Below are 57,671 nucleotides of genomic sequence, written 5' to 3'. Positions count from 1 at the left end.
CAGCGCAACGCGACCGCGTCCGGTGAGATCCGGGACCCGGCGACCACGGCATCCGCCAGTGTCTCCGGCAGCAGGGTCACGATGCGGCCGAGTCCGAGCTCGTACTGGGCTTGTTGCTGAGCCTCGGTGAGCAGCGGGATGTCCGCGACCGGCACGTCGAGGTCGCGGGCCAGAACGGTGAGGGTGGACTCCAGCGCGGAGGAGATCATCTCCGCGGTGTCCCGGTCGAACAGGGCGGTGGCGTACGTGATCGACCCTGCGAGCGTCCCGTCGACGCCCTCGCGGGTACCGATGGTGAGGTCGAACTTCGCGGTGGTGTCGTCGATCTCGACGAACTCGGCGGTCAGGTCCCCCATGGTCATGCCGGCCACGACCGGCTCGGCACCGGCGGCGTGCACCAGCATCACCTGTGCCAGCGGCTCGACGTTCTCCGTGCGCGGCGGATCGACGGCGTCGACGACGCGCTCGAACGGCACCTCGGCGTGATCGAAGGCGGTCAGGTCGGCCAGCTTGACCCGGTCGAGGAGGGCCCCGCCGGTGAGCTGCGGATCCACGTCGACGCGCAGTACGACGGTGTTGACGAACATCCCGATCAGCTCGTCGAGGACGCGGTGCCCACGTCCCGCGACCGGGGTCGCGACCGCGATCTCGGCGGTCGACGTCAGCCGCGCCAGAACAGCCGCCACCGCGGTGTGCAGGACCATGAACAGCGTCGCACGCTGCTCGGAGGCGCGGCGGCGAAGACCGGCGACCACCGGCGCCGGCAACGACCACCGCACGGTCGCCGCACTGCGATCGGGTTCGACGGTGCGCGGCCGGTCCACGGGCAGCGGCAGGACATCCGGCAGCCCCCGCAACTGCTGCGTCCAGTAGGACAACTGGCGTGACATCTCCGAGTCCGGGTCGGCCGGATCTCCGAGCCGATGCCGTTGCCACACCGCGTAATCCGCGTACTGCAGGGTCAGCGGCGTCCACTGCGGAGCCTGGCCGCTGCGGCGTGCGTCGTAGGCCTCGACGACCTCGCGGGCGAGGATGGGCGCGGACTCGCCGTCGGCGGCGATGTGGTGGAGCGCGATCACGAGTACGTGATCGGTGTCCGTGGAGCTGAGGATCCGCGCACGCAGAGGGAGATCGCGGGTCACGTCGAACGGTTGTGAGATCGTGGCGGTGATCTCCTCGGCGACCAGGCTGTCCGGCGCGATCCCGGAGATGACGGTGTGTCCGACCGGGACCAGGCCGGGGTGAGACTTGCGCATCACCTGGATGGGTTCGGCTGCGTCTGTTGCTTCCGGATCGGTGGGATAGATCGTGCGGAGCACTTCGTGCCGCTCGGCCACGTCGTTGATCGCCTCGTGCATCGCGTCCACGTCGAGGTCGCCGTGCAGTCGCACGACGATGGGGATCACATATGCGGCAGAGCCCGGGTCGAACTGGTTGAGGAACCACATCCGCCGCTGGGCGTAGGACAACGGGACCGGTTCGGGTCGCGCCATCACGCCGGGCACGGGACCGGTTGCGCGACCATCGATCCCGCCGGTGTCGAGCAGCGTCCCGAGGGCCTCGACGGTCGGGGCCTCGAAGATCACCCGCACCCCGATCTCGACACCGAACTCCGCGCCGAGGCGCGCGACCACTCGGGTCGCGGACAGCGACGTACCGCCGAGATCGAAGAACGAGTCGAGCGCCGAGACGCCCGGGCCGCCGGCCGCGCCCTCCATGCCGAGGACCTCGGCGAAGACCGCCGCGACCGCGCGTTCGGTGTCGGTGCGCGGTTCGAGGTGGACGCCACTGGAGAACTCGGGTGCCGGCAGTGCGGCGCGGTCGAGTTTGCCGGTCGCCGCGAGGGGGATCTCGTCGAGCGGGACGATCGCGGTCGGCACCATGTGCGCAGGCAGATGGCGGGCCGCATGGGCGGTCAGCGCCGGCACGTCGACGGCCGCGCCGTCGCTGCCGTGGACCCAGGACACCAGCACGGTCTCACCCGACGTCGGGTGCGCGATACCGGCGGTGGTCGAGAAGTCGACCGCGGCAGAGCTTTCCAGGACGGCGTCGATCTCGCCCGTCTCGATCCGGAATCCGCGGATCTTCACCTGGAAGTCGCTGCGGCCGAGGAAGTCGAGTTCCCATCGGCCGTCCCGGCGGCGCAGGCGGACGAGGTCACCGGTCCGGTACATCCGCTCACCCGGCCGCCCGAACGGTGCGGCGACGAACCGCTCAGCGGTCAGCGCGGTCTGGTTCAGGTAGCCGACGGCCAGCGCCGGGCCGACGAGATACAGCTCGCCCGCGACGCCGGGCGGGACCGGATGGAGTCGCGCGTCGAGAACGAGTACACCCACACCCGCGATGGGACCGCCGATGGTGACGGGTCGTCCCGGACGCATCGCGGCGGAGGCGGTCGACCAGATCGTCGCCTCGGTGGGCCCGTAGAGGTTGTACATCGCACGCCCGTCCGACCAGGCGCGGACGAGCTCGGGTGAGCAGGCGTCGCCGGCGACGCACACCACCCGGAGGTCGGGGAACACCTCGGCGGCGGGCACCGTTGCCAGCGCACTCGGCGTGATCGTCAGGTGCGAGACGGACTCGTCGGCGATGACCGACGCCAGTTCGCGGCCGCCGGTGACCCAAGGCGGCACCACGACCATCGTCGAGGCCCCGGCAACCGCGACGAGAGTCTCGAACACCGAGGCGTCGAATCCCGGTGCGGCAAAACGCAGTACCCGTGACTCCGGGCTCAGGCCGAATCGGGACCGGGCGTCGGCGACCAGATCCGCGAGTCCGCGGTGCGAGACCGCGACGCCCTTGGGTCGCCCGGTCGAGCCCGAGGTGAAGATGATGTAGGCGGTGTCGTCGATCCGATCGTCGGGCACCGGATCGTCGAGGGCAACCGGCTGCGATGCCCACCGGGTGGGATCGGTCAGGTCGACGAGGTCGTCGACGAGGAGCCAGGTCGTGCCGTCGTCGGCCTCGGCCCGTGCGTCCGAGGAGCCCGGCGCACCGGGCGCCGAACTCGTGACGCCGAGCGTCGCGGCCAGCGTGCCGGTCATGTAGCGGATGCGTTCGGCGGGCTGCGACGGGTCGATGAGACCGACCGCGGCGCCGGTGCGGACGATGGCCCAGAAGGCCACCGTGCCTAACAACGATCGCGGCACGGCCAGCGCGATCACCGCGCCCGGTCGTGCGCCCCGCGACCGCAGTTCCGCGGCGACCAGTCGTGTGGCGATGTCGAGTTCGGCGTAGGTCAGGGTGGTGTCACCGTCGGTGACCGCGACACCGTCGGGGTTGCGGGCCGCCGCGGCGTCGAACAGCCCGGGCAGCGTGACCTTCTTCTCGGCCAGGGCCGGTGAGCTCAGGAGAGCCGGGGCGTCGTCGGGCTCCCCGGTCGGGAGGTCACCGATCGGGGTCTGCGGCGATTCGACGACCGCATGCGCGATGGACAGCAGACGACGCGCCAGATCGGCGACGGTGTCGGTGTCGAACAGCGCCGTCGCATAGGTGATCACGACCGGGGTGTCCTCGTCGCGGGGTCGACCGGGCGGGTCGACGACCGTCACCTGCAGGTCGACCTTGGCGCTGGTGACCGGGGCCTCGAGTTCGGAGACGACCAGACCGGGGAGTTCGATCCTCGGCCGGTCGGTGTTCTGGAAGGCGAGCGCCACCTGGAACAGCGGCGGGTGTGCGGTGCTGCGGGCGGTCGTCACCTCCTCCACGACCGTCTCGAAGGGCAGGTCGGCGTGATCGAGTGCGGCGATGTCGGTCTCGCGGCAGGCCGCGAGGACCGTGGCGAAGTCCGCATCGCGGCGCAGGGGCGTGCGCAGCGCGAGGGTGTTGACGAACATCCCGATGAGGCCGTCGAGCCGACGGTCGCCGCGACCCTCCACCGGTGTGCCGATCACCAGATCGGTGCTGCTTCCCGACCGCAGGAGGGTGACCGCGAGAAGCGCGTGCACGCACATGAACATGGTCGCGTCGTGCCGGTCGGCGAGTTCGCGCAGGCGTGACCAGGTCGCCGCATCGATCACCGTCGACAGTTCCGCACCGCTCTCGTCGCGCAGAGCCGACCGCGGGCGATCCAGCGGCAGATCGGTGAGTTCCGGGGCGTCGGCGAGTTGCGTTCTCCAGTAACCGAGTTGGCGTACCGCAAGCGACTCGGGGTCGGTGAGATCACCGAGGATCTCGTGATGCCACACCGCATAGTCGGCGTAATGCACCGGCAGCGGGGACCATTCGGGCGCATGACCGGACTGCCGCGCCTGGTAGGCCTCGACGAAATCGGCCACCAGCGGCGCCATCGACCCACCGTCGCCGATGATGTGATGGACGACCAGGACGAGCACCCACTCGTCGTCGGCGACCCGGATGAGGCGCGCGCGCACCGGTGCTTCCCGCTCGAGGTCGAAACCGCGGGTGACGATGTCGGCGACGGTCGCGGTCACCCCGGCAGACCCGGAGCCGCGCATGTCGATCGGCGGATCCACCCGCGCGTCGTGCCGGGCGGTGTCGGGATCGTCGACGATCTGCTGCGGAACGCCGTCGACGGCGACGAACCGCGTGCGCAACGTTTCATGGCGGGCGATCAGGTCATCGAGGGCCGCGGCCACCGAAGCGGGTTCCAGGCGTGGGCCGGGCAGATCGGCGGTGGACTGGCCGCGCAGGCGCAGGACGGCCGGGATGAGATAGGCCGGTCCGCCCGGGTTCATGGTCTCCAGGAACCAGATCCGTCGCTGGGCAGGCGACAGCGGAAGCGGACCGGTCCGCTCCACCGGACGCAACGGCGGTCGCGTGGACTCCTGCCGGTCGCCCTCGGCGAGACGCGTGTCGATCGCCGTGGCGAGTGCGCGGACCGTGGGGGTCGTGAACAGATCGCGTGCCGCCACCGTGGTCCCGAAGTCCTCGGCGGCGCGTGCGGCGACGCGGGTCGCGGTAAGCGAGTTGCCGCCGAGGTCGAACAGTGATGCGGTGACACTGATCTCGGTCTCGCCGAGGATCTCCGCGAGGAGGGCGGCGAGCCGTTCCTCGGTGGGTGTGGCCGGTGGTTCGTGGGTTCCGGTGTCGTCGGTGGTGTCCGGTTCGGGCAGGACCGCGCGGTCGAGCTTGCCGTTGACCGTGAGCGGCAGCGCGTCGAGCCACACGAACAGGGTCGGCACCATGTACTCCGGCAGCGCGGCAGCGAGCCGGTCCCGGACGGTCGCCTCGTCCGGGGCTCTGCCGGCCGTGGGAACGAGGTAGCCGACGAGATGCTCGGTGTCGCCGCGCATCCGGATGTCGGCGCCGGCCGCGTCGATGCCGTCGATCGCGGACATCGCCGACTCGACCTCGCCGAGTTCGATGCGGAAACCGCGCAGCTTCACCTGTCCGTCGCGGCGGCCGACGAATTCGATCGATCCGTTGCGGGCGACACCGACGTCACCGGTCCGGTACATCCGACTGCCCGGCGGACCGAACGGGTCGGCGACGTAGCGTGTCGCCGTCAGACCGTGGCGTCGCAGGAAGCCCCGGGTGACCTGGAGGCCAGAGACGTACAGTTCGCCGGGCACACCGTCGGGCAGCGGCGCGAGCCGGCCGTCGAGGACATGCACTCGGGAACCCAGTAGCGGCCCACCGATGTCGGAAGCCGTTGCTGCGTCGACGAATCCGCGGGTCAGCTCGCGTCTCGTCATGTAGACGGTCGTCTCGGTCGGCCCGTACATGTTGTTGAGCTGAGGACCGGGGACGTCTGCCCCCGGTCTGGTCGGCGAACCGTCGGCGGTCCGGTCGGCCTGCCACTTGCGCACGTGCTCGTAGTCGAGGAGCTCCCCCGAGAAGTGGAGGCGTCGAACCGATTCCGGGAGCGCCGAGCCGTGGGGCGGCCGTACCGCCGCCGCGAACTGGTAGAAGGACGAGGGGGTGAAGTTGACGATCGTGACGCCCTCGCGGTCGAACACCTCGACCACGTCGTCCGGGGCACGGGTGGTGGCGTGGTCGAGCACGACGAGACGCCCCCCGGCGAGCAGAGCCGCCCAGATCTCCCCCACCGACACGTCGAAGGCGTAGGAGTGGAACATCGACCACACGTCGTCGGGAGTGCTCTCGACCAGGGCGTCGAGCGCGACGACCAGGGAGATCACGTTGTCGTGGGTGACCACGACGCCCTTGGGTACACCCGTCGAACCGGAGGTGTACATGACGTAAGCACTCGAATGGGCCCCGACGCGGTCGGGAAGACGTGCTGCCGGGAGCGGTTCGGCCCAGGAAAGCAGCTCGTCGGGTGTCGAGATGCGAGCGGGCATGTCCGTCCACGCGGCCGAGGTGTCGGGGTCGGCGAGGACGAGCACCGGCGCGGCGTCGTCGACGATGGTGCGCAACCGCGCGATGGGATGTGTCCGGTCGAGCGGCAGGTACGCCGCACCGGTCTTGAGTACCGCTAGCAGTGCGACGACGAGATCGGCCGACCTCGGCATCGCCACGCCCACCAGGGTTTCCGGCCCGGCGCCGGCCGCGGCGAGCGCACGCGCCAGCCGCTCGGTCCGGTCGTCGAGGTCGCGGTAGGTGATCGTCGCGCCGTCGAGATCGGTGAGCGCCGCGGCGTCGGGACGCCGGTGCGCCGACACCCGGAAAAGGCCCGGGAGCGACTCGACGTCGCCTGTGCCGAGCACATGGTCGATCCGGCGGTCCAGGTCGGCGAGGACCTCCCCGGCGGTCGCCGCCAGTTGTGCCGGGGTCCTTCCCGTCCGCGGCAACAGCGCGGTGACCGTCGCGCGTACCGCCGGGGTCGGGTCGACGCCACGCGCGGCCAGGGTGGTCGCCGCGACCGTCACCCGGCGGTGGAACTCGCGGAACGTCACCGGCCCGTTGGCCCCGACCATCGCCTCGGCGTCGGCGGCGTGGGTCGCGGCGAAGGTGAGCCTGCGCAGCGCCGTCGGCTGTGTGGACCCCGCGGACGTGCGCGCCCCGACGCTGCGCGAAACCGAGGTGTCCGACGTCACGCGGGCTCCACCCGGTTCCGTCGTGGTTCACCGGGGATTGCGTCACCGGGCACTGCGTCGACGCGCCCGGACAGGGCGGTCGTCGCCGCGGTGCGGACGCACGCGAACACCTCGTCGATGGTCCGGTCGGCGTCGGCGAGGAGCGTGGTGACCGCGACCGTCAAGGCCTCCGACGGGTCCTCGTCCGGCACGGAGAACGCCATGGCCACCGAGGTGGCCTCGAGATCGGCGAACGTGACCGAGGGTGCCCCGGGGATGCCGATCACCGCATCCGGCGCCGTCGCCGCGACCGTGGACACGAGTTCGTGCAGCGGCTGCTCGGCGTCGACGATCTCGGCCGACTGCCCGTCGGCCCAGATCGACAGGTCGCCCACCGGCGTCCCCGGCCGGGCGGCGATGTCGATGAGCAGGTTCTGGTATCGCTCCGCGATCCGTTCGGCTCCGGCACGGTCGAAGAGGTCGGTGTCGTAGGCGATCTGGCCACCGAGCGCACCACCCCGGTCCACCCCGTCGAGGTCGTCGGGGTACACCATGATCTCGAGGTCGACCTTGGCCGCCAGAGACGACGACGGTCGCAGACGAACGGACAGACCATCGAGGCTCATCGCGGGGATGTCGAGGTTCTGGTACGAGAGCATGACCGAGAACAGCGGGTTGTGCCGGCCCCGGCGAGCCGGTCCCTTCCCGACGCGGTTCAGGTGGTCGACGATCTGGTCGAAGGCGACGTCGGCGTGGGCGAGGTCGGTGACGTCCTCGGTCCGTACGCGTCGCAGCAGCTCGTCGAACGGTTCGTCGAGACGCAGACGGGTACGCAGCGGCACCGTGGTCGCGAGCATGCCGACCATGTCGGCGAGAGCGGGATCGTCGCGGCCCGCGAACGGCGTGCCGATCACGACGTCCTCGCGGCCGGAAAGCCGGCCGATCAACACGGCGAGCGCTGCGTGCATCACCACGAACTGCGTCGTGTTGTTCACGCGCGCAAGGTGTTTGAGCACCGTCGCGGTCTCCGGCGGGACACTCACGTCGACCACGTCTCCGCGGTGCCGGGGTTCCACGGGACGCGGCCGGTCCGTCGGGATCACGGCGGGTTCACGGACCGTCCCGAGGCGTTGCTCCCAGTACTCCAGCTGGGCCTGCTCCTCGGTGATTCCGCCGGACGCCTCGGACGACAGTCGCTCGGCGTGCCAGATCGCGTAGTCGGCGTACTGCACCCGCACCGGGTTCACGACCGCGGTCCAGGGACCCGCCTGCCCATCGATCCGGGCGCGGTAGGCGGTGGTGAGGTCGCGGGCCAGCGGCCGCAACGAACCGCCGTCGGCGTTGATGTGGTGCACCACGAAGACGAGGAGGTGACGGTCGGCGGCGAGCCGGAGGATCGCAGCACGGACCGCGTTGGGGCCGGTCAGATCGAAGCCCGGTTCGACGACGGCGGCGATCTCCTCCTCGACGCGGTCCGGGGTGGTGTCGACGAGAGCCACCCGGAAGCCGCGCAGGGCATCGGCGGCCGGGATGATGACCTGCACCGGACGCCCCTCGTGCAACGGGTAGCGCGTCCGGAGGGACTCGTGGCGGGCGATCACGTCGCCGAGCGCCCCGGTCAGGGCCGAGACGTCGAGTGGGCCGTCGAGTTCGAGGGTGAGCCCCACGTTGTACGCCGACGATGCCGGATCGATCTGGTTGAGCGACCAGAGTCCGCGTTGGACACCGGTCAGGTCGACCATGTGCGGCCGCTCCCGGGGTGTCAGAACCCTGCCCGCGCCGGTGGATTCGACCGTGCTCAGTGCGGCGACGAAGCTCGCCACCGTCGGGTTCTCGAACAGCAGCGCCAGCGGGACCCGCCGGTCGATGTGCTGCTCCACCCGATAGGTCACCTTGGTCGCCGACAGCGAACTGCCGCCCAGTTCGAAGAATCCGTCATGCACACTGACCGTCTGGAGTCCGAGCACGTCGGCGAAGATCTGCGCCACGGCCGCCTCGAGACGGCTGCGGGGAGCGACGTATTCGCGTGCGGGCGAGATCTCGACGGCCGGCAGCGCGCGCCGGTCGACCTTGCCGGTCCGGGTCACCGGGAACTCGTCGAGCACCTGGACGGTGTGCGGGACGAGGTGCGCCGGCAAATGGGATACCGCATGGTCGACGATCTGTTCGGGGGCGGGGTTGCGTCCCGGCACCCCCGTCACATAGGAGACCAGGACCGTGTCGCCCGCCGGCGTCGGCATCCCGACACTCACCGAGTGCTCGACGTCGGGGTGGGTGACCAGAACGGCGTCGACCTCCCCCGGCTCGACCCGCATGCCGCGGATCTTGATCTGGAAGTCGTTGCGGCCGTGGTAGATCAACTGGCCGTCGGCTGTCCACGAGACGAGATCGCCGGTGCGGTACATCCGGGTGCCGGCCCCGAAGGGGTCGGCGACGAACCGGCCCGCAGTCAGTCCCGCCCGTCCGTGATACCCGCGTCCGAGCGCCCGCCCGGCGAGATAGAGTTCGCCCACGACGCCGGACGGCACCGGGCGCAGTCCCGCGTCGAGAACCCGTGCCCCGACGCCGGAGATAGGCCGGCCGATGGTCACCGGCGCCGTCGCGCGCAGCGGCGGGGAGAGCGTCACCCAGATCGTGGTCTCGGTGGGACCGTACAGGTTGAGCAGCGGTCTGCCATCGGCGTCCCATCGCTCGACGAGTTCCGGCGGGCAGTCCTCCCCCGCCACCATCATCGTCTCGACGCCGGGGATCTCCGCCGGATCGATCGTGGCGAGCGCCGTCGGAGTGGCGCAGGCGTGCGTGACCCGGTGCCGGGTGATGACGTCGGCGAGTTCGGGGCCGGCGAACACATCGGGCGGACTGATCACCAGTTCCGCGCCCGCACAGATCGCGAGGATGATCTCCCAGACCGCGACGTCGAACCCCGGTGCGGCGAGCTGCAGTACGCGGGACCCACGGGTCACACCGAGTCGGGTCTGCTGCTCGGCGACCATCTCCGCGAGGCCCGCGTGGGTGACCGCCGCCGCCTTCGGACGTCCGGTCGATCCGGAGGTGAAGAGCAGGTATGCGAGATCGTCGACGCGAGCGCCTCGGGTTCGGTCCGCGTCGGTGACCGGATGGTCGCGGCGTCCTGCGAGGTTCAGCTCCACCTCGAGGTCGTCGAGCAGCCACTCCTCGACACCGAGGTCACGCTGCTGCGGTGCGGCATCCGGGTCGGCGGCACGGTCGGCGACCACCACCGAGTCGACGGTGATCACGAGTGCGGCGCCGCTGTCGGCCAGCATCGCAGCTCGGCGGCGCACCGGCAGCCGCGCGTCGATGATGACGAAGGCGGCGCCACTCATCGCCACGCCGAGCATGGTGAGGACCATCCGTGGGGATCGTGGAATGCTGACGGCGACCACATCTCCCGGACCGATGCCGCGGTCGGCGAGGAGGCGGGCCAACTGGTGGGTCGCGGTCGCCACCTCTGCCCAGGTAAGTCGCCCGGTACCGGCCCGGGCGTCACCCATCAGGGCGACGGCGGAGGGATTTGCCGACGCGATTCCCCGTGCGATGAGTTCGGCGAGGGTCGTCTCCTGCTGCGCGCCGCGAAGCGGTGCGGCGAGTGCGCGGAGCGCGTCGGGCCCGAGCAGGTCGATCGAGGCGAGGGAACGGTCGGGCGCCGACACCATCTGGCTCAGGACCAGGCGCAACCGGCTCGCCATGTCGCGGATCGTCTGCTCATCGAACAGGTCGGTGGCATAGGCGAATTCGACCTCGTAGTCGTCCGTGCGCTCGGTCACCGAGACGGTGACGTCGTACTTCGCCGCCGGCACCCGCGCATCGAGCAGTTCCGCCGAGCCCGTCCACTGCGACAGCTCGGTCAACTGGTCGGGCTGAACGCTCAAGGCGACCTGGAACAGCGGCGAATGGGACGGCGACCGTTGCGGCGCGACGGCGTCGACGACGCGTTCGAAGGGGACGTCGGCGTGACTCAACGCCCGCGCGCAACGACGATGCGCCGAGGTCACGAGATCCCGCACGGTGTCGTCCGGGCGCAGCAAGGTGCGCAGGACGACGGTGTTGACGAACATGCCGACCAGTTCGGCAACCGCCGGGTCGTCGCGTCCGGCGACCGCGGTGCCGATGCTGACGTCGTCCACCGCGGCGAGCTTGCCGAGGGTGAGGGCCAGAGCCGACTGGAAGACGGCGAACGGCGTGACGGCGAGGGTCGTCGCGAGGCGGCGGAGCCCGACCGACAGCTCGGCGTCCAGAGTGACGTCGAGGTGATCTCCCGCGCTGGACATCACCCGCGGGCGCGGGCGATCGGTGGGCAGTTGCAGAAGGTCGGGTGCGCCGTGGAGTTCGGTGCGCCAGAACTCGAGTCCCTCGACCAGCGCGGGCGACGGCCGTTCCGGGGTTCCGAGGACCTCGGCGCGTTCGACGGCGACATCGGCGTATTGCATCGGGAGCGGGGTGAACTCGGGTTGTTCCCCTGCGCGCCTGCTCTCGTAGGCCGTCATCAGGTCCCGGAGCAGCGGCCGCAACGAATGCCCGTCGGCCGCGATGTGGTGAAGGACGAGCACCACGACGTCGCCGCGAGGGTCCCCGGTGAGGAGGCGGAAGCGGAACGGGATCTCCTCGGCGAGATCGAATCCCACCTCGGTGATCGCGGAGATCGCCGCATCGAGACCCCGCTCACCGACATCGATCGGTTCGGAGTCGAACACGGCGCCCGCGGTCGCGGTGTCGAGGATGCGCTGTTCCGGTTCGCCGTCGACCGCCGGGAACACGGTACGCAGGATCTCGTGCCGGTCGAGGACGTCGAGCGCCGCGCGATGGAGCGCCTCGGGATCCACCGCATGGGTGAGCCGAAGCGCACCGGACATGTTGTAGGTCGACTCGGTCGGGGACATGCGGTTGATGAACCACAGCCGGGTCTGCGCCTGGGACAACGGAATCCGCGCCGGGCGCGGTGGAAGGCGACGCTCCGGCGGTTCCGGCACGGTGTCCGCAACGACGGCGCGGGAAGCAAGGTCGGCGAGGTCGTCACTGTCGAAGACGTCGGTCAGGGCGATCGTCAGACCGTGTCCGATCCGGGCACGGGACACCATGCGGGCTGCGAGGAGTGAGTCGACGCCGAGGGCGAAGAGATTGTCCGACAGGCTGACCCGTTCCCGGCCCAGGGCCTCGGCGACCATCGAGACGATCGCCTTCTCCGCCGGTGTCCGGGCCTCACGGAACTCCGTGGTCTTGTCCGTGAGGTCCGGGGCGGGCAACGCCGACTGGTCGAGCTTTCCGGAGCGGTTCGTCGGGAAGGCGTCGAGGAACACCACGGCGAGCGGCACCATGTGGCCGGGCAGCCGCCGGCGGCAGAAGGCGCGGACGGCGTCCGAGTCGGGGACCCCGGAGGTCCCGCGGACGTACGCCACGAGTACCGGCGCCGGTCCGAGATCTCGCCGAGCCACGACGACCACCGCGTCGACACCGGGCATCGTCGCGACCACCGATTCGACCTCGCCGAGCTCCACCCGTTGCCCGCGGATCTTCACCTGATGGTCGCTGCGACCCAGGTACTCCAGTTCTCCGTTCTGCATCCACCGCACCAGGTCGCCGGTCCGGTACATCCGGGCACCCGGCTCGCCCAACGGGTCGGCCACGAACCGGGAGGCGGTCTGCGCCATCGCGCCGAGGTAGCCGTTGGCCAGCTGCGGGCCCACCAGGCACAGCTCACCGGCGACGCCGACCGGGACCGGCCGCAGGCGGCGATCCAGAACGCGCACGACGGTGCCCGCCACCGGTCGCCCGATGGGCACGACGGTGTCGTCGGAAGTCACCCGATGGGACGTGACGTCGATGGCCGCCTCGGTGGGGCCGTAGAGGTTGACCAGGCCGGCTGACGAGGTCCGGCGGAGGCGACGAGCCAGCTGCGCCGACAGCGCCTCCCCAGAGGTGAAGACCCAGCGGACCCGGTCGGGCAGCGACGTCGGCGTACCCGACCCGTTCTCGGTCTGACCCACGACGTCGAGATAGGCGTCGAGCATGGACGGGACGAAGTGCAGCACGGTGACCGCGGCCTCGTCGATGAGGCTCCGCAAGTACTCGGGGTCCCGGTGGCCGTCCGGTTCGGCGATGACCATCTGCGCACCGGTCTGCAGGGGCCACAACAGCTCCCACACCGACACGTCGAAGGTCGCCGGGGTCTTGTAGAGCACCGCATCGTCGGGGCCGATCGGATGATCTCGCTGCATCCATGCGAGGCGGTGCTCGAGCGCCGCGTGGTCGACCTCGACCCCCTTCGGTACACCGGTCGAGCCGGACGTGAAGATCACGTACGCGGGCTGATGCGGCAAGAGACGGGAGCGACGCGGTGGTACCTCGTCCTCCGGACCCGCCCCGGCGTCGATGGCATCGATCCCACGGTCGGCGAGGAACTGTGCGTCCACGGTGAGCGCAGGCCGGACGATCGTGGCAATGGCGTGGCGTCGTTCCTCCGGCTCGGCCGGATCGACGGGTACGTACACCGCCCCGAGGCCGATGATCGCGTAGACCGCGCACACCTGTTCCAGGCAGCGATCGAGCGCGACGATCACCCGGTCCCCCGCGACGACCCCCTCGTCCGCGAGGACACGCGCGAATCCGTCGACCGCCAGCGACATCTCGCGGTAGGTGAGGCGCGAGTCCCTGAAGACGAGCGCGGTCGAGTCCGGCGTCGCAGCGACCTGTCGTGCGAAGGGAGCCAGGATGTGCTCGCCGGCGACGCCGACCGCCGGACCGCCATCACCGAGCCGCTCGACCGCCGCCGGCTCACCCGGGATGAGCAGGTCCAGTGCCGCCACCGGACGATCCGGGGCCTCGATGAACTGCTCGAGAACGTGAAGCAGCCGCGCCCGGTGGGTGCGCAACTCTTCGGGGTCGTACAGGGCCGGGTTGGCGTGGAGACCCACCTCGAGCGGCGCGTCGGGACCTGCGGCGAAGACGTTCATCACGAGGTCCTCGACCATGCCCGCGGACAGCATGTGATAGCTGACGTGGGCCCCGTCGATCTCGATCGGCTTGTCGAAGAGCAGGAGGTTCACCAGCGGACCGAAGGACGTACCGGTCGCATCGCCGAATCCGGCTGCGGCACGGATGTCCTCGGAGCGGTACCGCTGATGGCGGAGAACCGCGGTGATCTCCGAGGTGACCGCGGCGACGACATCGGCACAGGTCGCCGCGCCCACACCGTCGACGCGCAACGGCAGCATGTTGGAGACCATGCCCATCGACTGTTTGATCCGGGCAGTGGTGCGAGCCGTGACGGGCAGACTCAGCACGATGTCGTCGGCACCGGACATCCGTGCCAGGAATGCGGCGAACGCCGCGGTGAGAACCGCCGCGACGGAAGCGTCCAGCTCTCGGGCGCGGCGTCGCAGACGGCTGTCGAGGTCGGCGTCGAGCATCCCCGCGGCCACCACGGTCTCGTTTCGGATGCCGGTGGTGGCCGGATGGGTGGCCAGTGACACACGTTCGGGCAGTCCGGCGGCGCGTTCCGCCCAGAACGCATGGTCCTTCTCGTGACGCGTGCTCTGGCGGTAGGCGGCATCGTCGGCGACCACCTCGGCAAGGGTCGCTCGCCGCGGTGGGACGCGGGTCTCGGCCGCGACCGCGGCGTTGTAGCGCGCCACCGCTTCGTGCAGGCAGACGAGCGCGCCGTAACCGTCGAAGGCGATGTGGTGACCGCGCATGTACCAGTAGGTACGGTCGTCCGCCACGCGGATGAAGGCGGCGAAACCGACCGGGTCGTTCAGTAGGTCGACCGGGCGCTCGTGGTCCGCACGCATCCACTCCTCGGCCGCGGCGAGCGGGTCGGGCCGGTCACGCAGGTCCAGTTCCACGACGTCGAACGGCAGCGACTGGTCGATGTACTGCATCGGCGTGCCGTCGACCTCGGCGATCCGGGTGTAGGCGGTCTGGAGTTCCCGCGAACCCTCGATGACGCCGCGGCGGAACAGCTCTCGGTCGAATGGACGCCCGTCGTCGACGATGTCCAGGTAATGCGCGATGGTGATCGAGTGGTCGCCGTCGAGGTTCTCGGCGAACCACATGGCACGTTGAGCCGCGGTGAGATCCAGCAGGTCGACCCCCCTAGCTTCGCTGCGCCCTTCCCGGCGCCCCTCCCCGTACCCAACTTGTGGGATCCCCTCACCGAGGGGTGATTCTTCATCCATTCCACGTCCGAACCAGTCGTCGGCGATTTGGTCGTTCGACGGCGCCGCTGACCCGTCCCCCGAGGCGTTCGCCGAACAGCCACGAATCATACGCTTTACATCCCTTTTGAGATCGAAAGTGATACAGCGCATCTCACGTCTGAGAGCCTCGTCACATCCGGCGCCGCACAGGCGTGGCAGGTGGGACCTCATCAGTCCCTTAGAGCCACACGAGCAACTCACGTCACACCGAAGACGCCGGGTTGCGGTTTGGATTCGGTCGTTCGACCGACATCTGCCCGAGGGAAGGAATCTCGTCACACCAGGTGTCCGCGACGGGGCAAGATTGGGGGCATGACGAGCGTGCAACTGGTCGAGGTCGGCCCCCGCGACGGCCTCCAGAACGAGCAGACCCTCCTGTCGGTCGACGACAAGGTCGAGTTGATCTCGCGCAGTGTCGACGCCGGCGTCCGACGCGTCGAGGCCGTCAGTTTCGTCAATCCGAAGCGGGTTCCGCAGATGGCCGGCGCCGAGGAGGTCATGGCCCAGGTTCCGCGCGTCGACGGCGTCTCCTACATCGGTCTGGTCCTCAACCGCCGGGGTCTCGACCGTGCCCTCACCGCCGCCGTCGACGAGGTCAACGCGGTGGTTGTCGCGACCGAGGAGTTCAGCCGGCGGAATCAGGGCTGCAGCGTCGACGAGGGCATCGCCGCGGCGATCGACGTCGTACATGATGCCCGCGAGGCCGGACTACGGACGACGGTGACCATCGCGGTGTCGTTCGGCTGCCCGTTCTCCGGGGAGGTCGCCCCCGAGTGGATCGGCGAGATCATCGCGCGCCTGACCGACGGCGCGGCACCGGACGAGATCGCCCTGGCCGACACCGTCGGCGTCGGCGTCCCGGCACAGGTGCGCACAGTCGCCGACCTGGCGGCCGCACACGCACCGGGTATCCCTCAGCGCTGGCATTTCCACAACACCCGCAACACCGGCTACGCCAATGCGCTGACGGCCCTGGAATGCGGGGCCGGCGCTCTGGACGCGTCCATCGGCGGTTTCGGCGGTTGCCCGTTCGCCCCGGCCGCGACGGGCAACATCGCGTCGGAGGACCTGCTCTATGCGCTGGACCGGTCGAACGTCACGACCGGCGTCGACATGTACGGCCTGATCGAGGCCGCGGAATGGCTGGGCAGGTCCCTGGAAAAGAGTGTCCCCGCTCTCCTCGGGCGCGCCGGAGGTTTCCCGGACGCCCGCTGAGGCGGGGACGCTCGTTGCGTTCGTGTGCGGGTGACTAACCCGTGGTGTGCACGATCAGCACGTCACATGCCGACTTGCGTGCCACGTCGGCCGGAACCGATCCGAGAAGGCGCCCGGCGATCGAGTTCAGGCCGCGGTTACCGACGACGAGGAGGTCGGCCTTGACGTCGCTCACGAGCTGGAGCAGCGCGTCGACCGGAGCACCCTTGACGGGGCGCTGGACGACGGTGGCGGCTCCGGCCTTGGACGCACGCTCTTTCGCGGTCCGCAGGATCTCCTCGGTCGGCGTCGAGCCGGTGACCTGGTAGGCCTCGTCCTTGAGGATGTCGGCGGCCTCCCCTGCACCACGCTCGTTGGGGAAGTATGCGCACGCGATCACCAACTGCGCGCCTTCGCCCGCGAGTGCCCCCGCACGTTCCACCGCCTTCATCGACGACTCCGAGCCGTCGGTCCCGACGACGATGGTCTCGTATGCGCTCATCCCAACCTCCGACATGAATTCGCCTCGCTGCCCATCAGCGAGGCGTCACCTACATCCCCCATACTGCAGGGTTCTATCACCGGGACATTAGTTTGCCGCGGCGTGTCTGTCCGCCGATCGTGGCGATCGGCACATGGACGCGATCTTGTGTCTTCGACGGGATCGCAGGTCACGGCCCTACTTGATGCCCGCTGCGTCCATTCCTCGAAGCTCCTTCTTCAGGTCGGCGATCTCGTCTCGCAGGCGGCCCGCCAGCTCGAACTGCAGGTCGCGGGCCGCGCTCATCATCTGATCGGTCAATTGCGACACGAGATCTGCGAGCTCGGCGCGCGGCATGGCCGAGACATCGCGCTTCTCGATCACGCCCGCACTGCCGGCCTTGGACACCTCGCCCTGCGCCCGGCGGCCGCGGCTCGCGTTGCGGCCCGAACCGCCGACCGCAACCGCCTCGTCCTCGGCTTCTCGATACACCTGGTCGAGGATGTCGGCGATCTTCTTGCGCAACGGCTTCGGGTCGATGCCGCGCTCCTTGTTGTAGGCGATCTGCTTCTCGCGGCGGCGTTCGGTCTCCTCGATCGCGTTGGCCATCGAGTCGGTGATCTTGTCCGCGTACATGTGCACCTCACCCGACACGTTGCGGGCCGCACGGCCGATCGTCTGGATCAACGACGTGGTGCTGCGCAGGAACCCTTCCTTGTCCGCATCGAGGATCGCCACCAGCGAGACCTCCGGGAGGTCGAGACCCTCGCGGAGGAGGTTGATGCCGACGAGGACGTCGTAGTCACCCGACCGGAGCTGGCGCAGCAACTCGACACGACGCAGGGTGTCGACCTCGGAATGCAGGTACCGCACCCGGATGCCGAGTTCCAGCAGGTAGTCGGTGAGGTCCTCGGCCATCTTCTTGGTGAGCGTCGTGACGAGGACGCGTTCGTCGCGTTCGGTGCGCTGCCGGATCTCGTGGACCAGGTCGTCGATCTGCCCCTTGGTCGGTTTCACCACGACTTGCGGGTCCACGAGACCGGTCGGGCGGATCACCTGCTCGACGAACTCGCCGTTCGACTGACCGAGTTCGTACGGTCCGGGCGTCGCCGACAGGTACACGGTCTGACCGATGCGGTCGACGAACTCATCCCACGTCAGCGGGCGGTTGTCCACCGCCGACGGGAGCCGGAAGCCGAACTCGACGAGGTTGCGCTTGCGGGACATGTCGCCCTCGTACATGCCACCGATCTGCGGGACGGTCACATGCGACTCGTCGATGACCAGGAGGAAGTCCTCCGGAAAATAGTCGATCAGCGTCGCCGGTGCACTCCCGGCCGAACGACCGTCGATATGGCGCGAATAGTTCTCGATGCCCGAGCAGAATCCGACCTGGCGCATCATCTCGAGGTCGTAGGTGGTCCGCATCCGCAGGCGCTGGGCCTCGAGGAGCTTGCCCTTGCCCTCGAGCTCGGCAAGCCGTTCCTCGAGTTCCTGCTCGATCGACGCCATCGCGCGTTCCATCCGCTCCGGCCCCGCCACGTAGTGGGTGGCCGGGAAGATCCGCAGCGAGTCGACCTGACGCACGACGTCGCCGGTGAGCGGATGCAGGTAGTAGAGCGATTCGACCTCGTCGCCGAAGAACTCGATGCGCACCGCGAGTTCCTCGTAGGACGGGATGATCTCGACGGTGTCGCCGCGGACGCGGAAGCTGCCGCGGGTGAACGCCGTGTCGTTGCGGGTGTACTGCACGTCGACGAGCAGCCTCAGGAGGGCGTCGCGGTCGATCTCCTGTCCCACCTCGAGCTCGACCGAACGATCGAGGTACGACTGCGGCGTACCGAGGCCGTAGATGCAGGACACCGACGCCACCACCACGACGTCGCGGCGGGACAGCAGACTCGAGGTCGCCGAGTGGCGGAGTCGTTCGACGTCGTCGTTGATCGACGAGTCCTTCTCGATGTAGGTGTCGGTCTGCGCGATGTACGCCTCGGGTTGGTAGTAGTCGTAGTACGACACGAAGTACTCGACGGCGTTGTTGGGCAACATCTCGCGCAACTCGTTCGCCAGCTGCGCGGCAAGGGTCTTGTTGGGTGCCATCACCAGCGTGGGGCGCTGCACCTGCTCGATGAGCCACGCCGTCGTCGCCGACTTACCGGTACCGGTGGCACCGAGGAGCACGATGTCCTTCTCCCCCGCCTGGATCCGTGCGGTCAGATCCTTGATCGCGGCGGGCTGGTCACCGGCGGGCTCGTACTCGCTGACCACCTCGAAGCGGGCTTCGGTGCGCTCGATCTCGCCGATCGGACGGAACTCGGAGTGCGCGAGCACCGGACGTTCTGCTGCAAAAGCCATAGTGCCAGGGTAAACGCGCACTACGACACGAGTGTTCCCGCGCGGTCTGCGGCCCGCCGCCCGACGAGCGCCCAGAGCAGCACGACGGACGAACACACCGGAATCGGCCGGCCGGTCACCGCGAACAACGCGATGTCCCCGATCAGCGCGAACGGGACGACCCGCGGACCCGGTACCGGCGCCTTCACCCGCGGCCTGCCGGGCACGCGAGACCACGGCTTGGCCACCGACAGCCAGCCCGTGATGAGGAACTTCACCAGGACCCAGCGGTGGATTAAGAAGCCCGACGGGGTGGTGCGCACATCGGGGAACATCTCCCATGTTCACCCTGAGATCGGCTGCCGGCCGAACTACATTCGGGGAATGACGAGCAACAGCGGTCCCATGACGACCGCGCCGGCCGGACCCCACTCGATGCACCCGCCCAAGCGGGAGGTCTTCGATGTGCCCGCGATGACGAACACCGACAACAAGGGATTCATCCGGGAGGTCGAGGAGTACCGCGTCACCGACTACGGCCTCTACATGTCGCGCTCCGCACCGGGCCACCCCAAGTTCGACCATCTCGAGTCGTGGCTTCTCCCCTCACTGGGTTTGCGCGCCAACATCTTCCACTACCAGGGCGGGTATCGGGCGGATCAGCGCCTCTACCTCGACATCGGCCGGTTCTCCGGTCCCGACGAACACGGCCGCTGGTACGCAGAGGACTGGTACCTCGACCTCGTCGACGTTCCGGGATCACCATTGGAACTCATCGACGTCGACGAGGTCTTCGAAGCGCACCGCTGCGGACTGCTCGACAACGACCAGTGCGTGGAGGCCGTCGAGATCGCGACCCGCGCGCTCGTCGGGGCGGCCGCACACGGCAACGATGTACAGGCCTGGCTCGACGACGCGGTCGGCGGCGTGGTGTTCTTCCGGGACCATCGCCCCGATCACGCGCGGTGATTCGGCAGGACGGCCGACGACGGACTCAGTAGGTGGGCAGCACGAAACACGCGCCGTTCCGGATGAATTGCGGCAGTTGCACTCCCGTCCCCACGTCGACGGTCCGCGTCTTGACCACCCCGTCGAGGTTCGCGGCGAGCACGTACCGTCCGGGGGCCGAGGGCCGCCAGGTCGGGGTGACCTCGACGGCGGTGGGCCTGGCGTTGTAGATCGTCACGGTGCGGCCCGCCCGCGTGGATGTCACCTCAGTTTGGCCCCTCAGTCGGTTGTGACCCGAACTGTCGCGGGCCGCCCCGGATCGCAGGAACCGTGAACACCGGGACCGGCGGGCGCGAACCCGCCGTCGGCAAGAAGATCGACGAGATCTGCGGACGCGGCGTCGTCACGCGCGGTGATCCGGAGCTCGACCTTCGCCGCGTCGGTGATCTCGACGGCGGTCGCCCGCTCCCCGGCGATCGCCCACAGCCGATTGACCAGACGCCCCGCCGGACCATCCGGATTCGGTTCGGCGGCAATGAGTTCGGAGACCGGATCAGCGACCCGGCGCGCGCGGACGTTGGCCTCGAACGGCACCAGCCGATCGTCCCAGACCCGCGCCGCGGCAGCAGCGAGATCATCGGCCGTTCCGGAGTTGTCCAGCCAGACGTCGGCGACCGCACGACGCTGCTCGTCGGTGGCCTGCGCGGCGATCCGAGCACGCGCGTCGGCCTCGTCGACGCCGCGCATCGTCGTGAGGCGATGCAGTCGGACGTCGGCGTCGGCGAACACGATCACCACGAGATGGAAGAACGGCGCAGTGTGGTTCTCGACCAGCAGGGGGATGTCCTGGACGACGATGGCGTCGTCGGGGGCCGCCGCGAGCAGTTCCTGCGTGCGCGCACCGATCAGCGGGTGGGTGATCCCGTTCAGCGTCTTGCGCGACTCCTCGTCGACGAATGCCTTTGCCGCGAGAGCCGGACGGTCGAGGCTGCCGTCGGCGGCCAGGATGTCCGAGCCGAAGGCCTCGACGAGTCCGGCGAGACCTTCCGAACCGGGTTCCACCACCTCGCGGGCGATCTTGTCCGCGTCGATGATGTACGCGCCTCGTTCGACGAAAGTCTTCGCCACGGTCGATTTGCCGGCGCCGATGCCACCGGTCAGTCCAAGCCTGATCACGCCACCAGTCTGGCAAACAGGTTCCTGACCGGTGCACACCGGCGCCCCGTGTGTCGTGCCGGCTCAGCCGGTGACCGCGACGAGTTCGATGGTCTCGTGCGGCAGGGTGGCCTCGCCGACCTTCTCGCCCATGTTCAGATCGACCGCGACGATCTTCTTCGACGCGGGTTCACTGACGTACGCGATGCGGTCCTGCACCACGACATTGGGCATCGGCGACTGCCATTCGTCGGGTTCGGCCCACTCCCCGATCGCCGGGATGCGGGCGGTGCGGTTCCCGGATTGCGCGTCGAAGACGTGTAGCGCGCCGTCGGTCCCGAGGATCACCGCGGACCCGCCGGGGCCACGTTCGAGCGACCGGAAGCTGTAGGAGGCGTCGAGGTCGACCAGTCGGAGGTCGCCCGTTCGGGTGTCGGTCAGCGAAAAGCGTGTCGGCCGTTCGAGTTCGGCGCCCTCGTCGCTCTTGTAATCCCCCAGCACGACCGGGGAACCGTGGTCGCCGGCCTGGTTCCCGATGCGGCCGTATGGATCCGGGCTGGCCACCTTGCGGATGTTGTTGCCGTCGACGATCAGGATGCCGTCTTCGCAGCCGAAGGTCAGGCGACCGTCGGCTGCGGCGGCCTCGCCGTGCACGCCGGGGCATTCGTCGTTGCGTGCGATCTCGTTCCGCTGTTTGTCCAGGATCGCGATACCACTGCGCGATTCCTCGTCGCCGCGCGTGACGACGACCGATCCGTCGCCGCGGAACACGGCCACACCGTGATGGGGTTGCGGGACCGTGAACGTGGTGGCCACCGGATTGCCGCGCAGCAGTTCCGCGGGTTCGACGATGTCGACCTGCCCGGTGCCGTCACTGAACAGAGTGATACGCGAGTCGTGGACCACGACGTGTCCGGGTTCGGTTCCGCCGAAACGCATCCCGGTGAGCGAGGGCTGGGTCGTGTAGTGGTGACCGTGGTCGCCGTGCGCCTTGGTCCAGGTGCCGGCGTCGAGGACCCGGAACCCGTCGGCCTCGGAGACGAAGACGTGCCGCCCGTTGCCTGCGCTGTTCAGCCGGACGAATCCGTCGACGGGAAGGTCGGCGACCTGATCGAGCGAGGTGGCGTCGAGCACGAGGATCCCGCCGTCGTAGCTGAGTGCGAGTCGCGGTGTCGCGCTTTGCTGTTCCGCGGGTCCGCTCGAGGATTCGGCGGGCGGGGCCGCCTGCTCGGTGTCGCCGCAGGCGACGAGCGCGATGGAGGACGCCGCGAGCAGCGCCAGGGAACGGGTCAGAGTTGTTCGAGGTGATAGCACTCGGACAGTCAACCGTCTAATGAAAATGATTGTCAACAACGCATGGTTGCCGACGTTGTGAATGGAGTCAGTCCTCCCCGATCAGCGGCGCCAACCCGTCGAGGAGTCGCTCGAGGCCGAAATCGAACACCTCGTCGGGAGCTCCCGGCGCCTGATGATGCTCGCCCGCAACGGTTCCCACGCGATCGGCAAGCGGGAACTCCCCGTCGGGTATCACCGCGTCGAGTTCGGGTGCGACAACCTCCCACCACTCCACGTCGGTCATGCCGCTGTCGGCCACCGCCGCATCGGCTGCCAGCGCCTCCCGGGCATTGCCGGTCACGAAGGCGGACAGGAGACCGAGGATGTGGTCGCGGTCGAGGTCCGAGATGTCCAGCGGTTCGAGTACTTCGAGCTGGCGTTCGTAGCGCGCGAGGCGATGGGGGCCGAGAACCTGTCGCCACGGATTGGCGTCGATCAGCCAGGGATGCGCCAGGTATTCGGCGCGCAGATGGTGTGCGATCTCGGCGAGGGATTGCCGGACGGTCGAGGCCGGGCCGGGCATCGGGTCGCCGGCGACATGGTCCACCATGAGCGCGACCAGGACGTCTCGCGTGGGCACGTAGGTGTAGAGGGTCATCGGGCCGACGCCGAGCTCGGCGGCGAGAGTCCGCATCGACACCGCGGCCAGTCCGCGCTCGTCGGCGAGCGCGATCGCCTTGCCGACGACCTCGTCGACGGTGACCCGTTGGCGCGGACCACGCCTGGGCGCCTGCGGTTCCCCGCGTCCACGCCACAGCAAGCGAACCAGTGTCCGGACATCGTCGGCTGTCGACATGGTGCACCTCCTCTCCGTACGGCGTACGAGATCAACACCGTACCCAGTGGGCGGCGGATTGTCCGACAGCAAACGAAAAGCCCTCCCGGGAATCCCGGGAGGGCTTTCGTGTGCTCAGTGCAGATCTACTGCGGGAGCAGTGCTATCAGGCGTTGCCCGACAGCTTCTCGCGCAGAGCGGCGAGCTGCTCGTCGCTGGCCAGCGAACCGCCGGTGGAAGCGCCACCGGTGTTCGACGAGCCACCGCGGCTCTCCGAGGCCGACGAGTAGTCGGTCGGGGCGTTGGCAGCCTCGGCTGCGGCAGCGGCGAACTTCTCCATCTGGGCGGTGTGCATCTTGTGGCGACGCTCGGCCTCGGCGTACCGGGCCTCCCATGCCTCACGCTGCTTCTCGAAGCCTTCGAGCCATTCGTTGGTCTCGGCGTCGAAGCCCTCGGGGAAGATGTAGTTGCCCTGCTCGTCGTAGCTGTCGGCCATGCCGTACTTCGAGGGGTCGAACTCCTCGGTGTAGTCCTCGTTGGCCTGCTTGAGGCTCAGCGAGATACGACGACGCTCGAGGTCGATGTCGATGACCTTGACCATCGCATCGTCGTTGACGGCGACGACCTGGTCCGGGACCTCGACGTGGCGCTCGGCCAGCTCGGAGATGTGGACCAGACCCTCGATGCCCTCGTCGACGCGGACGAACGCACCGAACGGCACCAGCTTGGTGACCTTGCCCGGGACGATCTGACCGATCGCGTGGGTGCGGGCGAACTGACGCCACGGATCTTCCTGGGTGGCCTTGAGCGACAGCGAAACACGCTCGCGGTCCAGATCGACGTCGAGGACCTCGACGGTGACCTCGTCGCCCACGGCGACGACCTCGGACGGGTGATCGATGTGCTTCCAGGACAGCTCGGAGACGTGGACCAGACCGTCGACGCCGCCGAGATCGACGAACGCACCGAAGTTGACGATCGAGGACACGACGCCCTTGCGGACCTGGCCCTTCTGCAGCTGGTGCAGGAACTCGCTGCGGACCTCGGACTGGGTCTGCTCGAGCCATGCACGACGCGACAGGACCACGTTGTTGCGGTTCTTGTCGAGCTCGATGATCTTGGCCTCGATCTCCTTGCCGATGTACGGCTGCAGATCGCGGACGCGACGCATCTCCACGAGCGATGCCGGGAGGAAGCCGCGCAGGCCGATGTCCAGGATCAGGCCGCCCTTGACGACCTCGATGACGGTGCCCTTGACGGCCTCGTCCTTCTCCTTGAGCTCCTCGATGGTGCCCCAAGCCCGCTCGTACTGCGCACGCTTCTTGGAGAGGATCAGACGGCCTTCTTTGTCCTCCTTGGTGAGGACCAGGGCCTCGACCTCGTCACCGACGTTGACGACCTCGTTGGGGTCAACATCGTGCTTGATCGACAGTTCGCGCGAAGGAATGACGCCTTCGGTCTTGTAACCGATGTCGAGCAGAACCTCGTCCCGATCGACCTTGACGATGGTGCCCTCGACGATGTCGCCATCGTTGAAGTACTTGATCGTGGAGTCGATGGCGGCGAGAAAGTCCTCGGCAGTGCCAATGTCATTGATGGCTACTTGCGGCGAGGTGATCGTGGGGGACGACATATGTTGAGTTGCTCCGGACAGGTGTGTAGTAGGTACAGTGCTTGACGTATTGATCGGCACAAAACCCCTGATCAGAAGCATTTCGATCGGGGCGTGTGCCTGTCGCGCGTCATCGAGCGCACGCGCGTTCTCCAAGCCTACTCCAGCGGGATTGTGCTGGGCAAATGCCCTTGAGACGGCCCCTCCCGCACAGCCTGTGACGAACTCCTGTGAGTGACGACCGACACGCCGGACGGTAGTGATCCGTTCCCCTTCGAGCGCGTCGACAAGAGTGTGTGGTCACATTCTGCACCGCATCGGTGGCTAATCACGCTGTGACGCGGGCGCCGCGGTGCGATCCGCGATCCACGACCGCAGCGATTCGACCGCTTCCTCTCGGTCGCCCGCCGACAGTTTGTCGGTGACCGGCACGGCTTCCGCGACACCGTCGAGTACCGAGTCGGCGAGCCCGTCGGCGTAGATCTGGTCGTACAGCTCCCAGTAGGTGGAGCGGTACAGATCGACGAATGCTCCCCCAGGTTCGGTCGCCGCGGCGAGGAAACGGGTCTTCAACGGGTTCTTGACGTCACGCAGAGCTGGCGGTCGCGCCCCGCCGGGTCCTGCTCCCTCGGGCGGAGACATGGTGTCTGCCGCCGGCTGCTTGCCGTCTGCCGCGGGCTGCGGGCCACCGGAGCCGGGCGGCTGCTGTCCGCGGCGGCCGCCCATGGGTCCGATGGAGACCTCGTCGTCGGGTTCGGCACCGGGGTCCCCGTTCATCGCGAGATTGAGATCCCAGGAGACGACGGTGAACTTCTTCGACTCGAGGTCGTACCAGAGGTAATAGTTCTGGCCCGGCCCGCTCATGTCGTCCCCGTTGCCCAGCAGATTCTGCGTCGCCACGTAGCGCGCGAAGGACTTCACGTCGACCCACTGGTCGAGTTCTTCGGCGAACTCCCGGTCGTCGGCAGAGTCGAGCCAGCGGGCGAGGTTGATGACCGGCTGAAGATTGCCGTTGCCGACCGAGTTGATCTGTACGAACTGCTCGGCGTAGTCGGACTGGTCGTCCCCGACGTACTTCAGCCTCGAGTTCGCATCGGCCTTGTAGAGGTATCCCTTCGAGTCGAAGAGGCTCTCTGCATAACTGGCGTCAGGGTGCTCGAGGACCAGCTTGCTGGCGGTGGCGCTGCCGTTGATCGAGTAGGTGACGTAACCGTAGCGCTGCGACGCCTGGCCGGTCTGGGCTGTCACGGACAGCGCGGTCGCCTCGTTCACGACCGGACTCCCCGGCCGCACCGACAGTTCGGTCATGCCCTGATATGCGCGACCGTCGAAATACTCGTCGAAACTGAGCAGCAAGGGCAACGAGGTCGGGTCGTCTTTCGACACCTGCGTCATCGTCTTACGCATCCGTTCCATGGCGGCGGGATCGAGTGCGGCGGGATCGAGTGCGGCGGGATCGAACCCTGGCGGCGCCTGTCCCGGTACCACGTCTGCTCCTCCGGGAGGCCCCGGCGGACCCCCCCGTCCGATCCCCACCCGGACCGAATCCTCCGCCGCGCAGACCCATCAGCGTCGAATTGCCCTTGAGTCGGACAGCCACGTCGTCGAGACGGGTGCCGTCGATCACGACGTCGGCGGCGACCCAGTCCTTGCTGCCGTCCTTCTCGAACGACGACAGCAGCGACCGGTACTCCGCATCGGTCATGTCGATGGTCAGCTCGTGGGAGACCGACGGATCGAACAGGTCGACGTTCCCGGCGACGTTCGTCGTGATCTCCGAGGCGATGACATCCGCGTCCCCGGTGATGAACGGCCGGATCTTCCACCCGCCGAACACCGTTGCCATCACGAGGACGAAGACGACGAACGCCACCGGCCACTTCCAGTGCTGGCGGAGCGACCGTGGGATACGGTGTCGCAACCGCGCACGTGGTGGAGTCGGACGCGCGGTTTCTGCGGGAGCCGCGGGAGTACGGTCGTCGGGACTGTCGGGCATCGCTGTCAGATGTCCGTCTGGTCGTAACCGGTCAGCACGGTGACGCGCTGTCCGGTGTTGACCACGCTCAGCGCGGAGATCAGCTCACCCGGCTTGGTGCCCTTCTTCAGCTGGGCCGTGTAATACAGCTCCGACAAGGCCCCGGAGCGAACGGATTCGGTGGACACGAGCTCGAATTCCTTGCACTTGTCGATCAATACGTCCTCGACGCGGGCGGTGTACTCGGGTTCCGGCGGAACCTGGACCTTGACGACCTGACGCTGGACGTCGAGTTTGAACCAGTTGAACTTGCTCATCAGCACCATCACCAGGCAGATCGCGACGGTGGCCGCGATCGCCAGGACATAGAAGCGGGTACCGGTGGTCATGCCGATCGCCATGACCAGGAAGATGAAGCCGACGTCGCGGGTTCCTTGATGGCGTTGCGGAATCGCACCACAGACAACGCGCCGACGAGCGCGAACGCCCGGGCGATGTTCGATCCGACCACGAGCATGATCAGCGACACCACCATGCCGACGATCACCAGGGTCTGGACATAGGACTGGCTGTAGGAGACGTTCTTGTGGGTCAGCCGGTAGACCCAGCCGATGATCGCCGACAGGACAAAGGACAGCGATAGCGACACGATGATGTCGAGGGTGGTGAATGTGCCACTGAGGTCTTGGATCTCGAAGTTCATTGTCTGCTTTCAGCAATTGTCTAGAGCGTGCTGAAAAGGTCGTCGGGCACCCGGTCGTGTTCGCCCGGCAGGATGATCAGTTCCGGTGCACCGACAATCGACCTCGGCGCCAACCCGAAGGCCTGGATCGACTGGCAGTACTTGGACACCCGGATCACCGACATGTCCATCCGGGCGGTCAGGTCGGTGGCCCAGTACGGCACCCGTTCGTTGGCTTTGAGTTCGACGATCGCCAGGCGCGGTGGGATCGTGAAGCGGTTCTGGGCTTTCGAACCGAAGTAGAAGTCGCCGTCACGACCGTGCACCTTGTGATCGATGGTCACCCGGAGTCCGAGATCGGCGTCGCGACCGACAAAGGCCTCACGTAGATATCCGGTGGTGACCGTCGGCCGGAGGTCGAGGTTTCCGATCAGTGTGGTGACCTCTTCGACGAACGGCCTCTGCGAGTCGTCGCATTCGATCATCTGACGGTCGTCGAGCCAGCTCCGCGCGATGCCGTAGGGCATGGCGGTGCGTCGTTTCTGGGTGACGCGATTGACCCGCTGTTTGATCTCGATCTGCACCGGGGTCTCCTCGGTGCATGCCGCGGGATCGCCGTACAGCCGCATCCGCAGCTTCCGTCGGAACTTGAGTCCTTCGATCTTCTCCCAGTAGAAGCGCAGATCCGGGGTGTCGTAGTACAGGGACGTGACCGGATATCCACCTACCGGAGAGTGCGGGTCGGAGTCCATACGCGCAGCCAACTCTCGACGCAGTTCAGGCACGCGCATCTCGTCGACGAAGTACTTGATCTCGTAGCGATTGAAGGCGTGGAGTCTGCTGGCGGTCTCCTGGAAGCCGGACGCGCGTGCAGGTGTGGGCGGGTCCCCGTCGGTCGATGATTCGTCACCGCCGGCCCGTTTGAACCAGCTCGTGATTCCCACGCTTCTCCTCGGCGGCCACACGCTCGGCGGCCGCAGATCACCCGTTCGGAACTCGTCCACTTCATCAGATGAACCTTCGGAAACGGTGCGGTGAAACTGGGAAGTTGCTGTCAGCTCTGACCTGGTCGAACACAGCCAGCGTCGAGAGCCCTGGAGTCACGGAAGGCAGACACGTCGCTCGCCTGCCGGCGATCGTGAACCGAACCGCCGGGCGCTGCACGGGAGCTCTGGTTGACTACATCCGTGGTACATTCGATCGAGTTGTTACCCGACGACGACACCGACGCCTGGGTGCGGCGCCGCTGGTCGGCGCTCGCCGGAGTCGGCCTTCCCAGCGCGCAGCGCGTGCGCTCGGACACCAACCGTCCACACGTCACCCTCCTGGCGGCGCGCCACATCACCTCCGCCGCCGACGCCGCCCTCGGTGGCGCCGCTCAGCGCCTACCGTTGCGATGCATCATCGGGGCACCAGTCGTGTTCGGTCACGGCTCCCGCCACACCCTGGCATTGCTCGTCGTCCCCGGGGCCGAGCTGCTGTCGCTTCACGCCCAGGTGTCACGCACGGTTCGCGGTCACACGGTTCACCCGGACGACGTCGCGGCCGGGATCGACAACCCGAGCACCTTTGCCCATGTCGAGCCGGGCGGATGGACCCCGCACATCACCCTGGGCCGCCGCCTCACCTACCACCAGGTCGGCGAGGCACTCGCCACGCTCGAACCACTGGGTGAACCCGACCGCGTCTGCACCTTCACCACGTTGCGACGCTGGGATCCCGACGCCGGAACCGAGTACGTGGTCGCCGGCCGGGCCTGCTGACCTGCAGGGATGGGACCCGAGTCGGAACCGCTCCGTGACCGGTCCGTGAGCCGACGCTGACATCGTTCCAGAATGACGATCACCCCCGACAGCACCCCACCTCCCGGGCAGGACGCAGACAGTACGAACGCAGACCGCACCGGAGTCGTCTCCGCGGCACCGACCGCCGACGAATTCGCCGAGCGATTCCTCACCTCCACCCTGGCAACCGCGGAAACGATGAGCGTCTACCTCGGGGAGCGCCTCGGCTGGTACCGATCCCTCGCCGATCACGGCCCACTGACCGCTGATGACCTCGCCGCCCGGACCGCCACCGACGCACGGTACGCGCGCGAATGGCTCGAGATGCAGGCCGCCTACGGCATCCTCGAGGCCGACATGTCCGGGACCACAACGACATTCGACATCTCCCCCGGTGTCGCCGAAGTCCTCACCGATACCGCCAGTCTCAACTATCTCGGTGCGCTACCGCGGATGTTCGCCGCGTCGTTCGGCCGGTTGCCGGAACTGCTCGACGCCTACCGCACCGGCGGAGGTGTCAGTTGGGAACAGTTCGGCACCGACGCACGCGAATCGCAGGCCGCCCTCAACCGGCCGTGGTTCGAGTCCCGACTCGCACCCGCTCTCGCCGGTGTGCCCCACATTCACGAACTTCTGTCCCGACCAGGTGCCCAGGTCCTCGACATCGGGTTCGGCGCCGGATACTCGACGATCGCACTCGCCCGTGCCTACCCCGACGCCAGGCTCATCGGCCTCGACATCGACGCCGATTCCGTGCAGATGGCGCGGCGGAACGCCGAGGCCGCCGGGCATGCCGACCGGGTGCACTTCGAGATCGCCGGCGGAGAGGAAGCCACTCGGCGCGGCCCGTTCGACGCCGCCTTCGCCTTCGAATGCCTCCACGACATGCCCCGGCCCGTCGAGGTTCTCACCGCGGCGCGGCAGGCTCTCGCGCCCGGGGCACCGATGATCGTCATGGACGAAGCAGTGTCCGACAAGTTCTCCGGTCCCGCAGACGAACTCGACAAACTCATGTACGGGTTCTCGCTGTTCGTCTGCCTACCCGACTCGATGAGTTCACCGCCGTCGGCCGCCACCGGCACCGTCATGCGCCCCTCGACCCTGCGGTCCTACGCCGAACAGGCCGGTTTCCGGAGCGTCGAGGTGCTGCCGATCGAGGACTTCGCCTTCTTCCGGTTCTACGAACTCCGCACCGGTTGACATTCGGCCCGCTCGCTCCGCTCCCGGCACCGGTTGGCTCGTCGACCGACCCCGAGCAATATCATCGCAGCATGCCGACCGACGACGACCGCGAGAGCACCACCGCGCAGGAGACCTCCGTGAGGCCGCCGCGCATCCTGGGCGACGTCGACTCCGCGACGAGTGACCGAGCAAGCCGTTGGTGGTGGGACCACGACGCGGAGAACTACCACGACGAGCACGGCGCCTTCCTCGGCACGTACACCGGTGGTGGTGACTTCGTCTGGTGCCCGGAGGGCGTCCGCGAGTCCGAGGCCGGACTCCTCGGCGAGATCGAGGGCCGTACGATCCTCGAGATCGGTTGCGGCTCAGCGCCGTGCGCCCGCTGGCTCGCCGCTCACGGCGCTCGTGCCGTCGGCGTCGACCTGTCCCGGCGCATGCTCGGGATCGGTCTCGACGCCATGGACGCCGACGAGGTGCGCGTGCCGCTGATCCAGGCGACCGCCGAGACCCTGCCCTTCGCCGACGAGTCCTTCGACACCGTCTGCTCCGCGTTCGGGGCAATCCCCTTCGTCGCCGACTCCGCCGGCGTCATGGCCGAGGTCGCGCGGGTCCTGAAGCCCGGTGGCCGTTGGGTTTTCGCGGTCAACCACCCGATGCGCTGGATGTTCCTCGACGACCCCGGCCCCGAGGGGTTGACCGTACGAATCCCCTACTTCAACCGCACGCCGTACACCGAGACCGATCCGAACGGGCAGATCACCTACGTCGAACATCATCGAACCATCGGCGACCGCGTCCGCGAACTACGCGCCGCCGGGTTCGTCCTCGACGACATCGTCGAACCCGAGTGGCCAGACGACCACGACCGCGAATGGGGCCAGTGGAGCCCGTTCCGCGGACGCTACTTCCCCGGCACCGCGATCTTCTGCAGCCACAAGCCCGGATAACCGCGGATACGCCCGGCTTCTCAGAGCAACTTCGAGTCTCAGAGCAACTTGGACAGGAACTCCCGCGTCCGCTCCTCCTGCGGGTTCGCGAGGAGTTCGCGTGGGTCGCCCTTCTCCACGACGACGCCGCCGTCCATGAAGACCAGCTGGTCGGCGACCTCGCGCGCGAAGCCCATCTCGTGGGTCACGACCATCATGGTCATGCCCGACGCGGCGAGTTCACGCATCACCTTGAGGACGTCGCCGACGAGTTCGGGGTCGAGCGCCGAGGTCGGCTCGTCGAAGAGCATGAGCTTGGGTTCCATCGCGAGAGCGCGGGCAATCGCGACGCGCTGCTGCTGACCGCCCGACAGCTGCGCCGGGTAGGCGTCGGCACGGTCGGACAGACCGACCCGCTCCAGCAGGTACTCGGCGCGTTCGATCGCCGCCGACCGCTGCTCCTTCTTCACCTGGATCGGTGCCTCGATAACGTTCTCGAGAGCCGTCCGGTGCGGGAACAGATTGAAATGCTGGAACACCATGCCGATGTCGCGGCGTTGCGCGGCAGCGTCTTTGGCACTCATCTCGTAGAGCTTGCCGTTGCGTTCGCGGTAGCCGATCAGGTCGCCGTCGACGTAGAGGCGGCCGGCGTTGACGACGTCGAGATGGTTGACGCACCGGAGGAACGTCGACTTGCCCGAGCCCGACGGGCCGATCAGACACGTCACCTCGCCCTTGGCGACCTCGAGCGAGATGCCCTTGAGGACCTGGACCGAACCGAAGCTCTTGCACACCCGGTCGGCGAGGACCATCGGTGTCTCGGCGGAACTCATGCGTTCTCTCCCCCGGTCGTGCGGCCGGCTCCCGGTCCGTCCGGGAGGTCGTCGGCCGCGGCGGTCTGTCCGTCGGCCATCGCCTTGAGTTGGCGTGCGGTCAGTGCACGGGTGGCACCCCGCGAGTAGTAGCGCTCCACGTAGTACTGGCCGACCATCAGGATGCTGGTGACGACGAGGTACCAGGTGGAGGCGACGAGCAGCAGCGGGATCGGCTCGAAGTTGACGCCGGAGATGTCACGCACGCGCCCGTAGAGGTCGAGGGTCAGCGGAACCGCCGCCACGAGGCTGGTCGTCTTGAGCATGGAGATCAGCTCATTGCCGGTGGGCGGGATGATCACCCGCATCGCCTGCGGCAACACGGTGCGGCGCATGGTCTGCGCCCACGACATGCCCAGAGCGATCGACGCCTCGGACTGACCCTCGCCGACCGATGAGACACCTGCGCGCACGATCTCGGCCATGTAGGCGGCCTCGTTGAGAGCGAGGCCGATGACCGCGAACAGGAAAGCGGCGTTGAGCGTCTGGATGTCGAAGGACGCGAACTGGTGGACGAACGGGATGCCGACGTCGATCTGCTTGTAGATCGCGGGGAACAGCCCCCAGAAGACGAGCTGCACGTAGACGGGAGTCCCACGGAAGATCCACAGGTACACCCAGGCGGTGCCGCGCAGCACCGGGTTCGGCGAGAGGCGCATGATGGCGAGCGCGACGCCGAGGACGATCGCGATGGTCATCGCGAGCACCGTGAGGGCCAGGGTGTATCCGACGCCGGACAACACGCGCTGGTCGAACATGTATCGCGCGTAGGTGCCCCACGCGTAGGCCTTGTTGGTGGCGGCTCCGTAGATGAAGAGCCCCGCCAGCACGAGGATGATGACGGCGGCGACCCATTGACCCGGTCTGCGGAGCGGTACCGCCTTGATCGGTTCGGGCTCGCCGGCCGTGGTGGTGTCGGTCTGCGGTGAGGTCATCTCAACTCACCGCCCCGTTGATGACGGAGACATCGATCATGCCCTCCTGCAGGCCCCAGTTGGCCGCGATCTCTTCGTACTGTCCGTTGTCCATCAGGTACTGGACCGCCTTCTGCATCGCAGGTCCCAGCGGTGAGCCCTTGCGCACCGCCCATCCGTACGGCGCCGAATCGAACAGTTCACCGGCCGCCTTCAGCTTTCCGTTGGTGCGTTTGATGGCGTAGGCGGTGACCGGTGAGTCGGCCGACATCGCCTCGACCCGACCGAGGATCAGGGCGTTGACCGCCTCGTCCTGGCTGTCGAATTTCACCTTGTCGATCGGCCGGAGACCCTTCGCGACGCATTCGGCACTCTTGGCCGGGATCTCGTCGGTGTCCTCGTAGGTCGTGGTCTGCACGGCAACCCGCCGGCCGCACGCATTCGCCGGGTCGATGATCTCGTCGGAGTCCGCGGACTGCGCCCACTGCACGCCTGCGCTGTAGTAGGTCACGAAGTCGACCTGCTTCTCCCGCTCGAGAGTGTCGGTGAACGACGACATCCCCACCTGATAGGTGCCGGCCTGGACCGACGGGATGATGGTGTCGAACTGCGATTCCTTGTACACCGGTAGCAGATTGAGCACCTTGCCGACGGCGTTCATGAGGTCGACGTCGTAGCCGATGATCTTGCCGTCCGGCCCCTTGAACTCGTTGGGTTGATAGGGCACGTTGACGCCGACCACCAGACGCCCGGTGCGCGCGATCTCAGGTGGTACGAGCGCCGCGATCGCCGGCACCTTCTCCACGTCGACATTGATCGGCGTTACCTGGTTGGCGCGTTCCCGTTCCTCGTTGTTCACACATCCGGTGAGGATGACCGCGAACGTGAGGAACACGCCGAGCAGTTGGGCCACGCGCGACCGGACACAGCGCTGGTCGACCCGCGTCGAGGCCCGTTCCACAACACATCCCTTCGATGACGTACAGATCACCTGATCAGACCAACTCACTGTAGTTTGCACCGGCCTCGGCGGCTGGCTACCGGGAGTTCACGCATGTCCACGCGCGCGTCACGCGACACCGGTCCGCCGCGCCACCTCGTAGGCGAACTCGCTGGTCGACGCCGTCCCGCCCAGGTCAGCGGTCGCGATCGAGGCCGCGAGGGTGTCGGCGACCGCGGAATCGATCCGGTCGGCCGCAGCGACGAGGGCCGGGTCGTCGGTCATCAGCCCGAACCGCCGGAACCCCATCGACACCGACGCGATCATGGCGACCGGGTTGGCGACACCGCGTCCGGCGATGTCGGGGGCGGCACCATGCGTTGCCTGTGCCATCACCTGGGTCGTCGAGCAATTGACCGAACCGGCGATGCCGAGCGAGCCGGCGAGCTCGCCGGCCAGATCCGACAGGATGTCGCCGAAGAGGTTCTCGGTGACGACGACGTCGAAGTCGGCGGGGCGGCGCACGAGCAGCGCCGCCACGGCGTCGACGTGTTGTTCGGTGATCTCGACGTCGGGGAACTCCTTGCCGACCTCCCGGCATGCGTCGCGGAACAGCCCGGTCGTCAGGCGCAGCACATTCGCCTTGTGCACGATGGTCGCCCGAGCCGGGCCCCCCGACGCCGCGCGGGCGCGTGCGGCTTCGAAGGCGACCCGTGCGATGCGCTCACTCGCCGCGCGGGTCACGAGCCCCACGGCCAGCGCGACATCGGGGGTCGGCATGAACTCACCGCTCCCGACTGTCATGTTGCGGTCGGCGTACAGGCCCTCGGAGTTCTCCCGGACGATCAGCACATCGATGCCGGGCGCGGTCGCCGGCACCCCCGAAAACGCCTTGGCAGGACGAAGATTCGCGAAGAGCCCGTACCGGGTGCGCAGTACTGCGCCCGGGGTCCGGCTGCTGTGCTCGGGCGGATACGACGCCGAATCGTGCGGTCCGACGATCCAGAGACCCAGATCGTCGAGCGCCGACAGAGTCGTCCCGGGAACCGGGTCGCCGTGCGAGGCGATGGCGGCGGCGCCGAACGGGAGTTCGTCCCAGTCGATCCGGAAGTCCTCGGCCGCGGCGGCCGCATCGGCGACCGTGATGGCGGCGGGCACGATCTCGAGACCGATACCGTCGCCGGTGAGAACGCCGACCCGCCTGGGCGACGAGACCATCAGTGGGCCGCGTCGTCCCAGGACCGACCGAACCCGACCGACACCTCGAGCGGGACCGACAGCGTGATGGCGTTGCCCATCTCCTCGCGCACCGCGGCCTCGACCGCGTCGCGCTCGCCTGCCGCTACCTCGACCACCAGTTCGTCGTGGACCTGCAGCAGTACCCGCGAAGTGAGCTTCTCGGCGAGGAAACGCTTGTGCACGTTGATCATCGCGACCTTGATGATGTCGGCGGCCGTACCCTGGATGGGCGCGTTGAGCGCCATCCGCTCCGCGGACTGGCGTCGTTGCCAGTTGTCGCTGTTCAGATCGGGCAGGTAACGCCGGCGGCCGAACAGCGTCGCGGTGTACTCGTTGCGCCGGGCTTCGGCGACCACGTCGTGCAGGTAGTCACGCACACCACCGAACCGCGCGAAGTATGCCTCCATCTGGTCCTTGGCCTCGTCGCGGCTGATCTTCAGCTGTGCGGCGAGCCCGAAAGCGCTGAGGCCGTAGGCAAGTCCGTACGACATGGCCTTGACGCGGTGACGCATCTCGGTGGTCACCTCGTCGATCGGCACCCCGAAAGCACGCGATCCGACGAAGTTGTGCAGGTCCTCGCCGGTGTTGAAGGCCTCGATCAGACCTTCGTCCTCCGACAGGTGCGCCATGATCCGCATCTCGATCTGGCTGTAGTCGGCGGTCATCAGGCAGTCGTAGTTCACGCCCGACGCCTGATCCGTCCCCACGACGAAGCCGCGACGGATCTCACGTCCGGCCTCGGTGCGGACCGGGATGTTCTGCAGGTTCGGCTCCGTCGACGACAGGCGTCCGGTGGCGGCGATGGTCTGGTTGAAGGTCGTGTGGATGCGACCGTCGTCGGCCACCGACTTCAGCAGACCGTCGACGGTGACCTTCAGCCGCGTGGCGTCGCGGTGTTCGAGAAGGTGGGCGAGGAAAGGATGCTGGGTCTTCTCGTACAACGACTGCAACGCGTCGGCGTCAGTGGTGTAACCGGTCTTGGTCTTCTTGGTCTTCGGCATGTCGAGTTTGTCGAAGAGCACGGTCTGCAGCTGTTTCGGCGAACCGAGGTTGATCTGTTCGCCGATGACCTCGTAGGCGGACTCGGCGGCCGCACGGATGCGGTCGTTGAACATCTGTGCCAGCGCGTTGAAGTGGTCGACGTCGACGGCGATGCCGGCGGCCTCGAGGTCGGCGAGCACGAACGACAGCGGCAACTCCATCTCGGTGAGCAGCGGCTTGGAGTCGATGCGGTCGAGTTCGGTGTCGAGGGTGTCGGCGAGCTCCTGCACCGCGCGCGCCTCGAGCATGTGCTGTTCGGCGACCTTGCCCTCGGTGTCGTCGTCGAGCAGCGACATCTGGCCATCCCCCGCACCGGTGTCGGCGCGCAGCTCACGGCGCAGGTAGCGCAGGGCGAGGTCGTCGAGGTTGAAGGTCCGCTGCCCGGGGCGGACGAGGTATGCGGCCAGCGAGGTGTCGCTGGTCACGCCGTCGAGCTTCCACCCGCGCGAGCGGAGCGCGTGTACCGCCCACTTGGCCTCGTGTACGGCCTTGAGCGCCTGCGGGTCGGCGAGCCAGTTGGCCAGCGCTGCATCGTCTTCCGGCGTCAGGGTGGTCACGTCGACATACGCCGACGTGCCGTCGGCCGCCGCGATCGCCAGCCCGGTCGGGTCGGACCCCACGACGACGTGCGGCGCGGTCACCGCGAGACCGGTTCGGCCGGTCCGAGCGTGTTCGTTCAGCCATCCCGCGACCTCGCCGGCGCCGAGGACCGAACCGTCGAGATCGAACCCCGCCTCGGCCTCCGGCTCGACCGAGCTCAGGGTCGAGAACAGTCGGTCGCGCAGCACGCGGAACTCGAGGTCGTCGAAGAGCTGGTGGATGCGGTCGCGATCCCAGCCGACCATCGCGAGGTCTTCGGGGCCCGCGGGAAGCTGCATGTCGCGGATGAGTTCGGTGAGCTGACGGTTGGTCTGCACCGAGGCCAGATTCGCGCGCAGCGCATCGCCGACCTTGCCCTTCACCTCGTCGACGTGATCGACGAGCGAGGCCAGCGACCCGTACTCGCGAATCCACTTCGACGCGGTCTTCTCCCCCACACCCGGGATGCCGGGCAGGTTGTCGCTGGGGTCGCCGCGCAGGGCCGCGTAGTCGGGGTACTGGGCGGGGGTGAGACCGTACTTCTTCTCCACCTCTTCAGGAGTGAAGCGGGTGAGGTCCGAGACTCCCTTGCGCGGGTACAGCACGGTGGTCGACGGATCGACCAGCTGCAGCGAGTCGCGGTCGCCGGTGACGATCAGGACCTTGAAGCCCTGTTCGCGCGCCTGGGTCGCGAGGGTGGCGATGATGTCGTCGGCCTCGAAGCCCTCGATCGCCATGACCGTGACGCCCAGCGCGTCGAGGACCTCCTTGGTGAGGTCGACCTGCCCGTTGAACTCGTCGGGCGACTTGGAGCGCTGCGCCTTGTACTCGGGGAACATCTCCGAACGGAACGTCTTACGCGAGACGTCGAAGGCGGCCGCGATGTGCGTGGGTTCCTCGTCGCGCAGCAGGTTGATGAGCATCGAGGTGAAGCCGTAGACCGCGTTGGTGGTCTGCCCGGTGGCCGTCTTGAAGTTCTCGGCCGGAAGCGCGAAGAACGCCCGGTATGCCAGGGAATGCCCGTCGAGGAGCATGAGAACCGGTTGTTTGGTCTTGCCCTTGCTTCCGGTACGGGTGGCTGCCGGGGAACTCTGCGCTGGACTCACAGTCGCTGAGTCTAGTGATCCGTCCCGACACCCGGACCCGCCCCGCCCGAGGTCGGCAGACACCGCGGTCGGAGGGGTGGCGGCCGGGCGTCACATCGGCCGATACATCGCCCAGACCTTCGGGCCGTCGAGCGGCAGTTCGAACTCCTCGGTGACCTGGAAACCGAACCGCTCGTACAGCGGGACGTTGAGTGCGTTGGAACTCTCGAGGTAGGCCGGTCCGTCGATCTGCTCGAGCCGGTGCTGCAGGAGCGCCGTGCCGATGCCGGCCCCCTTGAGCGGCGCGCCGATCTGGCCCAGGTACCAGTGCGGTTCCTTCGGCCGGTGCTTGGCGAACTCGGCCTCGAGCTTGATCCCGCGGCCGATCCGCGGTCCGAGGGTCCGGAGGAACTCCCAGGACGACACGAGCTGGGCCCGCGTCGAGATCTTGTGCCCGGGCGGATCCCATGCGGCCACACCGACCGGTTGCCCGTCGCGCATCGCCAGGTCGATCGTCGACGCCTTCCCGTGGATGTGGACGAGCAGCGTCCGGAACACCGCGCGGTGCCGAGAGGTGTCCGGATCCATCCATACCGTCACCGGGTCGTCGGCGAACGCCTGCGCGAGCAACGCACTGGCGAGTTCAACGTCTTTCGTCTGTGTGATGGTCACCGGCACCATCCGACCAGCGTACGGCCCCGCCGGGGACGCCGGCACCACCTCGTGTCGACCGGAGCCGCCCAGCGCCCCAGCAGATGTAACTTCCGGGAAACGTCGTTGTCGTCACGTGGCGACGACGCTGCGGCTAATGTCCCGCAGGGTGACCGGCCGCGCACAGATCGCCCCCGGTCACGTGCCGATGGATGTCACTGGCGAACAGGTCCACAAGGAGGTACCACCCTCGATGACAGAGCCTGACCGGCAGGCCGCACTCGTCTCCGACGACCGCACCGATCGGATCCACGCGCATCGTCCCGAGTGTCAGCCCGCCCGCCAGACCCGATCACCGTCCCGCCGCCCGCCATCCCGGCGTCGCACATCGGCGTCGACGCGGCGCACCGCGCTCGCCGTACTGCTGTTCATCGCGGCGTCGATGCTGTGCGGACTCTTCGGGACATCGGCGGCCGACGCCGCGCCCGACGAGGTCCGGGTGTTCGGTGTGCTGCGGAACGGCACCGAGAAGGTCGAGGGGGTGAAGCTCGAGGCCAAGGACGCGTCGGGCACCGTCGTCGGGACGGCAACGTCGTCGGCGACCGGCGCCTGGTCGATCATGGTCCCGCCCGGGAAGTACACCGTCGTCGTCGACACCGACTCTCTCCCAGACCATGTCGAGGTACAGAAAGCCGAGCTGCCGGTCGACGTCAGCGGTGGAACGGCACGCCCGGTCATCTTCTCGTTCGGCGAGGTGCGGACCGGCACGGAGGTCTCGGCGGTCGCCGAACTCACCCGTCTGGCCATCGACGGCATCCGTTTCGGTCTCATCATCGCCATCACCGGCGTCGGCCTCAGCCTGATCTTCGGGACAACAGGCCTGACCAACTTCTCGCATGGCGAGCTGGTGACCCTGGGCGCGGTGGTCGCGTGGGTGTTCAACGTGAAGGTCGGGCTGCAGCTCATCCCGGCGACGATCCTCGCGGTCATCGTCGGCGTCGGCATCGGCATCCTGAACGAACTCGGCCTCTGGAGACCGCTGAGACGACGACGAACCGGGCTCATCGCCATGCTCGTCGTGTCGATCGGCCTCGCCCTGATGATGCGGTATCTGATCCTGATCTTCTTCTCGGACCGGTCCGAACCGTTCAAGGACTACCAGGCGCAGACGCAGATCGGCTCGGGCCCGTTCGCGATCACGCCGGTGAATCTCGCCTGCATCGTCATCTGCATCGTCGTGCTCCTCGGCGTCGCCCTGTTGCTGCAGCGCACCAGGATCGGCAAGGCCATGCGCGCCGTCGCCGACAACAAGGACCTCGCCGAGTCGTCGGGAATCGACGTCGATCGGGTGATCCTGTTCGTGTGGGCGCTGGCCGGCGGCCTGGCGACCCTCGGCGGCGTGATGTTCGCGCTCTCGGAGCTCGGCGGCCGCGTCCAGTGGGAGATGGGATTCAAGCTCCTGCTGCTGATGTTCGCGGGCATCACGCTCGGCGGACTCGGCACGGCCTACGGCGCGTTGCTCGGCTGCCTCATCGTCGGATTGCTGGTGCAGTTGTCGACCTACATCCTCAGCCCCGACCTGAAGTACATCGGCGGTTTGTTGATCCTGATCATCATCCTGACCATCCGGCCCCAGGGCATTCTCGGATCGCGAGCGAGGATCGGCTGACCCATGGACATCATCTCGGCGCTACAGATTGCGTTCGCACAGCTCATCGGCCCGTCGGCGATCTTCTACGCCCTGCTGGCCATCGGCCTCAACCTGCACTTCGGCTATGCCGGGCTGCTCAACTTCGGCCAGATCGCCTTCGCCCTCCTCGGCGGATACGGCGTCGGCATCATGGCCGTCAACTACGACCAGCCCCTCTGGCTCGGCGCCATCGTGGGTATCGCCGCGGCGGGGATGCTCGCGGTGGTCCTCGGAATCCCGACACTTCGTCTCCGCGCGGACTATCTGGCGATCGTCACCATCGCCGCGTCGGAGATCCTGCGATTGGTGTTCCGGTCGACGTCGTCGGACGATTTCACCCACTCCACCAACGGAATCTACGGCTACGCCAGCGATTTCTTCTCGGTCAGCCCGTTCGACAACGGCAAGCAGTACTCGTTCCTCGGGGTCAAGTTCCTCGGCGGCGACCTGTGGTCGATGGTGGTGGGCTGGTCGGTCGTCCTGCTCCTGTGCCTCATGGTCTATCTCCTCGTGCACAGCCCGTGGGGTCGCGTGCTCAAGGCGGTCCGCGAGGACGAGGACGCGGCCCGGTCGCTCGGCAAGAACGCCTATTTCTTCAAGATGCAGGCGCTCATCCTGGGCGGCTGTATCGGTGGCCTCGCGGGCGTGTTCAACGCACTGGCCACGCAATCGATCAACCCGGACTTCTACTCCACCGCCCAGACCTTCTTCGCCTACGGCGCACTGATTCTCGGTGGCGCGGCTACGGTATTCGGACCGGTCGTGGGCGCGATGCTGTTCTGGTTCCTGCTGGCCATCCCCGACGCGTTGTTGCGCCAGGCCACGGCCGGCGACGACCCCATCCTGGACCTCTCGGCACAGCAGGTCGGCGCGATCCGCTACGTGCTGCTGGGTCTGGCGATCATCCTGATGATGGTGTTCCGACCACAGGGACTCCTCGGCAACAAGAGGGAGGTGCAGCTCGATGCCTGATGATGGACGCCGTTCAGCACACGACGACGAGCCCTCGACGCCGGTGGGCGACACCGGGATCGTTGTCGACGAGACCGACCCCGACATCGCCGGTACGCGGGCGACGCGTCGCGATCTGACCACCCTGTCCGCACCCGAGCGCTCCCGGCTGTTCGCGGAGGTGTCACCCGCACCCGGATCGCCGAAACCCGATCCGATCATCGTGGTGGACAACATCTCCCGCACCTTCGGCGGTATCAAGGCGGTCCAGGTGGACCACCTCGAGGTGCAGCGTGGCGCGATCACCGGGCTCATCGGTCCCAACGGTGCCGGCAAGACCACGTTCTTCAACCTGATCACCGGTTTCGACAAGCCCGATTCCGGTACATGGTCGCTCAACGGTGAATCCCTCGGCCGGATGGTCCCGCACCAGGTCGCGCGTCGCGGCATGGTCCGCACCTTCCAGCTGACCAAGGCACTGTCGAAGTTGTCCGTGCTCGACAACGTCAAGCTCGGCGCCACCGGCCAGCGCGGCGAACACTTCCTCGCCGCCCTCGCACCGTGGACCTGGCGCAAACAGGAAGCCGAGATCACCGAACGCGCACACGAATTACTGCGGCGGTTCAAGCTCGACGCCAAGGCGAGCGACTTCGCCGGCTCGCTGTCCGGTGGTCAGCGAAAGCTGCTGGAGATGGCGCGCGCGTTGATGACAGATCCCGAGATCGTGATGCTCGACGAGCCGATGGCAGGTGTGAACCCGGCCCTCACGCAGAGTCTGCTCGAACACATCAAGTCGCTGCGGGACGAGGGCGTCACGGTGGTGTTCGTCGAACACGACATGGACGTCATCCGCGACATCAGCGACTGGGTGGTGGTGATGGCCCAGGGCCAGATCATTGCCGAGTCCCTGCCGGATCGCCTCGGAGACAACGAGGCCGTCGTCGACGCCTATCTCGGTGGGCATCACGATCAGGCGCTGGAGTTCGACGACCGGGGTCAACCCGTCGGTGCGACCGCCGTCCTCGCCGAGCGGGTCGAGGCGGCCATCGAGGCCACGCTCGAGGAAGGTGGTGACCTCTCGGAGCCGGTCGAGCTACCGCCCGTCGATCCGGGCCGGGTCGCCCCGGGACAGGTCGACACCGACAAGAAGGAGGCCGAGTGATGAGCTTGGCATCGAACGGCGGGGCGCTGACCCCCGCTCAGCTCGCGGCCACGCCGGAGGAGCACCGGAAGCTCGCCACGAACGCATTGATGCGGGCCGACGACATCACCGCCGGCTACCTTCCCGGGATCAACATCCTCGAGGAGTGCAACTTCTTCCTGAACGACGGGGAGATCGTGGGCATCATCGGGCCGAACGGCGCCGGTAAGTCGACGCTGCTCAAGACCCTGTTCGGGCTGATCCCGGTCCGTGAGGGCTCGGTCACCCTGCGCGGTGACGACATCACCTCGGCCAAGGCACATGTTCTCGTCGACAAGGGCGTGGGATACGTCCCGCAAACACAGAATGTGTTTCCCGCGTTGACGATCGAGGAGAACCTCGAGATGGGCGTGTACCTGCGCCCGAAGACGTTCGCCAAACGATTCGAGTTCGTCTCCGAGCTGTTCCCACTGTTGTCGGAGCGTCGAAAGATCAAGGCGGGCGCGTTGTCCGGCGGTGAACGGCAGATGGTCGCGATGGGCCGGGCACTGATGATGGACCCGGCGGTGCTGCTGCTCGACGAGCCGTCGGCGGGCCTGTCCCCGATGTTCCAGGACGAGGTGTTCATCCGTTGCAAGGCGATCAACGCGACCGGCGTCTCGATCATCATGGTCGAGCAGAACGCTCGCCGTTGCCTCCAGATCTGCGACCGCGGTTACGTTCTCGACCAGGGTCGCAACGCCTACACCGACACCGGCCACAACCTGGCGAAAGACCCCAAGATCATCGAACTCTACCTGGGCACCCTGGCGGGCAGCTCGGAGAAGAAGGCATAGGTTTTCGCCCACGGAAAAACGCAGGGACCCTCGGCTCGTGAGCCGAGGGTCCCTGGTTCTGTGGTGAACTACTGCGCGGCCACCGACACGTACTTGCGGGTCGGGGTCAGCAGCTTGTTGTCCCCGTCGAACTCGAGGACACCGTACGAGCCGACGCTGGGCTCACCGGCGGCGTTGAACGCCAGGTTGCCGGTCTTGCCGACGTAGGCAATGGTCTTGCCGCTCTTCAGCGCATCCAGGCAGGCCTTGTACGAGTCACAGTCCTCGTCGCCGTTCGTGACGCCGATGATGTTCGCAGCGATGGACCGGCCGTCGGTCGACTTGGCCGCAGTGGCCGCAAGGGCACTCAGGACGGCCGCATCGTAACTCTCGCCGGCGTAGTTGAAGTCGATGAGATTGCCGTCGACCTCCTTGAGCGCCTTCTGGAAGTCGGCGCTGGTCTGTGTCAGCGGCGTGGTGCCCTTCATGCCCTCGAGCAGTCCCGAGCCCACCGACTCGCCCAGAGCGTTACCCATGTTGCCGTCGACGCCGTAGACGAGTTTGCCGTCGCTCGGACCGATGCCGATCTCGTGCATGCGGGTGAGGATCTTGGCGCTCTCCTCGAATCCGATGAGAGCGATACCGTCCGGGTTGAAGTTCTTCACCTGGTCGACCTCTGCGTTGAACGACTGGGCGTTCGGGTCGTAGATGATCTTCTGGATCTGGTCTGCGGGCACACCGGCGGCCTCGAGGTCACGAACGGTGTTGTCGGCCAAACCGGTTCCGTATGGGTCGTTGAGGGCGAGGATGGACACACGCTGGACGCCGTCCTCGGCCATGATCTGCGAGAGCGCTTGTGCCTGCAGGACATCGGCGGGAGCGGTACGGAAGTACTGACCCTTGTCCTGATAACAGGTGAACTCGTCGGAGGTGTTCGCCGGCGAGAACATGACAGCGCCGGCGTTGGCGATCTTGTCGATGACCTTGAGCGACACCGACGACGACGCCGCGCCGATGATCACCTGGGTGCCCGCGCTGAGTTCGCGGTCGACGGTGGCGTTCGCCGTGTCGGTGGTGGTGTCGCCGGAGTCACCGGTGACGAGTTCGACGGGCTGGTCGAGAACGCCGCCGGCGGCGTTGATGTCCTTGACCGCCAGTTTGACGGCCGCGACCTCGGGCGGCCCCAGGAAGGCGAGGGAGCCGGTCTCGGGAAGCAGCGTGCCGATCTTCAGCGGAGCGGTGCTCTCGGGGCCCGGCGTGGCCTTCGGCGGGTTGCAGGCCAGCTTCTGCGCGAGGCCCTGGCCGGGGGGTGCGGGAGTGGACTCTACGGCCGCGCTGGCCGACCCTCCGGAGCCATCGTCGGAACCAGAGTCAGAGCTGCTGCAGCCGGCGACGAGGAGCGTTGCCGCCGCCGTCATGACCACTGCCCCGCTCGTCAAAAAGCGAAAGGACATCGATGCTCTCCTTGCGATTCTGTTATCGGACGAGAGCGGCGCGTCGAGATCGACGCATCGAACCGCGCCTCGCTGGAAGAAAGCTAGCGTGATCTTGTTGCCCCTGCGTAAAGACAGTGAAACTGACTTGCGCGCAGACGCATTGGGTCAAATCAACTTGTTCTTTGTCAGTTTGTTCCCAGTGTCTCCACGACCACCTGGGCCACGGCTTTCATCGTCGTCCGACGGTCCATCGCCGCACGCTGAATCCACTTGAACGCCTCGGGTTCCGAGAGGCCCTGCTTCTGCATGAGCAAGCCCTTGGCGCGTTCGACCAGCTTGCGGGTCTCCAGTCGCTCGTTCATCGTCGCGACCTCACGCTCGAGCAGTTTGAGCTCGTGATAGCGGCTGACGGCCACCTCGATGGCCGGCACCAGGTCGGCCTTCGTGAACGGCTTCACCAGGTAGGCCATCGCACCGGCGTCGCGGGCTTTCTCGATGAAGTCCCGCTGACTGAACGCGGTGAGCATGACCACCGGCGCGAGCCTCTTCTCCGCGATCTCCGTCGCGGCGTCGATACCGTCGCGGATGGGCATCTTGATGTCCATGATGACCAGGTCGGGGTTCAGGGACTCCGTGAGTTCGACGGCGACCTGCCCGTTCGGGGCCTCCCCCACGACGTCATAACCCTCTTCGCGGAGCATCTCGATCAGATCCATCCGGATCAGCGAGTCGTCCTCGGCCACCAGAACACGATGTGTCTTCGTGTTCTCCCCGGCCGTAGTGGTCGCACTGTCTGTCACTGTCACCATCCCCTCCTCCACGCCATAGTCGAAACAGAAGAGTACCGGTTACCGGGCCGGTCGGCCGATCATCTAGAGTTGGCTCCTGCACGGGGCAACCCGTGTACTGGCCCCCGTAGCCCAATTGGCAGAGGCAACGGATTCAAAACCCGTCCAGTGTGAGTTCGAGTCTCACCGGGGGCACCAGAAATCCAGGTCATCGAACCCCACTCCGAACCGGTCGACGTCGATCCCGACTTGCAGAACTCGATCGAAGTCTGCCTGTCGACGTGAGGTTCGCCGGTGCCGGTCACCAGCGGAACACACTCACCAGGACAGCGCCGGTTCCTCGTCGCCGATGACGATCCCGACCTCGCTGTGATGCACGGCCCGAGCGCCGAACAGGCGGTCGAGTAGCTCGTCGGGTCCCACGTCGGTGTGCGCCGCCCAGCGGCGGACCCGGTGCCGTGCGCGCGACGACCCGACCGTCACCGAGGCTGCCGGTGACCCGTCGAGGTCCACCGTCACCTGGCCGCATTCGCCCGGACCGACTTGGGCCGTGAGCAGGTCGAGCGAGTCAGCGGAGAAGACGACGGTCCCGGAGACCTCGACGACGAACCTGCACTGGGACAGCGTCGATGCGTCCGGATCACCGACACGGATCCGCGAGTCGGAAACGCCCAGGCGAGTGAGCAGAGTGTCGGCGTGAGCGCCGACGAGCCAGACGGCGGCGTCCCGCCCACGCAGCGCGCCGGCGACTGTACGCATCAGCGATGCCGCGGTGTGCCTCGCCGTCGACACGAGCACCACGATGTCCGGGATCGAGTACAGCAGCCCGGCAGTCCGGGCCGCCGGATCGGTGATGAGCGGGGCGAGCGCGAGGGCTTCGGTGTTCTTCTCCGAGATCCGTTCGGGCACCGAGCGTTCGGCCCAGTCGGGACCGTCGTGCCAGGCGAGGGCGCCGGACTCGTGGGCGAACACCGCACCCATCATGAAGGCCCGGTTCGCGAATTCCCAGTCCTCGCCGCCGTAGTGGACGAACGACGGGTCGAATCCTCCGACGTCGTCAAACAATTGGCGGCTGCAGGTCATCACCGCACTGATCAGGTACTTGTAGCCGTCCCAACCCGGGTTCAGGAGGTTGGACGTGCGGTCGTATGCGTCGACCAGCCATCCGGGTTCGCAGTCGTGCGAGGATTCGAGCGGTCGTCGTTCGGACATCCACTCGACCACCGAGTCCGGGGCCACCCGACTCAGGTCGGCGTGCTTACGCCGCCCGACCACAAGTGTGTCCGGCGCTGCGGCGGGCAACCTGACCGCGTGCTGGATGTAGGCGGGTGTCGGAACGGTGTCCGCGTCGAGGAAACACAGAACCGACCCGCTGGACGCCGCGACACCCAGGTTGCGGGCGGCTGCCGCTCGAAAGCCCTTGTCCTCCTGCGTCACAACGGTGATGTCGAGTCGCGATGTCCACGCACTCACGTCCGGCGAGCGCGCCGAGCCGTCGTCGGCGACGATCACCTCCAGACGATCCGGTGGGTGGGTCTGGGCCGTCAACGCCTCGAGAACCAGCGCGAGTTGGCGGGGTTGGTTGTAGTACGGGATCACGACGCTCACCAGCGGCGTCGTCGACGCCACCCCGACCAGATCCCAGCGGTTGTCGGGCACCACGACCCGGCCGTCGTCGAGCCTGATGACGGTCACCAACTCCACCGCCGGAACAGCCGCTGGTGAGCCCGGCCGACATCGGCGGCCGTGGGCGACGGCGTCACCGCCGAATCAATCCAGGTGCTCGCAGGTTCCGCGAATGCACTCTCGATGGCGCTCCGCAGAGCGGCGTCGTTGTTGTCGTGCATCGTCAGCACACCCGGAGAACGCTCGGCGAGTTCGTCGGTGTAGGCGGTGCGCGGAACCAGTGGTCGGCGTCCGGCGGAGATCCAGGAGTTGATCGAACCAGATGCCGACATGTGCCGGTGATAGGCGACCGGGACCGTGACGGCAGTCGACGCCCGAAACAGTTCGTCGTCGCTCAGGAATCCCGTGACCGTGCACCGCCTACCCATGTCGGCGGCGACCTTGCCGAGGTCGTCGGCCAGGTCCTCGTGGCCGGGTGACGGGGTGCCGAGGGCGACGAAGCCGATCGACGGATCGAGATCGGACATCGCCTGCAGCGTCTCCATGTGCCCCTTCCCGGGGTACAGGTAACCGAGGACGCCAACGGTCAATTCCGCTGAGTCCGAGGGTTTGTCGACACGGATGGGGTCGAACATCAGCGGTAGGACCTCGACGCCGATCGTCGCGTCAACGTACTCGGCGAAGAGCGCCGCCTCGTGGTGACTCGAGACGATCACACCCTTTGCAGCCCGCGCCACCGCGCGAAAGAAGTCAGCACGTGCCCGCATCGCCGGCCCGTCCGAGGGTTGGGGTAGGTCGTGCAGGGTCACCGAGACAGGCCGATTCAGGGCCGCGATCATGGCGAGCACGTTGTTCCGGGCTCGCCGTGGCGTGCGCCCGAACAGGCGATCGGTGATGTGCACGTGCACGAGCCCGCAGGCGGCCAGTGCCGTCGCGTCGGCATCGAGTGTGGGCATGTGCACGAGGCGATGATCCGAACTCTCGACACTGACCGCGTCGAAGACCGATTGCGCATATCGCACGACGCCGTGTGATCGGGGTCCGACCAGAAGATGTCCGATCGGTCCCCTCATGACAGACCCAGGATCTCGATGAGGTCGGCGTAACGGCCCAAGACCGCATCGATGAACTCGGGATGATCGGCGTACCAGAGCATCTGGCGACGGCGAACGTCATCCTCGGTGAGCGCCGTACCGTTGACGTCCCACGATGTCCGCGGACTCGCGTCGATACCCAGCGCGTCGATCACTCGTTGTTCCAGGGGCGCACGGATGTTGCCGAGAAGGTCTCGTGAGGGTGGGACCGGCGCCGACGCCCCGAGCGAGTCGAGGATTCGGCCGCCGAGGGTGAGCAACACCCGGTTACCGGGGTGATTGATCGTGTGGGCGGCATCGGCCCCGAGGTCGAGCAGGACGTCGGAGATCCCGACGTCACAATGCCGACGCTCGCGGGCTTCGAGCTGGCCCACACTCCATTGCGCTGCTTCAAGGATGCGGTCGGCATCGACGTCGACGTCCCATTCGCCGAAGCCGTCGCGACCCGCCACCACCGCGAGTACCGTTCGTAGATCGTGGTACGGAACAGCCGCGGGTACCGCGGACGGTTGCGCTGGGTGTCGGGCGATGACCTGGAACGGGAACAATCCGCCGTAGCGGATGACCGGCCACACGATGACGGACGCCGACGGCGCCAAGTCAGCCAGGTCCGAGGTGCCGATCGGAAATCCCCGGTATCCGGAACGCACGGGCTGCGAGACCACGATCGCGGCACGGCGGATGAGGTGCTCGACCCGCGCCAGGTCAGTGGACTCGATTTCGTGGACAGGTGGGACACGAACGGTACGGAACGGGAGGTCGGGAGAGCTGGACAGGACGATCCGCAAAGCCTCGGCCTGACAGTTCCCCCAAACAACGAGTAGGCCTCGGTCATCGCTCACCGGAGCGTCGGTGACGCCGTAGAACTCGCCGTAGTGCCGGGTCCGGCCGTCAACCGGAGCGTCGTCACCCGTCCTCATACGAGCTCTGGAGTGCGTGTGGCAACGCGGTGGTTCACTGTCATCGAAGTACCGACTCCCTCCTGATGGGCCCCTGGTCGGTACCCCTGCACCTCGTATATCCGTTTCGCCCGCCGATGAATCGTCGATCAGGTCACACCAGAGGACAGACGAGTGGGAGGAACTCGTCCAGAGCCGACGGTGGGAGTCGGGCAGTGTCGCCGGACGCGGCAACCGGCGTATCGGGGGCTCGCGCGAAGAAGGGCGCTACCGTCGGAAGAGTTTGTTTCCCAGCCAGACCAACGGGTCGTATTTGCGGTCGGCGACCCGTTCCTTCATGGGGATGAGGGCGTTGTCGGTGATCTTGATGTCCTCCGGACACACGTCGGAACAACACTTGGTGATGTTGCAGAACCCCAGCCCGTGTTCGTTCTGAGCCGTATCCCGACGCTCGGCGGTGTCGAGGGGGTGCATGTCGAGCTCGGCGATCCGCATCAGGTAGCGGGGGCCGGCGAACGCCTCCTTGTTCTCCTCATGGTCGCGGACCACGTGGCAGGTGTTCTGACAGAGAAAGCACTCGATGCATTTGCGGAACTCCTGCGAGCGCTGCACGTCGACCTGCTTCATGCGGTACTCCCCCGGCCCCAGATCAGGCGGCGGGGCGAAGGCCGGGATCTCGCGGGCCTTCTGGTAGTTGAACGAGACGTCGGTGACGAGGTCGCGGATCACCGGGAACGTGCGCATCGGGGTCACCGTGATGACCTCGTCCTCGGTGAACGACGACATCCGGGTCATACACAGCAGCTTCGGACGACCGTTCACCTCAGCCGAACACGACCCGCATTTGCCGGCCTTGCAATTCCAGCGGACGGCGAGGTCCGGGGCTTGGGTCGCTTGGAGACGGTGGATGATGTCGAGCACCACCTCACCGTCGTTGGCCTGCACGGTATAGTCCTCGAGCCCACCGCCCTCGGTGTCGCCTCGCCAGATTCGGAACTTCGCGTCGTATCCCATGTCAGTCCTCCGACTGTCCCTCGGCTCGCTCGCCTCCGGCGCCGGGATGGCCGGCGATTTCGGCCGCGGTGTAGTACTTTTCGACCTCTTCGAACTCGAAGAGCTCCAACAGGTCCGGGCGCATCGGCTCCTGCTCCTCCTTGACGACCTCGACCTCCGGTACCGGTGAGTCGGTACTCGTGTCGGCGGTACAGACCAGCAGGGTGTTACGCCAGGCCGAATCCATCGACGGGTGGTCGTCGCGGGTGTGTCCGCCGCGACTCTCGGTGCGCATCAATGCCGCCTTCGCGACACATTCGCTGACCAGCAACATGTTTCGGAGATCGATCGCCAGGTGCCAGCCCGGATTGAATTGACGGTGCCCCTCCACCTGCATGCTGCCGAGCCGGTTGCGCAGGTCGGAGAGCACGCGAAGTGCCTCCTGCATCTCCGCCTCCTTGCGGATGATGCCGACCAGGTCGTTCATCGCCTGCTGCAGGTCCATGTGCAGCGTGTACGGGTTCTCCGGCTTGCCGTCGGCGGGCGGATCAAACGGCGAGAGCGCATATTTCGCTGCCCGGTCGATGTCGTCCTGCGCGATCTCGGGCCGGCTGCTCAGCGACTCCACATACGACGCCGCGCCGAGCCCGGCTCGTCGACCGAACACGAGCAGGTCGGACAACGAGTTGCCGCCCAGTCGGTTAGACCCGTGCATACCGCCGGAACACTCACCAGCGGCGAACAGGCCGGGTACCCGCGACGCCGCGGTGTCGGGGTCGACCTCGATCCCACCCATCACGTAATGGCAGGTGGGACCGACTTCCATGGGTTCCTTCGTGATGTCCACGTCGGCGAGCTCTTTGAACTGGTGATGCATCGACGGTAGGCGCCGGATGATCTCCTCGGCCGGCATACGGGACGCGATGTCGAGGTAGACGCCACCGTGCTCGGTGCCGCGGCCGGCCTTGACCTCCTCGTTGATCGCACGGGCGACCTCGTCGCGAGGGAGCAGATCCGGTGTGCGGCGGGCGGAGTCGTTGTCGGCGAGCCACTCGTCGGCTTCCTTCTCCGTCTCCGCGTATTGGCCTTTGAACACCGGCGGGATGTAGTCGAACATGAACCGCTTGCCGTCGGTGTTCTTGAGGACGCCGCCGTCACCGCGGACGCCCTCGGTGACGAGGATGCCCTTCACGCTGGGCGGCCACACCATCCCGGTCGGGTGGAACTGGACGAACTCCATGTTGATCAGGCTCGCGCCGGCGCGCAGCGCGAGCGCGTGCCCGTCACCGGTGTACTCCCAGGAGTTCGATGTGACCTTGAACGACTTGCCGATACCGCCGGTCGCGACAACGACCGCAGGTGCCTCGAACACGATGAACCGGCCCGACTCACGCCAGTACCCGAACGCGCCCGCGATGGCGTCGCCGTCCTTGAGCAGCTCGGTGATGGTGCATTCGGCGAACACTTTGATCCGGGACTCGTAGTCGCCGGTGGCCGCGAAATCCTCCTGCTGCAGCGAGACGATCTTCTGCTGCATGGTCCGGATGAGTTCCAGCCCGGTCCGGTCGCCGACGTGGGCCAGCCGCGGATAGGTGTGACCGCCGAAGTTGCGCTGGGCGATCCGACCATCGGCAGTCCGGTCGAACAGCGCCCCATAGGTTTCCAGTTCCCATACCCGGTCGGGTGCTTCCTTGGCATGCAGTTCGGCCATGCGCCAGTTGTTCAGGAACTTCCCGCCACGCATCGTGTCCTGGAAGTGGGTCGCCCAGTTGTCCTTCGCGTTCGCGTTGCCCATCGACGCCGCACAGCCGCCCTCGGCCATCACGGTGTGCGCCTTGCCGAACAGCGACTTGCACACGACCGCGACCGAGTAACCCTTCTCCCGGGCCTCGATGACCGCCCGCAGGCCGGCACCACCGGCACCGATCACCACGACGTCGTACTGGTAGCGTTCCGGCTCGGTCATCTAGCGCGACTCCCAACGTTGAAAACGGTTGCACAACAGGCGTTGCGCCTCAATCGATCAACCCACGAACCTCAGATCCGAGATCGTGTTGCTGGCCACCAGCATGATGTAGAAATCGGTGAGCACGAGTGTGCCGAGCGTGATCCAGGCGAATTGCATGTGCCGGGTGTTCAGCTTGGAGACCTGGGTCCAGATCCAGTACCGCACCGGATGTTTCGAGAAATGCTTGAGCCGCCCGCCGGTCACGTGCCGACACGAATGACAGGACACGGTGTAGATCCAAAGCAGAATCACGTTGACCACGAGGATCACATTTCCCAGTCCCAGGCCGAAACCACCGTCCTTGGCGTGGAACGAGACGACGACGTCGTAGGTGTTGATCACCGAGATGATCACGGCCGCATAGAAGAAGTACCGGTGTGAGTTCTGGATGATCAACGGCAGGCGCGTCTCACCCGTGTACTTGGTGTGGGGCTCGGCGACAGCACATGCCGGCGGCGACAGCCAGACCGACCTGTAGTAGGCCTTGCGGTAGTAGTAGCAGGTCAACCGGAACCCGAGCAGGAACGGCAACGTGAGAAACGCCAACGGAATCCACATCGGGAGCTCCGGGAACGGCGTGCCGAAATGACTCGACCCGGGGACGCACGACTCGCTCAGACACGGCGAGTAGAACGGCGTCAGGTAGTGGTAGTCCGCAACGTAATAGGCGCTACGGATGAACGACCGCACGGTCGCGTAGATGACGAACGCCGCGAGACCGACGACCGTCAACAACGGCGACAGCCACCATCGGTCCGTCCGTAGAGTGCGCGCCGTCAGGCGCGCCCGTCTCGGGGAGAAGACCCCGAGTGAATCCCGCTCAGCCGCGGGCGCGCTCACTTCGTCCGCTCACGCGAGTGGAACCCGAGCCCTTCGTCCTGAGCACCGAGCCACGCCGACTCGTCGGACTTGCTGTCCGGCACATAGACCCGGTCCTGCCCCGGCTTCTGCTGCGGCTTCAACTTCGGTGGATGCTGCTCGAAGTCGTGCAGATCGATGTCGAGACGATCGAGGTCGTTGACCATCCGGCGGACGCTGTCGGCGTCACCGTAGCGAGCCTTCAGGGTCACCAGCTGATGGCGCAGCGCCTGGATACTGTGATGGATTGCGTTGATCTCTGCATTTATCATGGCGATCCCTCCGGCCACTATGTGATGTTCCACACAGTACCGCCCGAGTATGGATCGTCAACGCTTTTCGTCGAACGTGTCGCCCGACGAGAAACCGAGTGCCGCACACCAAGGACAACCGTCGTCGACCCGGTCTCGGATCAGACAGTTCTCCACGAGCCGCCGGCTCGTCGGCTCGAATGCCGTCAACTTGCTCGAACAGACCTAGACCGGCTCGCGGATCACACCGAAGTGCCGCACGGAGCCGGACAGTCCGGGAAGCTCCTTCAACGGCGTCCACGACCAGAGGCCGTCCCGGCTGTCGGAGTAGAAGTACCGCCGGTCCCGGTAGGCGTCGAGGTAGAGACGCCAGTTCCCGTTCGGCAGTTTCACCACGGCCGAGCCCTCGACCAGTCGGCCCCACGGGCCCGGCCGGACGAATCGGTACGGCCCCAGCAGCGACCCGGATACCGCATGCTCGATGACCTTCTTCGTCTCGTTCTTGGTGAAGGCGTGGTAGGTCCCGCCGACCTTGACGATCGTGGTGTCGATGCGGTCGGCGCGGAGACCGAGAATTGGCACGGGCGGACTCCACAGCCGGAGTCCCGGCTCGAGCGCGGTCATCAGGTACGGCACGAACCCGCCACCGGTCGACATCGACAGGATCACGTGTACCCGTCCGCCCTCGACGAACCATTCCGGAGCCCAGGCTTTGGTGGTGAACGGCGACAACGATGGTCCGTCACTGGAACCGGCCGATCCGAAGCTCAATGAACCCGCCGACGAACCCGAGCCGTCGCCTGTACCGGGCAGGAAGGCGCAGCACAGCGGCACCGGGTAGTTGTGCATGAAGTTCCAGTTCACACGGTCGCGACTCCGCGCGAAGCCGATCGTCGTCGAACCGGTGGTGTAGGTGACGTAGTACCAGCCGTCGGCGCTGCGGTAGATGCTCGGATCACGCACCAGGCCCGACGGTGGTCGATACGCCCCGAATCGGAGGGCTTTGAACCGGGCCGCATCCGAGGACTGGTAGACGTCCATGTGACTGGCGCTGGTGTTGGAGAACGCCACCATCGTGTACCGCCAGCTCGCCGCGTCGGCCGTACCGGGAGTCGCGACCAGCAGCGCCGAGAGCGCAAGGATCGCAACCATCAGTGCGCCGACGCGGGTCCGGCGGGTGAGGATTCGCTGAGGCAACAGCATTGGAGCAGTATCCGTGACGTCGATTGGGCGTGCACGAGATTGCCCGATCCAAACACCGAGATTCGGAACATCCGGGGTGTCGATCGTCGACCGGAGGCCCCTTACACGATGCCACCGACAATTCTCACCACGACGGCGAGGTCCGAAACTTTCTGCACGGCAACCGATTTACGTATACAGTCGAACATACATTCGCACTACGGCATAGGGGGTGACCGTCATGACCGACATCGCTTCTTCTGCTGTCGTCGACGAATCGTTCCCGGCCGAGATGCCCGCGTTGCTCGATGAACTCGACACGATCGTCGACAAGCTCCAGAACGCAGGCTTCACCCGGCTGTCCGATGCCGAGGTCGACGAAGCCGGTGTGCGTATTGAAAGAGCCATCGCCCGACTCACGTACACCGGCAACCAACAGATCGTGGAAGCCGATCAACGCGACCTACCGCGTAAGTCCGGATACCGCAGCGTGATCGACTACATGAAGTTCCGACTGCGCATGACCTACCCGGGTAAGCGGCTCAAACAAACCCGGGCCACCGCGACCTACCCTGACTTCATCACCGGCCAACCTCTCGAACCCACACACCCGGCCCTGGCCGAGGCGTTCGCCGGTGGCCGCGTCGGGCCCGCCCACGTGCACGCCGTTCTCGACGTGCTCGATCAGATCCCGCACGCCATAGACCACGACATCAAAGTCGCCGCCGAACGACAAATGGCCGAGATCGCCGTCGACCACACCCCCGCCGACATCACCAACCTTGGCGCACGCCTACTCGCCCACCTCGACCCCGACGGCACACTCACCGACGACACCGACCGCAAACGCCGCCGCAACCTGTCGGTCCACCGGCAACGCGCCGACGGCACCGCCAAACTCACCGCCACCCTCACCCCCGAACTCCTCGCCCGGGTCACCATGCTGCTCGCCGTGTGGGCCAAACCCGGCATGAACAACCCCGACGACCCCGACTCCCCACACGGGTCGATCGAAGACGCCGACCCCGAAGCCGTCGCTGCTGCGGCCGAACGCGATGACCGCACCCCGGCCCAGCTCAATCACGACGCCTTCAACGCACTGCTCAAAGCTGTCTTCGAGGACGGGCTGCTGGGTAAGAGTCACCGCGGGTTGCCGACCCAACTGATCATCAAAGCCGACCTCAACGACTTGGTCCGCGAAGCCGGGTTCGCCACCACCGCCACCGGCACCCTGATCCCCATCCCCGAGCTCATCGACATGGCCGCCGACGCCCAACCCTGGCTGGCGGTGTTCAAAGACGCCACCGCCGTCCCGCTGTACTTCGGACGCGGCAAACGCCTGGCCACCCGCGAACAACGATTGGTGTCCTTCGCCCGACCCGACGGCGAAAACTGCTCCACCCCCGGCTGCGACCTCGCCGCCGCACACGTCGAGATGCATCACGCCCAACTCGATTGGGCCGAAGGTGGACTCACCGACATCACCGACCTCGCCCCCGCCTGCCCGAAACACAACCGCATGGTCAGCAACCAACCCGGCGGCTACACCACCCGCATGGTGCGCGAAGGACCCAACGAAGGACGCTGCGCCTGGCGACTCAACGCCGAACCCGGCGCACCACCCAACCCTGAACGCATCAACCGGCGCCCCGACATACCCCGCCGGTTCGCCGAACACCTCCAACACGTGCGCACCGAAATCCACGGACCCGACACCGAGTCCGGCGATCAACCACGCCTACAGATGCGTGAAGTCATCGACCTCCGTGGCGCCACACCCGTCGAACTCGTAGTCGCCTCAGCACTTCTCAACCACGCGTACGGGCACTCAGAATAGGAGCGTCGCCGGCCCTTCGAGGCTCGCTGCGCTCGCACCTCAGGGAGCGAGGACGGCCCGTCGCTATCACTCCTTGCACCTCAGGGAGCGAGGACGGCCCGTCGCCATCACTCCTTGCACTCCAGGGGGGGCGAGAGGGTTACGCGCGCAACCACTCCTAGGTTCCGTATGACGTTGTGCCCGGAATCCGGGCACAACGTCATACAGATCTGCAGTCGGCCTCAGGACTGAGCAACCGCCTTCAACACCGGCGGAGTCCAAATGCCGTCGAGGATCTCAGCGCGCGGGCGGTAGAGGCGGATGAGGTAGTTCCAGCCCTCCGGAGTCACGATCGCGTTCGGCGGGACGTCGCCCGAGGTGTCCGGGATGAACCGGACGGTGATCGAACCGTCGTCGTTGCGAACGCCGGTGACACTGTTGACCGTGTACAGGTTCTTCTCGTTGGGCTCGAAGAACCCCGCCGCGTTGTAGACCGACACCGACCAGAAGGCGTCGACCGGGACGTCGGCAAAGACCAGTTCGTAATGTCCGGGGCCGGTGCCCGGGTCGACGCCGACATAGGTCGCTTCCGAGGTCGGGAGACCACCCCAACCCGCGGCGCACCCGATCAGGTGCCGGACCGGGTCGACGTCGTCGCGGGCGCCGAAGGTTCGGTCGAACGAGTCGAGTCCCTTGGCCAACTCCAACAGCGCGTTGCGGGTCGCGTCGAGGCTCGCGGCGTCGTAGTCGGGAGAAACGAACGGTTCCGACGACGCCGAGGCGATCGTCGTCCGATCCTGCAACTCACCGACCGCGGCGACGTCGGCAGCATCCGTCGGATCAACCAGAATCCGCACCGCGACGAGGACATACCTCGATCCGTACTGCTCCTGCGTCAGCCTGTGCTCACCCGCGGCGTGCAGAACGCCGCCTACGTAGTGGCCCTCGTTCACGACCATCGCGGACACATACCGTTCGCCTGCGTCGGGCAGTGTGAGGACCGCCGGTTCGGCGAGGTCGACGATGGCGAAGCTGTAGAGGGTGTCGCGGTTGAGCCGGATCACCGTCTGCTCGTCGATCGAGGCAGGTTCCCGGTTGTGCCGGAACTTCCCCACCCCACCGGCAGCCAGTTGGATGTCGGCGAACATCCGGTGCGTCTCCGCCCGAACGAAGTTGTCCACGTTCACATGGCCCGACATGCATTGTCTCCCTCGATCAGTTGGGCGCTCGATACTCGACGCCCCGATGTGGATTCGAAGCCTAGC

Annotated in this window: 38 protein-coding genes, 1 tRNA gene and 2 pseudogenes (1 of these 41 running past the window's edge); 11 read left to right on the top strand and 30 right to left on the bottom strand. The window is 67.1% G+C overall.

Annotated elements, in window-relative coordinates:
- Together M1L58_RS13980 and M1L58_RS13975 are read right to left on the bottom strand one after the other, a co-directional pair.
- Nucleotides 1–6,962, bottom strand: the 5' portion of a protein-coding gene (locus tag M1L58_RS13980) for a non-ribosomal peptide synthase/polyketide synthase (RefSeq protein ID WP_248659344.1). It extends 19,042 nt beyond the left edge of the window; 6,962 of the gene's 26,004 nt are visible here — the first part of the coding sequence; it begins with the start codon at nucleotides 6,960–6,962; the stop codon falls past the left edge of the window.
- A complete protein-coding gene (locus M1L58_RS13975; RefSeq protein ID WP_248659343.1) occupies nucleotides 6,959–15,010 on the bottom strand; it encodes an amino acid adenylation domain-containing protein in 8,052 nt (2,683 codons plus the stop codon). Before M1L58_RS13975 ends, M1L58_RS13980 begins: the two co-directional genes overlap by 4 nt.
- Before the next feature lie 456 nt (nucleotides 15,011–15,466).
- Here M1L58_RS13975 and M1L58_RS13970 point away from each other — a divergent pair, with 456 nt between their 5' ends.
- Nucleotides 15,467–16,369: a hydroxymethylglutaryl-CoA lyase gene (locus tag M1L58_RS13970; RefSeq protein ID WP_248659342.1), complete on the top strand. Its 903-nt coding sequence runs from the start codon at nucleotides 15,467–15,469 to the stop codon at nucleotides 16,367–16,369.
- A gap of 34 nt (nucleotides 16,370–16,403) precedes the next feature.
- On the opposite strand, the gene M1L58_RS13965 is transcribed toward M1L58_RS13970, so the two are convergent.
- The 3 genes from M1L58_RS13965 to M1L58_RS13955 all read right to left on the bottom strand — a co-directional run bounded on the left by M1L58_RS13965 (nucleotide 16,404) and on the right by M1L58_RS13955 (nucleotide 19,498).
- On the bottom strand, nucleotides 16,404–16,850 hold the full coding sequence (locus tag M1L58_RS13965; RefSeq protein ID WP_006358695.1) for a universal stress protein: 447 nt from the start codon (nucleotides 16,848–16,850) through the stop codon (nucleotides 16,404–16,406).
- A gap of 177 nt (nucleotides 16,851–17,027) precedes the next feature.
- The gene (gene uvrB, locus M1L58_RS13960; RefSeq protein WP_040536675.1) at nucleotides 17,028–19,184 is read right to left on the bottom strand and encodes an excinuclease ABC subunit UvrB; all 2,157 of its coding nucleotides are present in this window, start codon (nucleotides 19,182–19,184) and stop codon (nucleotides 17,028–17,030) included.
- 20 nt (nucleotides 19,185–19,204) lie between these two features.
- Entirely contained in the window at nucleotides 19,205–19,498 is a 294-nt protein-coding gene (locus tag M1L58_RS13955; protein WP_248659341.1) for a hypothetical protein, read from the bottom strand.
- Nucleotides 19,499–19,547: 49 nt separating this feature from the next.
- Here M1L58_RS13955 and M1L58_RS13950 point away from each other — a divergent pair, with 49 nt between their 5' ends.
- Nucleotides 19,548–20,132, top strand: a complete 585-nt coding sequence (locus tag M1L58_RS13950) for a DUF402 domain-containing protein (protein WP_248659340.1) — start codon at nucleotides 19,548–19,550, stop codon at nucleotides 20,130–20,132.
- 25 nt (nucleotides 20,133–20,157) lie between these two features.
- On the opposite strand, the gene M1L58_RS13945 is transcribed toward M1L58_RS13950, so the two are convergent.
- From M1L58_RS13945 to M1L58_RS13910, 8 genes and pseudogenes are all read right to left on the bottom strand, one after another.
- Nucleotides 20,158–20,376, bottom strand: a complete 219-nt coding sequence (locus M1L58_RS13945) for a hypothetical protein (protein ID WP_248659339.1) — start codon at nucleotides 20,374–20,376, stop codon at nucleotides 20,158–20,160.
- 14 nt (nucleotides 20,377–20,390) lie between these two features.
- Nucleotides 20,391–21,287 carry a dephospho-CoA kinase gene (coaE, locus tag M1L58_RS13940; RefSeq protein ID WP_248659338.1) on the bottom strand — a complete coding sequence of 299 codons (897 nt, stop codon included), beginning with the start codon at nucleotides 21,285–21,287 and terminating at the stop codon, nucleotides 20,391–20,393.
- Nucleotides 21,288–21,350: 63 nt separating this feature from the next.
- Entirely contained in the window at nucleotides 21,351–22,580 is a 1,230-nt protein-coding gene (aztD, locus tag M1L58_RS13935) for a zinc metallochaperone AztD (protein ID WP_248659337.1), read from the bottom strand.
- A 67-nt stretch (nucleotides 22,581–22,647) separates the two neighbouring features.
- A complete protein-coding gene (locus tag M1L58_RS13930) occupies nucleotides 22,648–23,397 on the bottom strand; it encodes a TetR/AcrR family transcriptional regulator (RefSeq protein ID WP_248659336.1) in 750 nt (249 codons plus the stop codon).
- 145 nt (nucleotides 23,398–23,542) lie between these two features.
- Nucleotides 23,543–25,009, bottom strand: coding sequence for a 30S ribosomal protein S1 (rpsA, locus tag M1L58_RS13925; RefSeq protein ID WP_005201078.1), 1,467 nt, complete (start codon nucleotides 25,007–25,009; stop codon nucleotides 23,543–23,545).
- Between the two features lie 303 nt (nucleotides 25,010–25,312).
- A pseudogene (locus M1L58_RS13920) lies at nucleotides 25,313–26,984 on the bottom strand (CotH kinase family protein).
- Between the two features lie 5 nt (nucleotides 26,985–26,989).
- Nucleotides 26,990–27,666, bottom strand: a pseudogene (locus M1L58_RS13915) (DUF4956 domain-containing protein).
- A 20-nt stretch (nucleotides 27,667–27,686) separates the two neighbouring features.
- Nucleotides 27,687–28,589: a polyphosphate polymerase domain-containing protein gene (locus M1L58_RS13910; protein ID WP_248659335.1), complete on the bottom strand. Its 903-nt coding sequence runs from the start codon at nucleotides 28,587–28,589 to the stop codon at nucleotides 27,687–27,689.
- 243 nt (nucleotides 28,590–28,832) lie between these two features.
- On the opposite strand from M1L58_RS13910, the gene M1L58_RS13905 reads away from it, so the two are divergent.
- The 3 genes from M1L58_RS13905 to M1L58_RS13895 all read left to right on the top strand — a co-directional run bounded on the left by M1L58_RS13905 (nucleotide 28,833) and on the right by M1L58_RS13895 (nucleotide 31,558).
- Nucleotides 28,833–29,408, top strand: a complete 576-nt coding sequence (locus M1L58_RS13905) for a 2'-5' RNA ligase family protein (RefSeq protein ID WP_248659334.1) — start codon at nucleotides 28,833–28,835, stop codon at nucleotides 29,406–29,408.
- Nucleotides 29,409–29,480: 72 nt separating this feature from the next.
- Nucleotides 29,481–30,629, top strand: coding sequence for a class I SAM-dependent methyltransferase (locus M1L58_RS13900; protein WP_248659333.1), 1,149 nt, complete (start codon nucleotides 29,481–29,483; stop codon nucleotides 30,627–30,629).
- A 71-nt stretch (nucleotides 30,630–30,700) separates the two neighbouring features.
- Nucleotides 30,701–31,558, top strand: a complete 858-nt coding sequence (locus M1L58_RS13895; RefSeq protein ID WP_248659332.1) for a class I SAM-dependent methyltransferase — start codon at nucleotides 30,701–30,703, stop codon at nucleotides 31,556–31,558.
- 38 nt (nucleotides 31,559–31,596) lie between these two features.
- Here the strand turns inward: M1L58_RS13895 and M1L58_RS13890 are convergent, their stop codons facing one another.
- The 6 genes from M1L58_RS13890 to M1L58_RS13865 form a co-directional block, all read right to left on the bottom strand.
- Complete coding sequence (locus M1L58_RS13890) at nucleotides 31,597–32,370, bottom strand: amino acid ABC transporter ATP-binding protein (RefSeq protein ID WP_006867706.1); 774 nt, start codon at nucleotides 32,368–32,370, stop codon at nucleotides 31,597–31,599.
- Nucleotides 32,367–33,344, bottom strand: coding sequence for an amino acid ABC transporter permease (locus M1L58_RS13885; RefSeq protein ID WP_006867705.1), 978 nt, complete (start codon nucleotides 33,342–33,344; stop codon nucleotides 32,367–32,369). The genes M1L58_RS13890 and M1L58_RS13885 overlap by 4 nt, the downstream gene beginning before the upstream one ends.
- Before the next feature lies 1 nt (nucleotide 33,345).
- Complete coding sequence (locus tag M1L58_RS13880; protein ID WP_248659331.1) at nucleotides 33,346–34,284, bottom strand: ABC transporter substrate-binding protein; 939 nt, start codon at nucleotides 34,282–34,284, stop codon at nucleotides 33,346–33,348.
- Nucleotides 34,285–34,392: 108 nt separating this feature from the next.
- Entirely contained in the window at nucleotides 34,393–35,481 is a 1,089-nt protein-coding gene (locus M1L58_RS13875; protein WP_248659330.1) for an isocitrate/isopropylmalate dehydrogenase family protein, read from the bottom strand.
- The gene (polA, locus tag M1L58_RS13870) at nucleotides 35,481–38,228 is read right to left on the bottom strand and encodes a DNA polymerase I (RefSeq protein ID WP_248659329.1); all 2,748 of its coding nucleotides are present in this window, start codon (nucleotides 38,226–38,228) and stop codon (nucleotides 35,481–35,483) included. The genes M1L58_RS13875 and polA overlap by 1 nt, the downstream gene beginning before the upstream one ends.
- A 90-nt stretch (nucleotides 38,229–38,318) precedes the next feature.
- A complete protein-coding gene (locus M1L58_RS13865) occupies nucleotides 38,319–38,888 on the bottom strand; it encodes a GNAT family N-acetyltransferase (RefSeq protein WP_248659328.1) in 570 nt (189 codons plus the stop codon).
- A 223-nt stretch (nucleotides 38,889–39,111) separates the two neighbouring features.
- Between M1L58_RS13865 and M1L58_RS13860 the strand changes: the two genes are divergently transcribed.
- From M1L58_RS13860 to M1L58_RS13845, 4 genes are read left to right on the top strand one after another with little or no spacing between them, the layout of a single operon-like run.
- A complete protein-coding gene (locus M1L58_RS13860) occupies nucleotides 39,112–40,527 on the top strand; it encodes an ABC transporter permease subunit (protein WP_248659327.1) in 1,416 nt (471 codons plus the stop codon).
- Nucleotides 40,528–40,530: 3 nt separating this feature from the next.
- A complete protein-coding gene (locus M1L58_RS13855) occupies nucleotides 40,531–41,520 on the top strand; it encodes a branched-chain amino acid ABC transporter permease (protein ID WP_248659326.1) in 990 nt (329 codons plus the stop codon).
- Nucleotides 41,513–42,661, top strand: a complete 1,149-nt coding sequence (locus M1L58_RS13850; RefSeq protein ID WP_248659325.1) for an ABC transporter ATP-binding protein — start codon at nucleotides 41,513–41,515, stop codon at nucleotides 42,659–42,661. Before M1L58_RS13855 ends, M1L58_RS13850 begins: the two co-directional genes overlap by 8 nt.
- Nucleotides 42,661–43,476: an ABC transporter ATP-binding protein gene (locus tag M1L58_RS13845; RefSeq protein ID WP_248659324.1), complete on the top strand. Its 816-nt coding sequence runs from the start codon at nucleotides 42,661–42,663 to the stop codon at nucleotides 43,474–43,476. Before M1L58_RS13850 ends, M1L58_RS13845 begins: the two co-directional genes overlap by 1 nt.
- Nucleotides 43,477–43,544: 68 nt before the next feature.
- Here M1L58_RS13845 and M1L58_RS13840 read toward each other — a convergent pair whose 3' ends face one another.
- Together M1L58_RS13840 and M1L58_RS13835 are read right to left on the bottom strand one after the other, a co-directional pair.
- Entirely contained in the window at nucleotides 43,545–44,909 is a 1,365-nt protein-coding gene (locus tag M1L58_RS13840; RefSeq protein WP_248659323.1) for an ABC transporter substrate-binding protein, read from the bottom strand.
- Between the two features lie 167 nt (nucleotides 44,910–45,076).
- Nucleotides 45,077–45,700 (bottom strand): ANTAR domain-containing response regulator, encoded by a 624-nt coding sequence (locus M1L58_RS13835; protein WP_248659322.1) that lies wholly within the window; start codon nucleotides 45,698–45,700, stop codon nucleotides 45,077–45,079.
- 100 nt (nucleotides 45,701–45,800) lie between these two features.
- On the opposite strand from M1L58_RS13835, the gene M1L58_RS13830 reads away from it, so the two are divergent.
- Nucleotides 45,801–45,877: transfer RNA gene (locus M1L58_RS13830), tRNA-Leu, on the top strand.
- A gap of 120 nt (nucleotides 45,878–45,997) precedes the next feature.
- Here the strand turns inward: M1L58_RS13830 and M1L58_RS13825 are convergent.
- From M1L58_RS13825 to M1L58_RS13790, 8 genes are all read right to left on the bottom strand, one after another.
- Nucleotides 45,998–47,374: a glycosyltransferase gene (locus tag M1L58_RS13825; protein ID WP_248659321.1), complete on the bottom strand. Its 1,377-nt coding sequence runs from the start codon at nucleotides 47,372–47,374 to the stop codon at nucleotides 45,998–46,000.
- Nucleotides 47,371–48,378, bottom strand: coding sequence for a hypothetical protein (locus tag M1L58_RS13820; protein ID WP_308221813.1), 1,008 nt, complete (start codon nucleotides 48,376–48,378; stop codon nucleotides 47,371–47,373). Before M1L58_RS13820 ends, M1L58_RS13825 begins: the two co-directional genes overlap by 4 nt.
- Entirely contained in the window at nucleotides 48,375–49,319 is a 945-nt protein-coding gene (locus M1L58_RS13815) for a WcbI family polysaccharide biosynthesis putative acetyltransferase (protein WP_248659319.1), read from the bottom strand. The genes M1L58_RS13820 and M1L58_RS13815 overlap by 4 nt, the downstream gene beginning before the upstream one ends.
- 246 nt (nucleotides 49,320–49,565) lie before the next feature.
- Entirely contained in the window at nucleotides 49,566–50,312 is a 747-nt protein-coding gene (locus M1L58_RS13810) for a succinate dehydrogenase/fumarate reductase iron-sulfur subunit (protein WP_248659318.1), read from the bottom strand.
- Nucleotide 50,313: 1 nt separating this feature from the next.
- Complete coding sequence (locus M1L58_RS13805; RefSeq protein ID WP_248659317.1) at nucleotides 50,314–52,257, bottom strand: fumarate reductase/succinate dehydrogenase flavoprotein subunit; 1,944 nt, start codon at nucleotides 52,255–52,257, stop codon at nucleotides 50,314–50,316.
- A gap of 57 nt (nucleotides 52,258–52,314) precedes the next feature.
- On the bottom strand, nucleotides 52,315–53,139 hold the full coding sequence (locus tag M1L58_RS13800) for a hypothetical protein (protein ID WP_040536672.1): 825 nt from the start codon (nucleotides 53,137–53,139) through the stop codon (nucleotides 52,315–52,317).
- On the bottom strand, nucleotides 53,136–53,429 hold the full coding sequence (locus M1L58_RS13795; protein WP_006867676.1) for a hypothetical protein: 294 nt from the start codon (nucleotides 53,427–53,429) through the stop codon (nucleotides 53,136–53,138). The genes M1L58_RS13800 and M1L58_RS13795 overlap by 4 nt, the downstream gene beginning before the upstream one ends.
- Before the next feature lie 204 nt (nucleotides 53,430–53,633).
- Complete coding sequence (locus M1L58_RS13790; protein WP_248659316.1) at nucleotides 53,634–54,611, bottom strand: glycoside hydrolase family 43 protein; 978 nt, start codon at nucleotides 54,609–54,611, stop codon at nucleotides 53,634–53,636.
- 220 nt (nucleotides 54,612–54,831) lie between these two features.
- Between M1L58_RS13790 and M1L58_RS13785 the strand changes: the two genes are divergently transcribed.
- Entirely contained in the window at nucleotides 54,832–56,427 is a 1,596-nt protein-coding gene (locus M1L58_RS13785) for an HNH endonuclease signature motif containing protein (protein ID WP_248659315.1), read from the top strand.
- A 221-nt stretch (nucleotides 56,428–56,648) separates the two neighbouring features.
- On the opposite strand, the gene M1L58_RS13780 is transcribed toward M1L58_RS13785, so the two are convergent.
- A complete protein-coding gene (locus tag M1L58_RS13780) occupies nucleotides 56,649–57,605 on the bottom strand; it encodes a DUF1214 domain-containing protein (RefSeq protein ID WP_248659314.1) in 957 nt (318 codons plus the stop codon).
- Nucleotides 57,606–57,671: the final 66 nt, after the last annotated feature.

The sequence above is a fragment of the Gordonia sp. C13 genome, assembly GCF_023218005.1.
Taxonomy (GTDB): domain Bacteria; phylum Actinomycetota; class Actinomycetes; order Mycobacteriales; family Mycobacteriaceae; genus Gordonia; species Gordonia namibiensis.
This window is presented reverse-complemented; position numbering and strand designations above follow the sequence as displayed.

Excerpts from the sequence above, each read along its gene's own strand:
- M1L58_RS13975 (WP_248659343.1), bottom strand. The coding sequence starts at position 15,010 with ATGTGGTTCGCCGAGAACCTCGACGGCGACCACTCGATCACCATCGCG.
- M1L58_RS13970 (WP_248659342.1), top strand. The coding sequence starts at position 15,467 with ATGACGAGCGTGCAACTGGTCGAGGTCGGCCCCCGCGACGGCCTCCAG.
- M1L58_RS13965 (WP_006358695.1), bottom strand. The coding sequence starts at position 16,850 with ATGAGCGCATACGAGACCATCGTCGTCGGGACCGACGGCTCGGAGTCG.
- uvrB (WP_040536675.1), bottom strand. The coding sequence starts at position 19,184 with ATGGCTTTTGCAGCAGAACGTCCGGTGCTCGCGCACTCCGAGTTCCGT.
- M1L58_RS13955 (WP_248659341.1), bottom strand. The coding sequence starts at position 19,498 with ATGTTCCCCGATGTGCGCACCACCCCGTCGGGCTTCTTAATCCACCGC.
- M1L58_RS13950 (WP_248659340.1), top strand. The coding sequence starts at position 19,548 with ATGACGAGCAACAGCGGTCCCATGACGACCGCGCCGGCCGGACCCCAC.
- M1L58_RS13930 (WP_248659336.1), bottom strand. The coding sequence starts at position 23,397 with ATGTCGACAGCCGACGATGTCCGGACACTGGTTCGCTTGCTGTGGCGT.
- rpsA (WP_005201078.1), bottom strand. The coding sequence starts at position 25,009 with ATGTCGTCCCCCACGATCACCTCGCCGCAAGTAGCCATCAATGACATT.
- M1L58_RS13900 (WP_248659333.1), top strand. The coding sequence starts at position 29,481 with ATGACGATCACCCCCGACAGCACCCCACCTCCCGGGCAGGACGCAGAC.
- M1L58_RS13895 (WP_248659332.1), top strand. The coding sequence starts at position 30,701 with ATGCCGACCGACGACGACCGCGAGAGCACCACCGCGCAGGAGACCTCC.
- M1L58_RS13890 (WP_006867706.1), bottom strand. The coding sequence starts at position 32,370 with ATGAGTTCCGCCGAGACACCGATGGTCCTCGCCGACCGGGTGTGCAAG.
- M1L58_RS13885 (WP_006867705.1), bottom strand. The coding sequence starts at position 33,344 with ATGACCTCACCGCAGACCGACACCACCACGGCCGGCGAGCCCGAACCG.
- M1L58_RS13875 (WP_248659330.1), bottom strand. The coding sequence starts at position 35,481 with ATGGTCTCGTCGCCCAGGCGGGTCGGCGTTCTCACCGGCGACGGTATC.
- M1L58_RS13865 (WP_248659328.1), bottom strand. The coding sequence starts at position 38,888 with ATGGTGCCGGTGACCATCACACAGACGAAAGACGTTGAACTCGCCAGT.
- M1L58_RS13860 (WP_248659327.1), top strand. The coding sequence starts at position 39,112 with ATGACAGAGCCTGACCGGCAGGCCGCACTCGTCTCCGACGACCGCACC.
- M1L58_RS13855 (WP_248659326.1), top strand. The coding sequence starts at position 40,531 with ATGGACATCATCTCGGCGCTACAGATTGCGTTCGCACAGCTCATCGGC.
- M1L58_RS13850 (WP_248659325.1), top strand. The coding sequence starts at position 41,513 with ATGCCTGATGATGGACGCCGTTCAGCACACGACGACGAGCCCTCGACG.
- M1L58_RS13845 (WP_248659324.1), top strand. The coding sequence starts at position 42,661 with ATGAGCTTGGCATCGAACGGCGGGGCGCTGACCCCCGCTCAGCTCGCG.
- M1L58_RS13840 (WP_248659323.1), bottom strand. The coding sequence starts at position 44,909 with ATGTCCTTTCGCTTTTTGACGAGCGGGGCAGTGGTCATGACGGCGGCG.
- M1L58_RS13835 (WP_248659322.1), bottom strand. The coding sequence starts at position 45,700 with ATGGTGACAGTGACAGACAGTGCGACCACTACGGCCGGGGAGAACACG.
- M1L58_RS13820 (WP_308221813.1), bottom strand. The coding sequence starts at position 48,378 with ATGAGGGGACCGATCGGACATCTTCTGGTCGGACCCCGATCACACGGC.
- M1L58_RS13815 (WP_248659319.1), bottom strand. The coding sequence starts at position 49,319 with ATGAGGACGGGTGACGACGCTCCGGTTGACGGCCGGACCCGGCACTAC.
- M1L58_RS13810 (WP_248659318.1), bottom strand. The coding sequence starts at position 50,312 with ATGGGATACGACGCGAAGTTCCGAATCTGGCGAGGCGACACCGAGGGC.
- M1L58_RS13805 (WP_248659317.1), bottom strand. The coding sequence starts at position 52,257 with ATGACCGAGCCGGAACGCTACCAGTACGACGTCGTGGTGATCGGTGCC.
- M1L58_RS13795 (WP_006867676.1), bottom strand. The coding sequence starts at position 53,429 with ATGATAAATGCAGAGATCAACGCAATCCATCACAGTATCCAGGCGCTG.
- M1L58_RS13790 (WP_248659316.1), bottom strand. The coding sequence starts at position 54,611 with ATGCTGTTGCCTCAGCGAATCCTCACCCGCCGGACCCGCGTCGGCGCA.
- M1L58_RS13785 (WP_248659315.1), top strand. The coding sequence starts at position 54,832 with ATGACCGACATCGCTTCTTCTGCTGTCGTCGACGAATCGTTCCCGGCC.
- M1L58_RS13780 (WP_248659314.1), bottom strand. The coding sequence starts at position 57,605 with ATGTCGGGCCATGTGAACGTGGACAACTTCGTTCGGGCGGAGACGCAC.